55 protein-coding genes and 1 tRNA gene (2 of these 56 only partly in view) are annotated in these 57,671 nt (G+C 55.7%); 38 read left to right on the forward strand and 18 right to left on the reverse strand.

Annotated elements, in window-relative coordinates; translation table 11 throughout:
- A protein-coding gene (locus Mal52_RS03190) for a homoserine dehydrogenase (protein WP_145374289.1) crosses the window boundary here: on the reverse strand, positions 1–990 show its 5' portion. The gene continues 315 nt to the left of window position 1, outside the view; 990 of the gene's 1,305 nt are visible here — the first part of the coding sequence; its start codon is at positions 988–990; the stop codon falls past the left edge of the window.
- A gap of 184 nt (positions 991–1,174) precedes the next feature.
- Positions 1,175–1,846 (reverse strand): metal-dependent transcriptional regulator, encoded by a 672-nt coding sequence (locus Mal52_RS03195; RefSeq protein ID WP_145374290.1) that lies wholly within the window; start codon positions 1,844–1,846, stop codon positions 1,175–1,177.
- A gap of 406 nt (positions 1,847–2,252) precedes the next feature.
- On the opposite strand from Mal52_RS03195, the gene Mal52_RS03200 reads away from it, so the two are divergent.
- From Mal52_RS03200 to Mal52_RS03220, 5 genes are all read left to right on the forward strand, one after another.
- A complete protein-coding gene (locus Mal52_RS03200; RefSeq protein WP_197534632.1) occupies positions 2,253–3,176 on the forward strand; it encodes a metal ABC transporter solute-binding protein, Zn/Mn family in 924 nt (307 codons plus the stop codon).
- 89 nt (positions 3,177–3,265) lie between these two features.
- Positions 3,266–4,102 carry a metal ABC transporter ATP-binding protein gene (locus Mal52_RS03205; RefSeq protein WP_145374292.1) on the forward strand — a complete coding sequence of 279 codons (837 nt, stop codon included), beginning with the start codon at positions 3,266–3,268 and terminating at the stop codon, positions 4,100–4,102.
- Positions 4,099–5,400, forward strand: a complete 1,302-nt coding sequence (locus Mal52_RS03210) for a metal ABC transporter permease (RefSeq protein WP_145374293.1) — start codon at positions 4,099–4,101, stop codon at positions 5,398–5,400. Before Mal52_RS03205 ends, Mal52_RS03210 begins: the two co-directional genes overlap by 4 nt.
- Before the next feature lie 188 nt (positions 5,401–5,588).
- Complete coding sequence (locus Mal52_RS03215) at positions 5,589–6,566, forward strand: metal ABC transporter permease (protein WP_145374294.1); 978 nt, start codon at positions 5,589–5,591, stop codon at positions 6,564–6,566.
- 134 nt (positions 6,567–6,700) lie between these two features.
- The gene (locus Mal52_RS03220; protein ID WP_145374295.1) at positions 6,701–8,146 is read left to right on the forward strand and encodes a DUF1501 domain-containing protein; all 1,446 of its coding nucleotides are present in this window, start codon (positions 6,701–6,703) and stop codon (positions 8,144–8,146) included.
- Between the two features lie 133 nt (positions 8,147–8,279).
- On the opposite strand, the gene ftsY is transcribed toward Mal52_RS03220, so the two are convergent.
- Both ftsY and Mal52_RS03230 read right to left on the reverse strand, forming a co-directional pair.
- Positions 8,280–9,221, reverse strand: a complete 942-nt coding sequence (ftsY, locus tag Mal52_RS03225; protein ID WP_145380523.1) for a signal recognition particle-docking protein FtsY — start codon at positions 9,219–9,221, stop codon at positions 8,280–8,282.
- Positions 9,222–9,495: 274 nt separating this feature from the next.
- On the reverse strand, positions 9,496–10,545 hold the full coding sequence (locus tag Mal52_RS03230) for a DNA adenine methylase (RefSeq protein WP_145374296.1): 1,050 nt from the start codon (positions 10,543–10,545) through the stop codon (positions 9,496–9,498).
- Between the two features lie 632 nt (positions 10,546–11,177).
- Here Mal52_RS03230 and Mal52_RS03235 point away from each other — a divergent pair.
- Positions 11,178–11,429, forward strand: coding sequence for a hypothetical protein (locus Mal52_RS03235; protein ID WP_145374297.1), 252 nt, complete (start codon positions 11,178–11,180; stop codon positions 11,427–11,429).
- A 142-nt stretch (positions 11,430–11,571) separates the two neighbouring features.
- Here Mal52_RS03235 and Mal52_RS03240 read toward each other — a convergent pair whose 3' ends face one another.
- Positions 11,572–12,198, reverse strand: a complete 627-nt coding sequence (locus tag Mal52_RS03240) for a carboxymuconolactone decarboxylase family protein (RefSeq protein ID WP_145374298.1) — start codon at positions 12,196–12,198, stop codon at positions 11,572–11,574.
- A gap of 146 nt (positions 12,199–12,344) precedes the next feature.
- Positions 12,345–12,887: a peroxiredoxin gene (locus Mal52_RS03245; RefSeq protein ID WP_145374299.1), complete on the reverse strand. Its 543-nt coding sequence runs from the start codon at positions 12,885–12,887 to the stop codon at positions 12,345–12,347.
- A gap of 438 nt (positions 12,888–13,325) precedes the next feature.
- Here Mal52_RS03245 and Mal52_RS03250 point away from each other — a divergent pair, with 438 nt between their 5' ends.
- From Mal52_RS03250 to Mal52_RS03270, 5 genes are all read left to right on the forward strand, one after another.
- Entirely contained in the window at positions 13,326–14,441 is a 1,116-nt protein-coding gene (locus tag Mal52_RS03250) for a mandelate racemase/muconate lactonizing enzyme family protein (protein WP_145374300.1), read from the forward strand.
- A gap of 129 nt (positions 14,442–14,570) precedes the next feature.
- Positions 14,571–14,924: a four helix bundle protein gene (locus tag Mal52_RS03255; protein ID WP_145374301.1), complete on the forward strand. Its 354-nt coding sequence runs from the start codon at positions 14,571–14,573 to the stop codon at positions 14,922–14,924.
- 46 nt (positions 14,925–14,970) lie between these two features.
- A complete protein-coding gene (locus tag Mal52_RS03260; RefSeq protein ID WP_145374302.1) occupies positions 14,971–15,927 on the forward strand; it encodes a bifunctional riboflavin kinase/FAD synthetase in 957 nt (318 codons plus the stop codon).
- A 62-nt stretch (positions 15,928–15,989) separates the two neighbouring features.
- The gene (locus tag Mal52_RS03265; protein ID WP_145374303.1) at positions 15,990–16,994 is read left to right on the forward strand and encodes a DHH family phosphoesterase; all 1,005 of its coding nucleotides are present in this window, start codon (positions 15,990–15,992) and stop codon (positions 16,992–16,994) included.
- A 248-nt stretch (positions 16,995–17,242) separates the two neighbouring features.
- The gene (locus Mal52_RS03270) at positions 17,243–18,025 is read left to right on the forward strand and encodes a class I SAM-dependent methyltransferase (protein WP_145374304.1); all 783 of its coding nucleotides are present in this window, start codon (positions 17,243–17,245) and stop codon (positions 18,023–18,025) included.
- Positions 18,026–18,418: 393 nt separating this feature from the next.
- On the opposite strand, the gene Mal52_RS03275 is transcribed toward Mal52_RS03270, so the two are convergent.
- Positions 18,419–19,567 carry a cysteine desulfurase family protein gene (locus Mal52_RS03275; protein WP_145374305.1) on the reverse strand — a complete coding sequence of 383 codons (1,149 nt, stop codon included), beginning with the start codon at positions 19,565–19,567 and terminating at the stop codon, positions 18,419–18,421.
- Between the two features lie 151 nt (positions 19,568–19,718).
- On the opposite strand from Mal52_RS03275, the gene Mal52_RS03280 reads away from it, so the two are divergent.
- Positions 19,719–20,639: a peptidyl-alpha-hydroxyglycine alpha-amidating lyase family protein gene (locus Mal52_RS03280; RefSeq protein ID WP_197534633.1), complete on the forward strand. Its 921-nt coding sequence runs from the start codon at positions 19,719–19,721 to the stop codon at positions 20,637–20,639.
- A 360-nt stretch (positions 20,640–20,999) separates the two neighbouring features.
- The gene (locus Mal52_RS03285) at positions 21,000–21,425 is read left to right on the forward strand and encodes a hypothetical protein (protein ID WP_145374307.1); all 426 of its coding nucleotides are present in this window, start codon (positions 21,000–21,002) and stop codon (positions 21,423–21,425) included.
- Positions 21,426–21,729: 304 nt separating this feature from the next.
- On the opposite strand, the gene Mal52_RS30330 is transcribed toward Mal52_RS03285, so the two are convergent.
- Entirely contained in the window at positions 21,730–21,861 is a 132-nt protein-coding gene (locus Mal52_RS30330; RefSeq protein WP_261343606.1) for a hypothetical protein, read from the reverse strand.
- Positions 21,862–21,896: 35 nt separating this feature from the next.
- On the opposite strand from Mal52_RS30330, the gene Mal52_RS03290 reads away from it, so the two are divergent.
- The 12 genes from Mal52_RS03290 to aroB all read left to right on the forward strand — a co-directional run bounded on the left by Mal52_RS03290 (position 21,897) and on the right by aroB (position 35,231).
- Entirely contained in the window at positions 21,897–23,240 is a 1,344-nt protein-coding gene (locus Mal52_RS03290) for a Na(+)-translocating NADH-quinone reductase subunit A (RefSeq protein WP_145374308.1), read from the forward strand.
- A 3-nt stretch (positions 23,241–23,243) separates the two neighbouring features.
- Complete coding sequence (locus Mal52_RS03295) at positions 23,244–24,455, forward strand: NADH:ubiquinone reductase (Na(+)-transporting) subunit B (RefSeq protein ID WP_145374309.1); 1,212 nt, start codon at positions 23,244–23,246, stop codon at positions 24,453–24,455.
- On the forward strand, positions 24,445–25,242 hold the full coding sequence (locus Mal52_RS03300) for a Na(+)-translocating NADH-quinone reductase subunit C (RefSeq protein WP_145374310.1): 798 nt from the start codon (positions 24,445–24,447) through the stop codon (positions 25,240–25,242). Before Mal52_RS03295 ends, Mal52_RS03300 begins: the two co-directional genes overlap by 11 nt.
- The gene (locus Mal52_RS03305) at positions 25,232–25,855 is read left to right on the forward strand and encodes an NADH:ubiquinone reductase (Na(+)-transporting) subunit D (protein WP_145374311.1); all 624 of its coding nucleotides are present in this window, start codon (positions 25,232–25,234) and stop codon (positions 25,853–25,855) included. The genes Mal52_RS03300 and Mal52_RS03305 overlap by 11 nt, the downstream gene beginning before the upstream one ends.
- 7 nt (positions 25,856–25,862) lie before the next feature.
- A complete protein-coding gene (gene nqrE / locus Mal52_RS03310; RefSeq protein ID WP_145374312.1) occupies positions 25,863–26,471 on the forward strand; it encodes an NADH:ubiquinone reductase (Na(+)-transporting) subunit E in 609 nt (202 codons plus the stop codon).
- Positions 26,472–26,601: 130 nt separating this feature from the next.
- Positions 26,602–27,822, forward strand: coding sequence for an NADH:ubiquinone reductase (Na(+)-transporting) subunit F (gene nqrF / locus Mal52_RS03315; protein WP_145380524.1), 1,221 nt, complete (start codon positions 26,602–26,604; stop codon positions 27,820–27,822).
- 228 nt (positions 27,823–28,050) lie between these two features.
- Positions 28,051–29,358 carry an FAD:protein FMN transferase gene (locus tag Mal52_RS03320; protein ID WP_197534634.1) on the forward strand — a complete coding sequence of 436 codons (1,308 nt, stop codon included), beginning with the start codon at positions 28,051–28,053 and terminating at the stop codon, positions 29,356–29,358.
- Positions 29,359–29,609: 251 nt separating this feature from the next.
- The gene (gene lhgO, locus Mal52_RS03325; RefSeq protein ID WP_145374313.1) at positions 29,610–30,806 is read left to right on the forward strand and encodes an L-2-hydroxyglutarate oxidase; all 1,197 of its coding nucleotides are present in this window, start codon (positions 29,610–29,612) and stop codon (positions 30,804–30,806) included.
- A 23-nt stretch (positions 30,807–30,829) separates the two neighbouring features.
- Positions 30,830–31,936: an Ldh family oxidoreductase gene (locus Mal52_RS03330; protein WP_145374314.1), complete on the forward strand. Its 1,107-nt coding sequence runs from the start codon at positions 30,830–30,832 to the stop codon at positions 31,934–31,936.
- Between the two features lie 101 nt (positions 31,937–32,037).
- A complete protein-coding gene (locus tag Mal52_RS03335; RefSeq protein ID WP_145374315.1) occupies positions 32,038–33,138 on the forward strand; it encodes a DSD1 family PLP-dependent enzyme in 1,101 nt (366 codons plus the stop codon).
- Between the two features lie 110 nt (positions 33,139–33,248).
- Positions 33,249–34,019 carry a hypothetical protein gene (locus tag Mal52_RS03340; RefSeq protein ID WP_231962513.1) on the forward strand — a complete coding sequence of 257 codons (771 nt, stop codon included), beginning with the start codon at positions 33,249–33,251 and terminating at the stop codon, positions 34,017–34,019.
- A gap of 90 nt (positions 34,020–34,109) precedes the next feature.
- On the forward strand, positions 34,110–35,231 hold the full coding sequence (gene aroB, locus Mal52_RS03345; RefSeq protein WP_145374316.1) for a 3-dehydroquinate synthase: 1,122 nt from the start codon (positions 34,110–34,112) through the stop codon (positions 35,229–35,231).
- On the opposite strand, the gene Mal52_RS03350 is transcribed toward aroB, so the two are convergent.
- Together Mal52_RS03350 and Mal52_RS03355 are read right to left on the reverse strand one after the other, a co-directional pair.
- Positions 35,226–37,406 (reverse strand): ABC transporter permease subunit/CPBP intramembrane protease, encoded by a 2,181-nt coding sequence (locus Mal52_RS03350; RefSeq protein ID WP_145374317.1) that lies wholly within the window; start codon positions 37,404–37,406, stop codon positions 35,226–35,228. The genes aroB and Mal52_RS03350 overlap by 6 nt on opposite strands.
- A complete protein-coding gene (locus Mal52_RS03355) occupies positions 37,403–38,173 on the reverse strand; it encodes an ABC transporter ATP-binding protein (protein ID WP_145374318.1) in 771 nt (256 codons plus the stop codon). The genes Mal52_RS03350 and Mal52_RS03355 overlap by 4 nt, the downstream gene beginning before the upstream one ends.
- Positions 38,174–39,167: 994 nt before the next feature.
- On the opposite strand from Mal52_RS03355, the gene Mal52_RS03360 reads away from it, so the two are divergent.
- From Mal52_RS03360 to Mal52_RS03370, 3 genes are all read left to right on the forward strand, one after another.
- On the forward strand, positions 39,168–39,320 hold the full coding sequence (locus tag Mal52_RS03360) for a Sec-independent protein translocase subunit TatA/TatB (RefSeq protein WP_145374319.1): 153 nt from the start codon (positions 39,168–39,170) through the stop codon (positions 39,318–39,320).
- 107 nt (positions 39,321–39,427) lie between these two features.
- Positions 39,428–39,733, forward strand: a complete 306-nt coding sequence (locus Mal52_RS03365) for a Sec-independent protein translocase subunit TatA/TatB (RefSeq protein ID WP_145374320.1) — start codon at positions 39,428–39,430, stop codon at positions 39,731–39,733.
- Positions 39,734–39,872: 139 nt separating this feature from the next.
- A tRNA-Val gene (locus Mal52_RS03370) sits at positions 39,873–39,945 on the forward strand.
- Positions 39,946–40,043: 98 nt separating this feature from the next.
- On the opposite strand, the gene Mal52_RS03375 is transcribed toward Mal52_RS03370, so the two are convergent.
- Positions 40,044–41,744 carry an ArnT family glycosyltransferase gene (locus tag Mal52_RS03375; protein ID WP_145374321.1) on the reverse strand — a complete coding sequence of 567 codons (1,701 nt, stop codon included), beginning with the start codon at positions 41,742–41,744 and terminating at the stop codon, positions 40,044–40,046.
- Between the two features lie 232 nt (positions 41,745–41,976).
- Here Mal52_RS03375 and Mal52_RS03380 point away from each other — a divergent pair, with 232 nt between their 5' ends.
- Positions 41,977–42,213: a hypothetical protein gene (locus Mal52_RS03380; RefSeq protein WP_145374322.1), complete on the forward strand. Its 237-nt coding sequence runs from the start codon at positions 41,977–41,979 to the stop codon at positions 42,211–42,213.
- Positions 42,214–42,282: 69 nt separating this feature from the next.
- Complete coding sequence (locus Mal52_RS03385) at positions 42,283–43,608, forward strand: purple acid phosphatase family protein (RefSeq protein ID WP_145374323.1); 1,326 nt, start codon at positions 42,283–42,285, stop codon at positions 43,606–43,608.
- A gap of 11 nt (positions 43,609–43,619) precedes the next feature.
- Here the strand turns inward: Mal52_RS03385 and Mal52_RS03390 are convergent, their stop codons facing one another.
- A complete protein-coding gene (locus tag Mal52_RS03390; protein ID WP_145374324.1) occupies positions 43,620–44,441 on the reverse strand; it encodes a phosphoribosylformylglycinamidine synthase subunit PurQ in 822 nt (273 codons plus the stop codon).
- A gap of 595 nt (positions 44,442–45,036) precedes the next feature.
- On the opposite strand from Mal52_RS03390, the gene Mal52_RS03395 reads away from it, so the two are divergent.
- Positions 45,037–45,849, forward strand: a complete 813-nt coding sequence (locus tag Mal52_RS03395; RefSeq protein WP_231962514.1) for a HEAT repeat domain-containing protein — start codon at positions 45,037–45,039, stop codon at positions 45,847–45,849.
- A 185-nt stretch (positions 45,850–46,034) separates the two neighbouring features.
- Here the strand turns inward: Mal52_RS03395 and rpsR are convergent, their stop codons facing one another.
- On the reverse strand, positions 46,035–46,325 hold the full coding sequence (gene rpsR / locus Mal52_RS30335; RefSeq protein WP_145374325.1) for a 30S ribosomal protein S18: 291 nt from the start codon (positions 46,323–46,325) through the stop codon (positions 46,035–46,037).
- A gap of 604 nt (positions 46,326–46,929) precedes the next feature.
- Between rpsR and Mal52_RS03405 the strand changes: the two genes are divergently transcribed.
- From Mal52_RS03405 to rplU, 7 genes are all read left to right on the forward strand, one after another.
- Positions 46,930–47,280, forward strand: coding sequence for a hypothetical protein (locus Mal52_RS03405; protein WP_145374326.1), 351 nt, complete (start codon positions 46,930–46,932; stop codon positions 47,278–47,280).
- A gap of 557 nt (positions 47,281–47,837) precedes the next feature.
- Positions 47,838–48,284 (forward strand): ribosome hibernation-promoting factor, HPF/YfiA family, encoded by a 447-nt coding sequence (hpf, locus tag Mal52_RS03410; RefSeq protein WP_231962052.1) that lies wholly within the window; start codon positions 47,838–47,840, stop codon positions 48,282–48,284.
- 341 nt (positions 48,285–48,625) lie between these two features.
- Positions 48,626–49,096, forward strand: a complete 471-nt coding sequence (locus Mal52_RS03415) for a PTS sugar transporter subunit IIA (protein ID WP_145374327.1) — start codon at positions 48,626–48,628, stop codon at positions 49,094–49,096.
- A gap of 234 nt (positions 49,097–49,330) precedes the next feature.
- Positions 49,331–49,582 (forward strand): HPr family phosphocarrier protein, encoded by a 252-nt coding sequence (locus tag Mal52_RS03420; protein WP_197534635.1) that lies wholly within the window; start codon positions 49,331–49,333, stop codon positions 49,580–49,582.
- Between the two features lie 47 nt (positions 49,583–49,629).
- Positions 49,630–51,378 carry a phosphoenolpyruvate--protein phosphotransferase gene (gene ptsP / locus Mal52_RS03425; protein WP_145374328.1) on the forward strand — a complete coding sequence of 583 codons (1,749 nt, stop codon included), beginning with the start codon at positions 49,630–49,632 and terminating at the stop codon, positions 51,376–51,378.
- 859 nt (positions 51,379–52,237) lie between these two features.
- Positions 52,238–53,827: an Rne/Rng family ribonuclease gene (locus tag Mal52_RS03430; protein WP_145374329.1), complete on the forward strand. Its 1,590-nt coding sequence runs from the start codon at positions 52,238–52,240 to the stop codon at positions 53,825–53,827.
- A gap of 217 nt (positions 53,828–54,044) precedes the next feature.
- Positions 54,045–54,458, forward strand: coding sequence for a 50S ribosomal protein L21 (rplU, locus tag Mal52_RS03435; protein WP_145374330.1), 414 nt, complete (start codon positions 54,045–54,047; stop codon positions 54,456–54,458).
- A gap of 244 nt (positions 54,459–54,702) precedes the next feature.
- Here the strand turns inward: rplU and Mal52_RS03440 are convergent, their stop codons facing one another.
- From Mal52_RS03440 to Mal52_RS03460, 5 genes are all read right to left on the reverse strand, one after another.
- Positions 54,703–55,098, reverse strand: a complete 396-nt coding sequence (locus Mal52_RS03440) for a hypothetical protein (protein WP_145374331.1) — start codon at positions 55,096–55,098, stop codon at positions 54,703–54,705.
- Positions 55,099–55,160: 62 nt separating this feature from the next.
- The gene (locus Mal52_RS03445; RefSeq protein ID WP_145374332.1) at positions 55,161–55,790 is read right to left on the reverse strand and encodes a hypothetical protein; all 630 of its coding nucleotides are present in this window, start codon (positions 55,788–55,790) and stop codon (positions 55,161–55,163) included.
- 197 nt (positions 55,791–55,987) lie between these two features.
- Complete coding sequence (locus tag Mal52_RS03450) at positions 55,988–56,308, reverse strand: hypothetical protein (RefSeq protein WP_145374333.1); 321 nt, start codon at positions 56,306–56,308, stop codon at positions 55,988–55,990.
- Between the two features lie 181 nt (positions 56,309–56,489).
- A complete protein-coding gene (locus Mal52_RS03455) occupies positions 56,490–57,233 on the reverse strand; it encodes a hypothetical protein (protein WP_145374334.1) in 744 nt (247 codons plus the stop codon).
- Positions 57,234–57,312: 79 nt separating this feature from the next.
- Positions 57,313–57,671, reverse strand: the 3' portion of a protein-coding gene (locus Mal52_RS03460) for a DUF2254 domain-containing protein (RefSeq protein WP_145374335.1). The gene runs 967 nt beyond the window's last position; only the last 359 of its 1,326 coding nucleotides appear in the window; its start codon lies off the right edge, out of view — the gene reads right to left on this strand; the stop codon is at positions 57,313–57,315.

Genomic DNA, 57,671 nt, shown 5'->3' on the forward strand with positions numbered 1-57,671 from the left:
GTCCAGCGTGGGAAAAGTCAGTTGCGACCGGCCGACTGCCATGTCGACAATATCAGCCAAAACTGCGGAGGCGGTGGGAAGCTGCCCGGCGCCTTGCCCGGAGAACCACGTTTCGCCGACGACGTCGCCGGTCACTTTCACAGCGTTAAAGACGCCTTGCACATCGGCCATCGGCAAATTATTGCGGACTAACGTCGGCGAGACATGCATCTCCAGCAGGTTGTCCACCAGCCGCGCGACCGCGAGTAGTTTCACCATGTATCCAAGATCTGCGGCGCATTTCAAATCTTCCAACGTCAGCGTATCGATTCCGCTGCAAGGAAACTCAGCAACAGCGGCCCGGACACCGAAGGCCAATTGGCTCAGCAGCACGAGTTTTTGCGCGGCATCGGTCCCGTCGACATCCATCGCAGGATCTGCTTCGGCGTAGCCCAATTCCTGTGCCCGCCGTAATGCCTGTTCATAGGTCTGATTCTTATCGGCCATCTCGGTGAGGATGAAATTACTCGTCCCGTTGAGGATGCCCGAGAGCGAGGTGATTTGATTCCCCGCCAGCGCGCTGCCAAATGCGGCAATAATCGGGATACCACCAGCGACAGAGGCCTCGAAGGCGATCGACCGTCCTAATTCCCGCGCGCGGGTGAACAACTCGTCGCCATGTTCGCACAACAGCGCCTTGTTGGCGGTGACGACGTCTTTTCCTGCGGCGAGCAGCGCCAACATGATTTCCCGTGCCTGTCCGGTTCCTCCAATCAATTGCACAGCCACGTCGATTTCTGGATCGTCGATGACATCCTGCACTCGATCGGTCAAGATTTCAGCAGGCAAATCCACGTCGCGTTTTTTGGTCAGATCGCGGACCGCAACCCGCTGTAGAACGATTGGACGTTGCGCGCGGCGTTCGATGCGGTCGGGGTGTTGGGTGAGGATCTTGGCGACGCCCCCGCCCACGGTGCCCAATCCAATCATGCCAATTTTCAAAGGAGTCATGCTTTGCTTTCTGTCGATTCCGTCAGCCGCTCGATATCGATTTCGATTTTCTGTTGAGTCGTCGTGTATAAAAACTTGGTCGCATCCCGTTGACGCTGATCCGGACGTTTCTGGAACAAGCGGAAGCGGGGTTTGAACGAGTTCTAGGTGGTTGTTTGTGAACGCTTTTTCATAAGGCCCGCGATCATTCGTCGCTCACGCGTTCCACATATAACATCTCGGCGGCCGCTTGGCCCAATGTGACCAGTTTTTCCTGCATTTGCACAGCAACAATGTCACCCGCGTCGCTGTTTTCCTGCACCGTGCCAACAGCTCCCAGTGCCATTCCGTTATCGGCGAGGTACCGGAGAAACTCCGGTTGCTGGTTGCGGACGCGGATAATACGAACTGTGTCACCCATGTCGGTATCGGACAACGGCAGACCGTAGTCCTCCCCGGTCAAAGTACCATCGGCAGAGGGAATCGGATCGCCGTGCGGGTCGACCTGCGGTCTCTCCAAGTATTCGTCGATACGATCAATCAATTCGTCGCTCACGGCGTGTTCCATCCGCTCGGCTTCGTCATGGACCTGATCCCAGGTCAACTCCAGGGTGCGGACCAGAAACAGCTCGAGTAACCGATGTCGCCGCAACATCCGTACCGCCAACATCCGGCCCTGCTTGGTGAGTTTGACGCCGGAATACGGTTTATAGTTTGCCAAACTGCTGTCGGACAGTGTCTTGAGCATGCTGGTCACTGTGCCGGGCGAAACGTTTAGAGCGGTGGCGATTTGACCGGTCGACGCCCATTCTGAATCTGCCTCGATGCAGATTTGCAGGACGGTTTTGAGATAGTTTTCGACGGTCAAACTGGGCATAGGGCCGGTCCGGAATTTTGGTTAATCAAAAAATTGTTTTGAGTCGATGTTGACTTTGTTCGTGGCCGATGAGAAAATATATTGAACTGGGTGCAAATTCTCAGCGAACGCCTGAGTTTCGTTTTTCCGATTGTATGCGGAGAATCGCCCCTTTGCTATCGGCAACGGGTGGCAATTGAGAGGGACCCGGTTTTTCAGACAACGCCAAACCGCCTGTTGACCAGCTATTCTCTATGGCCGTTCAATCACGGTTGAGGCGCAATGAATATGCGATCTCCCGCATTTTCCCTGTAATGGATGGCCATGCCACCGGACTGTACCAACAATGTCTCTCCACAGTAATTCAACCAGGGCTTTGCTGAATCTGCGACGAACAAGTACCGCATCCCGCACCGCTGCCTTGTGCGTGTGGTCGCTAATTCTTCTGCTGGCCGGGGGGCTTTCGGGCTGTTCGTCCAATGCGAAAACCGAGGAAGCCGCGGGTGGGAAGTCGGCGCCGAAATACAAAATTTTGGCGACCACGCTCATGATCGCCGACGCTGCTGCGCGAATCGCCGGTGAGGACGTTCAAGTCGAATGGCTGATGGGGCCGGGGGTGGATCCGCACCTGTATCAGCCGACGGCCAAGGATCGTATCAAACTGCAATCGGCCGACGTGATCTTGTACCAGGGACTGCACCTGGAGGGGAAAATGGTCGACACGTTTGAGTCGATCGCAAAGCAAGGGCGCACGGCGGTCGCAGTTTCACGCGACATCCCTGACAGCGAATTGCTCTCCTGGGAAGGCGGCTTGCACGATCCGCATGTCTGGCATGATCCCAAATTATGGAAACAATGCGTGCAGACAATGCTCGACACGTTGATTGCTCAGGATCCCGAATCCGCATCCGCCTATCGCGAGCGAGCGGCCGCGTACCTGGCTGAGCTGGACGAGTTAGACGCGTTTTGTAAACAGCGCGTCGCAGAGATACCCCCGGAACAACGTTGGTTGATCACCAGTCACGATGCGTTTCACTACTACGGCCGCGCGTATGGTTTTCAGGTGGTGGGGATTCAAGGGATCAGCACCGAGAGCGAAGCGGGGCTCAAGGCGATCACCGACGCTGTCGATTTGATTAAAACCCACAAAATCGGGGCGATCTTCCCCGAGACCAGCGTCCCGCAGGCAGCGATCAATCGCGTGGCCCAGGACAGTGGGGCCCAATTGGGGCCGGAGTTATATTCCGATGCTTTAGGGGGTGTCGGTTCCGGTGCGGACACGTATGTCGGTATGATTCAGGCAAACACCAACAGTGTGGTCGATGGCCTGAAGACTCCTTCCGAGAAATGACTCGGGTGGGGTCATCCTCGTTACGGATCGATATTCCAAACGAAAGGCCATTGATTCCGATGTCTCCGGTCGAAAGTTTGAATCACGCGATGACACAACCCCGCGCCAATCCGCCGGTCGATTCCGACGCCCTGCGTGCGCAGCGTCAGGTGTCCGGGAATTCTCCTGAGCCGGAGGCGTCCCCGTTGCCGCTTGAGGTCCGGGACCTGACGGTCAGCTACGATCGTAAAGCGGTGTTGTGGAACGTGAATCTGGACGTGGCGGCGGGTCGGATCGTGGGAATCGTCGGTCCCAATGGCGCCGGGAAAACGACCTTGATCAAAGCGATCATGGGTTTACTACCGCGGCAAGCAGGTACGGTCCGCATCAACGGCGGTCCGCTGAAAAAACAACCGGGCGCGATCGGGTATGTTCCGCAGCGCGAAACGGTCGACTGGGATTTTCCCGTCACTGTGTACGATGTGGTGATGATGGGCACGTACGGTCGCCTGGGTTTGTTCCGGCGTCCGGGACGCAAAGAGCGCGAATTGTGCGAGCGCTGTTTACAGCAAGTGCAAATGCTGCCGTTCGCGCACCGTCAAATCGCCAACCTGTCGGGCGGACAGCAGCAACGGGTTTTTTTGGCCCGCGCTTTGGCGCAGGAAGCCATGATCTATCTCATGGACGAACCGTTTGCTGGTGTGGATGCGGTGACTGAATCAGCCATCATTGATTTACTGCGCAAGCTCCGCGACGACGGCCGCACGATTCTCGTCATTCACCATGACCTGCAAACCGCGGCGGATTATTTCGACGAGATCCTGCTGCTGAACCGTCGCGTCGTTGCCTATGGGCCGACGAAAGACGTCTTCACCACAGAAAATCTCCGCGCGACCTATGGCGGACGATTGGCCGTCATGCCCGATACCGTAGGCGGCGAGACATGAACAGCGCACTCTCCCTCGCAGCTTCGTTGGGCGGCGTGCTGGCGGCGTCCGATTTTGGTACTCAGATGCGCCGCTTTTGGTCGCTGGAAGATCCGTCGGTGCGGACGGCGATCCTGGGCACGTTGTTGTTGGGGATGACCTGCGGATTGTTGGGGAGTTTTGTAGTGTTGCGGCGGTTGTCGCTGTTGGGGGACAGCTTAGGGCATGCCGTGCTCCCGGGGATCTGCGCCGGGTTTTTGGTGACGATGACCAAAGACATCCGTTGGATTTTCGCCGGCGCCGCTCTCTCCGCCATGTTGGCCGCCGGTGTGATTGCGCTGATTCAACGGCGGACGCAACTGAAACAGGACGCCGTGATGGGGTTGGTTCTCTCGGGTTTTTATGGCTTGGGCGTGGTGATGCTCACGCGACTGCAGAACACTTCCTCGGGAAATCAAAGCGGGTTGAATCGATTTCTCTTCGGCCAAGCCAGCGCCATCTCCACGGAAGAACTGAAGATCATGGCCGTGCTCGCCGGGATCGTGCTCGTGGTTGTCTTGTTGGCCTATAAGGAATTGGCAGCCACCAGCTTCGACGAAGAGTTCGCCGCTGCCTGTGGAATTCCGGCGCGGGCGATTCACTACTTGTTAATGATGTTGGTCGCGATCGCGATTGTGATATCGATCCAAGCGGTGGGGATTGTCTTGCTGTCGGCGATGTTAATCACCCCGGCAGCGACTGCCTATTTGCTCACCGATCGTTTGAAAGTCATGATCCTGCTGTCTGTCATGTTCGGCGCGGTGGCTGGTGTGGCGGGGGCGAACATTAGTTTTTTGGAAAGTCATTTACCGACCGGTCCGTTTATCGTGGCGGTCCTGACGTTGTTTTTCGTCGCTGCATTTTTCTTCAGCCCGCAACAGGGAATGCTCACGCGCATGCATCGTCGGCACCGCCGCCAGCGACAGACATTGGCCGATCAACTCGTCCGGTGGTTGCATGCCGTTACTTCCTCGCAGACGCAAAGCATCGAACAATTGTCGCAAGAGATGCATACCTCAGACTCTCATATACGCAAGGCGGTCAATTTATTGCGCAGCGATGGGCTCGTGAAAACCGATGCAGGTGGATTGCAATTGACCACGACCGGCCGGGAATACGCCGAGATGTTGGATCGCAACGCAAAGTTATGGGAGTTGTTCCTGGCACAGGAAGGCACCATCGCTGACATACCGTTTGACCCCGATACAGACGACATCGAACAGGTGCTTGGTGTGGATTTGAAACGACAGCTGGAGGGGCAGTTGAATGGTGTGCATTAGTATGTGGGAAGAAGTGGCCGGTGGCCGGTGGCCAGAAAAAGGGGGGGGACTCAATCGGTATGTACAACCAAACGGCCAGCCGTTGCCAACCCTACAGTCTAAGGTCTACAGCCTATTGCCTATAAATACACCCCAAACCGAGATCCGGGCCGAACCTGTTTCATGGAATCGTAACTGACCACACTGCAATGAACGTTCTACAACTCCTACCACCGTTTGATTTTCACGACCACGTCGTCGGGCTGTGGGCGTCGCCTGATATTGCGGTGGGGACGGCTTGGACGATTGCGGCGGCTTGTTTGGTGGCGATTGCTTGTGGATTGTTGGGTTGTTTTTTGATCGTGCAGGGGTTGGCACTGATTGGCGATGCGATTAGCCATACCGTCCTATTGGGCATTGTGGTGGCGTTTTTGCTCACGGGGCAATTCAGCGGCCCGGCGATGTTTGTCGGTGCTGCGGTGACGGGAATTCTGACGGCTGTCTTGATCGAATTCATCCATCGGCATAGCCGCGTCAAACAGGATGCGGCAATTGGAATTGTGTTCTCATCGCTATTCGCCATCGGGGTGATTCTGCTGAGTACCATGGCCACGCATGCCCACATTGATGCCGACTGTGTGCTGTTCGGCAAGCTGGATACGATTTCGTTTGATAAAATGGCAGTGGCGGGATTCATGATTCCCGTGTCCGTCGTACAACTCTTGATCGTGACCGTGGCGGTGATGTTCATGATCGCGCTGTTTTACAAAGAACTGTTGACGGCGGCATTCGATCCGCAATTAGCCGCTGTGCTGGGGCTGCGGCCTCGCGTGGTGCAATACGGTTTGATGGGCATGCTGTCGCTGACCGTCGTCAGTTCGTTCACAGCTGTGGGAGCGATTCTGGTCGTGGCGATGATGATCGCGCCGCCGGCGACAGCTTATTTACTGACCAAACGACTGCCGGTCATGCTTCTGTTGTCTGCTCTGTTCGGCGTGATTTCAGCAGTCGTAGGAACGCATCTCGCGTTTTGGTTGGATGCCTCGACAGCGGGAGCCATGGTCTGCGTGGCTTGCGGGCTATTTACGCTGGCATTTTTATTCAGCCCCAGCCAAGGTTTGATCGCGGGGAGTTGGCGGCGCTATCAATTGAGTCAGAGCTCTGAAGAACCACAATTCGCTCCGTAGTGGAGTTTGTACGCCAACATTGTGTTTTCGCGTCCAATGCCTCTACGCAGAGGTATGAGGTTGGATTGTCACTGAGTCGTCGGTTAGAATCGCAAGTCGCATTGTTCCACACGCCTGTGACTGGAGACGCGACGATGATCACCATGCTGGGAAGCCCGCGACGTTGTTGTGATGGCCTGACCCGTCGCGAGACGCTGACCGCCGGTGCCTTGACGGCTTTGGGCGGATTCGGGCTGCCGCAAATGCTGCAGGCGACCGAAATGGGACAAGTCCGACCGGCAAAGGCCAAAAGCGTGATCTTGCTGTATCTGCTGGGCGGAGCAGCGACGCAAGATATGGTCGATCTCAAGCCGGAAGCTCCACAGGAAACTCGCGGGGAATTTCAACCGATTCCGACGAACGTGCCCGGCATCGATGTCTGCGAACATTTGCCAAAGCTGTCGCAGTGGATGCACCGGATGGCGATCATTCGGTCGGTGAATCACAAAGCAGGCTGCCACAACTGTTTGCCCAGCTATACCGGTTGGGAAGTGACGCCCAAGGACCAACACCCGTATCCGACCGATCCGCCCAGTATGGGGTCGGTCTGCGAATACCTGAAACAACAACGCGGTCCAGCGGCGCCGGGCGAATTCCCGGATTACATGTATTTACCCTGCTACCTGGGATGGGGACAGGCGTTTCGGCGGGGCGGCCCTTATGGCGGCTTTCTCGGCAAGCAATACGATGCACTAACAACCGAATGCCAACCGTTTCGTGACGAGTCGGTTCCCGCTCCGATCGCCGGTAAGCCGCAAACCGTGCTCGGCAAACCAGAGCTACCAAACAGCGTGCTCCAAAGCGACATCACCATCGACCGGCTCAGTGCACGGCGGGGGCTGCTTCAGCAAATCGACGCACAATTGCGGCGGCTGGATTCGCGGGACAATTCGGGCCAATTCGGTAAACATCAACTACGGGCGTTCGACATTTTGACATCGTCACGACTCAAAGAGGCCTTTGACGTGACGACCGAAGACCCTCGCACATTAGATCGTTATGGCCGGACGTTATTCGGACAGAGCACACTAATCGGTCGCCGTCTGGTGGAAGAAGGGGTGCGCTTCGTCAATGTGACGTGGGACCTGTTCTGGGACCGGATTAAAATCGACTACGATGCCTGGGATACGCATACCAACAATTTCGCGATCCTCAAGGAAAACAAACTCCCCACGTTTGATCAGACCTATTCGGCGCTGATGGAAGACTTAGAAGCGCGGGGTTTATTGGATGAAACGCTGGTGGTCGTGATGAGCGAAATGGGACGCACCCCGAAAATCAACGGACGTGCCGGCCGTGACCATTGGACGTATTGCTATTCTGTGATGCTGGCTGGTGCCGGCATTCGGGGCGGCACGGTGCACGGGGCCTCCGACGCGCAGGCGGCCTACGTTAAGGATGCGCCGGTCAGCACTTCGGACATCTGCGCCACGATTTATGAATGCTTGGGGATCGACCCGGAAATGCGGGTCAACGATCGCGGCGGCCGACCGGTGGAAATTGCCCACGGCGGGCGGGCGGTGCGAGAAGTTCTGGCGTGACTTTTACCTGTCGTTTCAAACCCCGCTGACGCGTCCTACTGAACTGATCTGCACGTTTCGAGAGCAAGCGCAACCGGGTCTTGAAACTGGTTCAAAGACGCGTTGTTGCTATGCGTCAATCAGCGCATCGACGCTATGCGTCAATCAATGCATCGACGAATGCATCGGGGGCGAAGAGTTGCAGGTCGTCGATTTGTTCGCCGACGCCGATGTACTTGACCGGCAGGCCCATTTCGCGGCGGATGGCGACGACGACGCCGCCTTTGGCGGTCCCGTCCAACTTGGCCAACACGATCCCCGTGCACTTGACCGCTTCGGAGAAATTCTTGGCTTGGCTGATGCCGTTTTGGCCGGTCGTTGCATCCAGGACCAACAATACTTCGTGCGGGCCTTCGGGGATGACTTTTTGAATTACCCGCTCGACTTTGGACAGCTCGTTCATCAAGTTTTTCTGCGTCTGCAAGCGGCCGGCGGTGTCGATGATCACGACATCGATCCCCTTTTCCACCGCAGCGGAGCAACCGGCGTGGGCCACGGCAGCCGGGTCGGTGCCGTCCGGTTTGGTGACAATCTCGCAGTTCAGTCGCTCGCTCCACATCGTCAATTGTTCGACGGCAGCGGCGCGAAACGTGTCCCCGGCGGCCAGCAGGACGGTCTTACCTTGTTTTTGTAGAAAATTGGCCAGTTTAGCAATCGAGGTCGTTTTCCCCACGCCGTTGACGCCGGCGACGAGTATCACCGTTGTCCCTTCGGCAGTCAAATTGAGCGGCGAGAGGGGATCTTCGGGATCCCACACAACATCGTCTTCGCCAGTCAGCAGGCCTTTGAGCGTGTCTTTGACCGTCAACCAGAGGGCATCGACATCGACGGTGCGGCCCAGGTGTTGTTTCCGCAATTCGTCGGTGATTGCCTGTGCAGCGACGACACCCATGTCGGTGGAAATCAGACGGGCATGAAACTGTTCGAGCTGCTCCTCGCCCAAAATCTCGCCCGCTTTGAACAAGTCGCGGACGTCGGTCGTCAGCAGGGCCTTGGTTTTGGCCAACCCTTGTTTGAATTTGTCAAAAAATCCCATCGATTCCCTCGTCCTCGTTTCCGCATTGTCTGCACGGCGAAAATCATAGGTGTTCCGGCGATGCGCTACAAGCGACGTCGATTTGGGGGAAAAGAGTGGCCGGTGGCCGGTGGCCAGTGGCCAGTGGCCAGTAGGCAGTAGGCAGTAGGCAGTAGGCAGTAGGCAGTGGGCAGTAGGCAGTGGGCAGTAGGCGGTGGGCAGGAAAAATTGTGGGGGGGGGAGACCTGCTTCCAAACCGACGGCTTTGCCGTCGCTATCGGCGCGATCGACCGGGTCAGCGTCCGATTAGTAATACTTCTTGCGAGCGGTTGTTCTTTGAGAGTGCGTATTGGTAGCGCCCTAACGGGATCTGTTCGACGCGCGATTTGTGACGCTGCAGCAGTGTAGTGAGTTCGTCGATACTGGGGATTCCGTCGCTACGGTAGGAGACGACTAGAATCGAATCAGCGAAACGGGCGAAGAGGTTGTCGAAGGCGGTTTGGATTTGGCGGGGATCAGTCCACGGTGAGCGGGCGCGGGTCAGTGGACGGTGTTTCCGCGTGTGGTCGATTTGCGGTCCCCAATTCTTGTAGTCCACCAAGCCTTCTAAAAAGTGATAGAAGTCACGGTAATCGACGCCGGTCCCGCGGCCGTTGATGTAGGGAGAGTCGATGTAGACCAGCTCGAATTGACTGTTCACATCCAAGACATCCTCGCACGTTGCACGGCATGCAACACCGCTGTCGAAGATCGTGGCATTGGCGGCAGCGGCGTGGCGGCGGAAATGGTCCTCGAACGGCGTGTCCCAGGTGGCCTTGTTCCCAAAACTCCGCTGCACCTGTGCGGTGCGCATATAAAGGTTTCGGCGATGAAAGAGGTTATACGGCCGCTTGGCAATCGCCGCCTGAAATAAAGCGTAATACGCCAGCGCCCGTTCGTTACCTTCGGCGATGCACGGAAGATTCTGGGCGACTGTGTCCAGCCAACGGTTTTCCTCGTCGGTGAAATAGATCCCCGCGAACGTCCGTTGAATCAGATCGTCATAGTCACGCCCCGGCTGGGGTTTCAAGATCGCGTCGATCGTGTTGTCGGTGAGAACGGTTTCCTGGTTTTCAATCAATGCTCGCAATGACAGTTGATTGGAATACAGGTAATCGTTGGCGGTGACCTGTTTGCCCAGGCTCTTGAGCAGATAGGCGACCGAACCGGTTCCCGCAAAGGCGTCGAGAGCGGTCGTGAATTCCAAATTTTCGAACTGGCAACTCAGTTCCGGGAGCAGTTTGAATTTGCTTCCTTGATAGCGCGTGGCCGGCGGGCGGCGGAGTGGGGTTTGTGTGGAATCCATTCGTGCCGCCGAAATCGATGGGTCTTACTCGGAGTCATGGAACGACAGGCAGTATCCCTTCGTGGGGACTGTTTTGAGATTGTCGTTGAGTTCTGGATTGTTGCAAGGGTAACGCGATTGCGCCGGTGGCAATTGGGGATTTCAGTGTGGTTGTGCGGTTTTGTTTTTGAGAAGGAGGAGAACCACGAAAGTCACGAAATCCACGAAAAGGCGTTCTGATATCTTTGGTATCTCAATGCATGGGAGGATGCAATCGGATCGTTTTTGGCCCGGTACGGAACGCACAATGCGACGGCAAGCCGTCGGTTGGGGATGATAGAGAGTCACGCTCGGAAACGCTCGGAAATCTGTGTTTCATCCGTGTTCAATCTGTGGCTATGAAAATAGCGGCCCTGTTGCGCTAGGTTTTTCGTGGTTGAACATCTATGAAATAGAGTCGGCATCCCACGTGATGCGTCGGCGGTCGGCGAATGGAATGGATTTCGCCAGTAAATCTGCGGAGGGCGGCAGAATTTCTGCGGACTGCGGTTGGTTTGTACCGATAAGGTAATCCACGGGCTGAGAAAACCGCCCACGAAACACTCGACGGTCATCGCTCCACCCACACTCGCTGAAAGTATCAGGACATCGGCATGAACGAATCAACGCAGCCTTTGGTCTCGCCCCATTTCGCACTTGGCGATACGCCTCAGCCGCCGCAAGTCGACGCGCAGCCCACACAGGCAGAGGATGCGGAGATGCTGCGGCGGATCCAAGCTTGCGTCGATGCCTGTGAAGGGATCTCCACCCAAGAATTGGAAGAGGGCGTCGTGCAAGACATGCAACGCGTGCTCCGCGAAGTCGCTCCAATCATCGCCGAGTGGAGCCGCGAACAACAGAGCTAACCATTTACATCTACCAATGAGTGCCGAAACTTCGTGTGCCACTGCTGGCTTGTCCAGCAGTGCAAATAACCCGAATAGTAAAACACTACTGGGCAAGCCAGCAGTGGGACACTGTGGTATCTTATTTTTCTTAATGCGCAGTTTATAGGGCAGTGGAATTCAAAAAGTCTGCGCCGGCGGCCATCGTGGCGGCGCATTGCACGGCTTCTAAAATCTGCTCGTCATTGAGCCCCAGTTGACGGGCTTTCTCGACGTGGCCGGACGTGCACGGCTTGCAGCCGTTCATGTCGCTGATGGCGATGTTGATCAATTCCACCGTCGAGTCATCCAGCGTCGTATTGGCGAACGTGTGCGCACGCAGCCCGACTGACATGCCGTTGAAGATATCGCTGCCGGCAATGTCGCGGAATTTGAAGAAGATGTTGTACATCCCGCAGGTGGCAGCTACGGCGAGAACGTCAGCCACTTCCTGCTCGGTTCCGCCCAGCGACAAAAGCCGCTCTTGCATGCGCGTGGTCCAGAGTTGGTTTCCCTTGGTCACGCTGACGGCCAAGCCGATGACGGCCTTGGTTTTTTCGTCGAGCTTTCCAGCGGTCCACACGAACTTTTTGAAGTTCATGTAGAAGTCTTGCAAGAACGCCGGCACGCCTCCGTAGATCAAAAACGGTTCGGGGACCGTATCGCTGCCGAACATTTCCTTGATCCGGCCGTAGGTCTGCGCTGTCTTATCAACGGCGTCCGCTTCGGGTAACGGTTGGACAAGTGACATGAATTCAAGTCTCCCCAAGTCGTGGCCAAGCTACGAAAAACCGGCGGCCCGGTCATCTCCGCGCCGCCGGTTTTCTTATTTATCCGTACAACTTCATCCGTGCAACTAAAACGTGATCAGCAAGCCGATGCCTGCCGACTGTTGGATTAGTTCAACGTTTTTTCGCCCTTGCTCCAGTTGCAGGGGCAAAGCTTATCGGTCTGGAGAGCGTCCAAAACACGCAGCACTTCGGCGACGTTCCGGCCAACGCCCAGATCGTGAATGGCCAACCACCGCACGATGCCGTTGGGATCGATCAAAAACACGCCGCGGTAGGCGATCCCTTGATCGGCTTTCAGCACACCGTAGTCTTCCGACATTTGATGCGTGGTATCAGCCAACATCAAGTAATTCAGTTTGGCCAAATCTTCGTGGCTGTCGCACCAACCTTTGTGCGAAAAGGCGCTGTCTGTGCTGGCGGTCAAGACTTCGCAGTCGCGGTCCTGGAATTCGCCCAATTCGTTATTGAAGGCGACGATTTCGGTCGGGCAGACGAAGGTGAAGTCCAGGGGATAGAAAAACAAGCAGACCCACTTGCCTTTGTAATCCGACAGTTTGATGTCCTGGAATTGGTCGTCCGTGCCATCTTTGGTGCGGTCGTAGGCTTGGACGGAAAACTCGGGTGCGGGTTGGCCGACTTGAACGGTCATCGTAACGTACTCTCCTGAAGGTTAAATTGATGTCTATTGTTTCTCAAACACGACCGGCGCGGCCGCGTGTCCCGCCTGCACCTGCAGACCGGGATGGGGACGTTTTTCACAATCACGGGCAGCCGCCCGCGAATACTTAGCGTTCACCGCCCGTCTTGAGCGATTGAGGCAGCGGTGGCAGGGTCGCTGGAATGCATCACAGCACCCCAAACGACCTGCAGGCAAGTATAGCCACCACGGTCGGGCTTTCAAGCGGTCAACCATATCGCTCACCGCAACGGTCCATTATCCTGGTTCCCGTAAGTCGGGCTGTGCATGATGGAGCTGGAATCGGGCAGAATCACTTTCGATTCGTCATGCACGGCATGACCTGCAGCTGAGTCTGAAATATTGTTGTTCGACAGTTGAAAAACGCCTTATTTAGGAATCCTTAACCCAATGAAAATTGTCAAAGTCGAAGTCATTCCGCTGATTGGTGGAACTGTGGATGGGGGTTGGCCGCAGGGGCATGAGCCGGAAGAGGACCTCAATACGCTGATCGAGGTGCAGACCGACGAGGGGATCACGGGCGTCGGAAGTTGTTTCACCTCCGGAAGTTTGGTTCAGGGGGCGATGAAACTACTCTGGCCGTTGCTCGACGGGGAGTCGGCCGTGGAGCCGGAACGGGTGACCGAGACCTTGCGGGAAGCGACATTTTGGCAAGGACGGGGCGGGGCGGTCGAGCACACGATTTCGGGACTGGACATCGCCCTGTGGGACATCATGGGCAAAGCCTGCGGGCAACCGGTCTCGCGGCTGTTAGGCGGCAACTACCGCACGCGGATCAAGCCATACGGTTCGATGCTATTTGACGAGCCGGATGTGCTCCGCGACCAATTGGAGTCGACCGTGGCACGCGGATTCCAGGCCATCAAACTCGGCTGGCGACCGTTCGGGCGTCGCAATCGTAAATTTGACGAATTGCTGATCCGTACCGCCCGTGAGACTGTCGGCGAAAAAGTGGAGCTCATGGTCGATGCGGGGGGGAGCGAGCAATTTTGGCCGCACGGTCTGAACTGGGCCCGCGAAACGGCCAAGATGTTGGCCGACTATGACATCGTCTGGTTCGAGGAACCGTTGCCGCCGGACGATCTGGAAGGGCACATCGAACTAACGCGAACCTCCCCCGTGCCGATTGCCGGCGGCGAGGTCTTAACGCGCCGGCAATCCTTCATGCCGTGGCTCGAGCGGCGAGCGGTCGACATTATTCAACCCGATTCGACCAAAAACGGCGGATTGAGCGAAACCCGCCGAATCGCCTGGTGCGCCTACGATCACAACATCCAGGTCGTCACGCACGGCTGGAACACCGCCATCGGCTTGGCAGCAGACCTACAAATGGCCGCCGCCCTGCCCGTCGCCCGCTACGTCGAATACCTCACACCGTGCGCCTACCTCGAAGAACTGACCGTCGAGCCCTTCACGCTCGATGAGGAAGGCTACCTGGAGATCCCGCAAGGACCGGGTCTGGGAGTGGAGTTGGACCACGAGCGTTTGGCGCGATTTCGCTCGTAAGGCGTGAGGCTTGAGGGGACAGGCTTGAGGAGAGTTGTTGAGGCTAGTCGATACTGTCGGTGGCGGGTTACTGCATGTAAGATGTGGGATTGAGGTTTTCGAGATTCCCGATTGTAAGAGAGTCACATCATGCGCGACCATCGAAAACTAAGGGCCTTTGAATTGGCTGATGCATTGGCGATACTGGTGTATCGAGTGACGGTCAATTTCCCCAGCAACGAGCAGTTTGGGTTGACCAGCCAGATTCGCCGCGCGGCGGTTTCAGTCGCATCGAATATTGTGGAAGGCTCTGCTCGCAATTCCCAAGCAGACTATGTGAGATTCCTTGACATGTCATTTGCCTCGGCGCGCGAGCTTCAGTATCAACTCTCTTTAGCCTATCGTCTTGATTATCTATCGCACGCCAACTACGAATCAGTCGAAAAGTCCACCGAAGAGACACTCAAAGTCCTAGCAGGTCTCCTCCGATCATTGCGCAAATAACAAAACCCTCAAGCCTGTCTCCTCAAGCCTCAAGCCCCCTGCAGCCATGCAACTCCAACACGGTTTCCAAAATCCCGATAGCTACCGCCATGGATTTGTTTCCATTGGCAACTTTGATGGTGTGCATTGTGGGCATCGGGGGATGATTTCGGCTTTGGTGGAGAAGGCGCGGGGTGGGGGGGTGCCTTCGGTTGTGTTTACGTTTGATCCGCATCCAATCACGTTGTTGAGGCCTGGGTCGACGCCGCCGCCGCTCAGTACTGTGCAGCGTAAGGCGCAGTTGATTGAAGAGTTGGGGGTCGATTGCATGATCGTTTACCCCACGGATCAGGAATTGTTGGATCTCACGCCGCGGGAGTTCTTTGAGCGAATCATTCTCCAGGAGATCGCCGCTAGTGGAATGGTGGAGGGGCCGAACTTTTTTTTCGGACGGGACCGTGCGGGGGATATTCACAAGTTACACGAGTTCTGCGACGAAGCGGGACTCGATCTGAAAATTGTGCAGCCGGTCGGGCTGGGCGGTCGTATGGTCTCTTCCACAGCGATTCGCGGCTTGATCGCTACGGGACATGTCTCTAAAGCGGCGGAATTATTGGGGCATCGGTATCGCATTCAAGGGACGGTTTCTCGGGGGGCGATGCGCGGCGCGCAACTTGGTTTTCCGACCGCGAATTTGGAAGCGATTCCCACGGTCATCCCCTGTGATGGGGTTTATGCGGCGATCGGCATCTTGGGAGATCAACGCTTGCCGGCGGCGGTCAATGTCGGGCCGAACCCCACATTCGGCGAAATGCAACGCAAGTTAGAGGTGCACTTGATCGACTTTTCCGGCGACTTGTATGGACAATCGTTGGGGGTGGAATTTGTGGAACGGTTGCGGGCCACGACTTCCTTTGCAGGCATCGATCCACTAAAAGAGCAATTGGCGCTCGATATCGCACAGGCCCGTACATTGGCCACGGCAGCGATACAGGAATCGGCGCGCCCCTCCGGCGAAGTCTAATGGTCGAGGGTGCGACGCCATCTGCAAATTTTGTTCACCGGCAATACCAATTGGAAAAGCGAATGACGATCGACTGGGAGCCGCTGGGCAAGATTATTAACGACCATCAGCGATTTGTGCTGACCAGCCACGTGCGCCCCGATGCCGATGCACTCGGCTCGGAAATCGGCATGGCCCGCATTCTGGTCGCGTTGGGCAAGCAGGTGAAGATCGTCAATCAATCACCCACGCCACCGCGATTGGGGTTTATTGATACCGAAGGTTGGATTTGCCAACTCGGTAAGCAGGCGACGGCCGAAGAAGCCCTTGATACCGATGTGCACATCATTCTCGATACCAGCGCCTGGGGCCAGTTGCAGGATATGGGCAAAATCCTGGGCAAGACTGATGCCGTGAAGGTCGTCATCGATCACCATGTGAGTAGCGATGACCTGGGCGCGATCGTGTTCAAAAACACCGCTGCCGCCGCGACCGGTGAGATGGTTTACGAATTAGCGGTCGCTTTGGGATACACAGTCGATGCGATTGCAGCGACAGCCTTATATTGCGCGATAGTGACCGATACGGGGTGGTTTCGTTTTCCCTCGTCGACGGTGAACACCATGCGCGTCGGTGCCGCACTTATGGAATTGGGAGCAAACCCGGCAGCGCTGTATGAACAACTTTATGAACAGTATTCCCTGGCTCGTATGCGCTTGGCGGGGCGGTCGCTGCAACGGATCACGCCGGAATTCGACGGGCTCCTGACGCATACCTACATCCGCTGGGACGACTATGCGGAGACCGGCGCCGTTCCCCCCGATACCGAAGATCTGGTCAATGAGTGCATGCGAATTGCCGGGGCGCAGGCGGCGTTTATTTTGATTGAACAAAGTAACCGGCAGGTGAAATGCAGTTTTCGTAGCCGCGTCGGAATCAACGTGGCAGCCGTGGCGGAACAATTTGGAGGTGGGGGGCACCAACAAGCGGCCGGCACGATATTGCCGGGGCCGATCAGCGACGCGCGGCAGAAGGTGCTAGCTGCGCTGCGACCGGTAATGGAACAAGTGAAGAAGGCCGGGGGTTAGCACGGTTGGGCAGCGTCCATAGGGTGGCCGCGATTGCCAACGGCAATCGGGGCGGGCGAAGCCCGCAAGAAGCAGCAAATCACGGACTCCTTGATTGATGAAGCTGCATTGGTTGAGGCAGCTGAAAATGCTGCTTCTTGTGCCTTCGGCACACGGATTGCCAATGGCAATCGGTGCCACCCGTTTTGCAACCCTCTCCCAGAGGGAGAGGGAGTCGAAAATTCAGGGATGTACGAGGTTAGGTGAATATGGCGGAAGTTATTCATGGGAAGGTCTACGACTATCCCACCTATTACGACATCATTTTCGCAGCCGATTGGCGGAAGGAAATCGCCTTTCTTGAGGCTTGTTTCGACAAGTATGCCGGCGGCACGGTGCAGCGTGTGTTTGAACCGGCGTGCGGCACCGGGCGGTTGTTGATCAAACTAGCCCAGGCGGGTTACGACGTTTCCGGCAACGACCTGAATCCCAAAGCGGTCGAGTTTTGTAATCGGCGACTGGGACGAAGGGGTTTTGAACCGACCGCCGTTGTGGGGGACATGGCCGATTTTCGCTTGCCCCGCAAAGCGGATGCCGCCTTCAATCTGATCAACAGTTTCCGGCATTTACCGGACGAAGATGCAGCCACGGCGCATATGCAATGCATCGCCCGCGCCTTGCGCAAGGGGGGCATTTATCTGTTAGGGCTACACCTGACGCCCACGAATCATCGCATCTGCGACGACGAATGCTATGCCGCCCGGCGAGGAAATGTCGGCGTGGAATCGCGGTTGTGGACCATGTCGGTCGACAGCAAAGCACGCGTCGAAATGGTCGGCATGACGCTTGACGTCACAACTCCCAAACGGAAGTTGCGACTCGTCGACGAGATGCCGTTCCGGATGTACACCGCCCGCCAATTCCGCCAACTCTTGGCCCGCGTGCCGGAGCTGGAGTTGTTGGAAACATTCGATTTCGACCTCGACATCAACGCGCCCATCAAGGTCAAAGGCCACAGCGAGGATGTCATCTTCGTGCTGCGAAAAGTATAACGTCCCTGTTATTTGTACGCGGCTACCCAGCAATTTATTTGATGACGAAAACGCCGTCAGTAGCACCCATTCTAGGCGGACAGCAAATCAATCACCGCAAAATAGTGGCAACCGAGAACCAAGTCACTTCTTTCATCTAAGGGGGGTGAATTCACCATGCGCGACAATGGTTTGTTATGGTCGATATTTTCACTTTTCGTGTATTTCGCTTCTTTCGTGGTTCTTTAATTTATTCCGCGAAAGTGAAATTTGCGATTAAGAAAACAAACCACGAAAGAAGCAAAATACACGAAAAGGAATGGTGCGATTCTTAGGGTTCTTAATCGCATTGGCTGCGTGCAAAGAATTTTAGACTCACAGATTGCGTTGTTCGTGGGTTCTTCCGCCGGGGGATTATTCTCGCAAGCGACCGACTGCGTCGGCAACAACCTCAACGGCGCGGTCGATTTCTTCGGTCGTATTGAATCGTCCCAAACCAAATCGCAAACTGGCGCGCGTGAGTGCGTCGCTGACTCCCATCGCCCGCAGGACGTGGCTCGGTTGCGGATCGGCGGACGTGCAGGCCGATCCGGAACTGACGGCAATCTCCCGCATGCTATTCATCAGCGCATCGCCTTCGACGCCGTCAAAGCTCACATTCAGGTTTCCCGGCAAGCGTTGTTCCGGATGGCCGTTTAAGGTGAGCCCGTCGAGCCGGTCTTGCAATCCTGTCCACAATCGCTCGCGCAATTCCAACAGCCGCGCCGCTTCGTCGACCATCGTTTCACCACACAGTTCACACGCTCTGCCAAGTCCCACGATCAACGGCACCGGCAACGTGCCGCTGCGCAAATGCCGCTCATGGCCGCCGCCATCGAGCTGCGGTTCCAGCTTGATCCGCGGAGAACCGTGCCGCACAAATAACACGCCGATGCCCTTGGGCCCGTAGATTTTGTGTCCGGACAGGCTTAGCAAATCGATCGGTGTCGTCGATAGGTCAAGCGGCAACTTGCCCGCGCTCTGCGCCGCATCGGTGTGGAAGTGAACCCCACGTTCACGGCACAACGCGGCGATTTCAGCGATGTCGTTGAGCGTCCCCACTTCGTTATTGGCCGACATGATCGAAACAAGCACCGTGTTGGGCCGCAGCGACTCGGCGATTTGTTGCGGATCGACCATACCATATTGATCGACCGGAAGCACCGTCACTTCGTAGTCGCTGCGGGAGAGACGTTTGGCCGGATCGAGCACCGCTTTGTGTTCGGCGGCGGCGGTGATCAAATGACTCCCCGGCGGTGCGGCGTGCAAGACGCCCTTTAAGGCGAGGTTGTTCGCTTCGGTGGCGCCGCTGGTGAAAATCACGTTCCGCGCGTCAGTGTTGAACAGCTCAGCGATCTTACCCCGCGCCGCCTCAACAGCGTCCCCGGCATCCCAGCCAAAACGATGGCTGATGCTGGCAGCGTTTCCGTAAATCTCGGAAAAATACGGCAACATCGCATCCAACACGCGGGGGTCGACGCGCGTGGTGGCATGGTTGTCCAGATAAATCGGAGTGGCAGTCATGTGAGGTCTTGTTCAGCATGGCAACGGATCAAGAATCTATTGTCCTGCGCCGCGCTACGGGAATCAATGCGGCTGGTTGTCGGATTCTTGTCGTTCGTGGTAGGCTGACAACAGATTGACCTCTCTCATTCCGCTTAGGAGCATGGCTGTCGTGAGTCTCTACCGATCAACCATTAAAGCCGTCATGGCATTTGCCGTTTTGGCCTGCATCTCCACGCTGGCTGCTGCTGACGAACCGCGAATTGATTTTACCGCCGTGTTGGATGCGATTGAGGTTCCCGACGATATCGAACTGGGGAAATGCTCCGGCGTCGGTGTCGACAAGCAAGGTCGTATTTTTCTACTACATCGCGGCAAGCGGCCGGTTTTGAGCTTCGATAAAACGGGCAAGTTCCTGCGTGCGTTTGGTGACGATTACGTGGCCACCGGGCATGGGTTGAAAGTCGATCAACAAGGGCATGTGTGGGTGACCTGCACCGAGCAGCATATGGTTTACAAATTCAATGGCGACGGCAAATTGCTGTTAGCCCTGGGGCAAATCGACAAACCGGGCACGGGCAGCGATCCGCCGCAATTCGATCAACCGACCGACGTCGCTATCGGCCCCCAGGGCGAGATCTACGTCGCCGATGGTTACGGGAACAGCCGGATGGTCAAGTTTTCCCCTGAGGGAAAATTTCTGGCAACGTGGGGACAAGCGGGCGAACAACCGGGGCAGTTTCATGCTCCGCACCAAGTGGTCGTCGATTCCGACGGTCAGGTGATCGTCGCTGATCGTGACAACAATCGCCTGCAGGTTTTTGACGGAAACGGAAAATTCCTCAAAGCCTATCCCGTGAAGACGGCCTTCGGCGTGGCGCTGGATCGCGACGGCGTGCTGTTTGCCTGTAGCGGGGACAAGATTCACCAACTCAACAAATCGGGCAGCGTGGTTAAGTCGTGGGGCGAAGAAGGTAGCGGCCCGCTGGAGTTCGGCATCGGCCATCAAATCGCCATCGACCGCGCGGGGAATCTTTATGTCGCCGAAGTAGGTAGCAAACGTCTACAGAAACTAAGGCGGCACAGCCGCTAGGTGCGAGCTTCCGCTCGGAGTTGAATAGGCCGCTCCCGTTGGTCGCTGCGCCTTTTTAAACCGGTCTCCGGGAGGGCAAGGCCGAGCCACGCACTATCAAGTGGCGATGCGTGGTCTAGCATGACACCGTCTAGTCAATGGGGATTAGAATGAGGCAACAACGGTAACTAGGCGATCACGACTGTTACAGACCGAGATAGCACCCAGTAGTGATCGATCCGAGTTTTCAGGATTTTCCCTTGCCTTCCAGTAGATAGAGACAGAGGATGACGACAGTGTACTGTGACGAATAGGGTCAGCGTTTCTTTCTTCGGCACAACTTGTCATTCAGCTCCCATTCTACGGACACAATCGTTCGCAATGAAAACCACTCCAACACTCAGCATGCTGATATTCGTTGGCTTGCTGGTGATAGCCGCGTTTTATGTGTTTCAATTTCGCAATACTTCGCACCTGCCAAGCATTGTCAATCAGCCAAGTCCAGATGAGCCATTTGTGTGGCCTGCCAATACCACACTTGAAGCGACCGAAGAGATTATCGTTATCCTTCCCGGTGACATTGTTGCAGACAACGAGACCATCGGTTCGGTAATACAGACATCAAGTCCAGACACGCGAATTGCCTTTGATCCGCCCGATGGTTCTCCAGCATTCCGATCAATTTCGCTGTGGCTGATGCCTGGGGTACGGCTAAAACTTACCAAAACGGCTAACGTCCGATTTCAAACGCCAGACGGTCAATCTGGAACAGGCGAGTCCTACATGAAAGTTGTAAGAGACCCGTAATCGCTGTCTTTTTCTAATGGTCTCTCCTGAGGCCCATTTATAACTCGCCACCTGCACCTTGCCTCGCCTCTAGTAGGAAAACGAAATTCCGCATTTTTTGCCCGCAGGCCCTCCCAGTCTTGGCGGTAACTTCCAACATGCTCCTTTTAGCGGCTTGTTATTTCTCAATTCTGGGAAAGGCTCGTATTCCCTTTCAGGGCTGCTGGAAAACAGCATTGGGGGAGGGCTAGAATGCATCGCGGGTCGGTAACTTGGCTGTGACGATTGACGGCTGGCATGCATGCGTTAAAAATAGCCCGGCAGGCTATGTTTCGCGGCGGCAATCGTCCAGGTTCCGCAACGGCCCGCTCCGGTCGCCGATAACTGCGGACGTCCGCGTCCACAGCGTTGCTTGAACGGTTGCCGGGCATTCAATGCGTTTTTTGTATTTACTCACGCTCCTTACTCTCCATATAGAAATGCTCGGTTGAGATGATCAGAATTAAGAAGGGCCTGAACCTTCCGATTTCCGGTGATCCCGTGCAGGAAGTGCAATCCGGTCCGGTGGTGCGATCTGTGGCACTGGTCGGCGATGACTACGTTGGCATGAAACCAACGATGCACGTTGAAGAAGGCGACTCGGTGAAGGTCGGGCAGGTCCTGTTCACCGATAAGAAAACCAAAGGTGTGCAATACACATCTCCAGGTTGCGGAAAAGTCGTCGCTCTCAATCGGGGTGAAAAACGGGTCTTTCAATCGCTGGTGATCGAACTCTCCGGCGACGACCAGGTGGAATTCGCCTCCTACAGCGATGGTGATATCGCTGGGCTGAGCTGCGAGCAGGTGGTCGAAAACCTAGTCGCCTCAGGGCTGTGGACGGCATTGCGGACGCGGCCGTACAGCAAAGTCCCGTCGCCCGAATCCGTTCCGCACGCGATTTTCGTCAACGCCATGGATACGAATCCGCTGGCGGCAGATCCCGTGGTCGTCCTACAAGGTCAAGAAGGGGATTTTCGTCACGGTCTGGCGATTGTGGAGAAACTGACCGATGGCAAGGTCTTTTTGAGTAAGTCCCCTGGATCAGCGATTCCGACCGATGGCGTGAGCGGCATCGAAGTGACGGAATTCCGCGGGCCGCATCCGGCTGGTCTCGTCGGCACGCACATTCACATGCTCGATCCAGTCAACCCGCAGAAAACGGTGTGGCATCTGGGCTATCAAGACGTGGCAGCCATCGGGAAATTGTTTGTGACCGGTCGATTGCCGCTGGAGCGAGTGATTTCACTGGCCGGTCCGGCGGTCAAGCAACCGCGGTTGCTGCGAACGCGATTGGGCGCCAATCTTGCGGATTTGACAGCGGGCGAGTTGGTCGACGGTGACAATCGTGTGATTTCCGGTTCGGTGCTCAATGGTCGTGCGGCGCAAGAGCCGTTTGACTATTTGGGGCGATTTCACCTGCAAGTCTCGGCGCTGCCGGAAGGCAACCAGCGTGAGTTTCTGGGCTGGCAAAAACCGGGGTTTGACAAATTCAGTATTAAGAATGTGTTCGCTTCAGCCATGGACCGGTCGAAGAAGTTCGCATTTAGCACATCCACCGAAGGCAGCAAACGGGCTATGATCCCGATCGGCATGTATGAGGAAGTGTTGCCGCTCGATACCGAGCCGACCTTTTTGCTACGGGCCTTAATCGTGGGTGATACCGATCAGGCGCAAGCTCTGGGTTGTTTGGAGTTGGATGAAGAAGACGTCGCCTTGTGCACGTTTGTCTGTCCTGGCAAATATGACTATGGGCCGATCCTGCGCGAAAACCTGACACAGATCGAGAAATTCGGATAACAGATGAAGCCCTTGCGACGTTTTCTAGATCGTTTGCATCCCCTGTTCGACAAAGGGGGCAAATTTGAAAAATGGTTTCCGCTCTATGAAGCAGCGGACACGTTTTTGTATACGCCGGGCGAAGTCACGCACGGACGGACGCACGTTCGTGACGGCATGGACCTAAAGCGCATGCTCGGCACGGTCGCATTTGCGTTGGTGCCCTGCATGCTGATGGCCATGTACAACACTGGCTATCAAGCCAATGCCTACATGATGCAACAAGGCATCGAATCCACGGCGGGTTGGCGGGGCAGCGTGATCGACGCCTTGGGCGTGGGTTATCACCCAGACAATATCATCGCCGACTTTGTGCATGGCGCACTCTATTTCCTTCCCGTGCTGATCGTCTGTTTCGCGGTGGGCGGGTTTTGGGAAATGCTGTTCGCCACGGTGCGGAAGCATGAAATCAACGAAGGCTTTCTGGTCACCGGCATCTTGTTTCCGTTGACATTGCCTCCCACGATTCCGCTCTGGCAAGTCGCGGTGGGGATTACCTTTGCTGTGATATTTGCCAAAGAGGTTTTTGGCGGCACGGGCAAGAACTTTCTGAATCCCGCCTTGGCGGCTCGGGCATTTTTGTACTTCGCCTATGCCACCGACATGACGGGTAGTACGATTTGGACGGCGGTCGATGGTTTCAGTGGGGCGACCCCGTTGGGGCTGGTGCAGACCGACGGCATGCAAGCTTTGAATGTTTCCTGGTCCTCCGCATTTTTGGGGACGATGCAAGGCTCGATGGGTGAAACCTCGGTGTTGTGTTGCCTGGTCGGAGCGGCGATTTTGGTTGCCACCGGTGTCGGTTCCTGGCGAATCATGCTCAGCGTGCTGGTCAGTTCGCTGGTGTTTTCGACGTTGCTTTGGGCGTTCGCCGGGGAGGACCCCGCTAACAAAATGCTCACCATGCCGCCGCATTGGCATCTGGTTGTCGGTGGGTTGGCATTTGGCCTGGTCTTTATGGCGACCGATCCGGTTTCGGCATCCATGACCGAAACGGGCAAATACATCTACGGCGCATTGATTGGATTTATGACCATCTTGATTCGCGTGCTCAATCCCGCCTTTCCCGAGGGTATCATGCTGGCAATTTTGTTCGGCAACGTGTTCGCACCGTTGATCGACTTTTGCGTCGTTCAGCTGACGATCAAAAGGAGGGCTCTCCGCCATGCAGCGTAACTCATTCGTGTTTACGTTTTTAGTTGCTACGGTGTTGTGCGTCGTCTGTTCGGCGATCGTCTCCACGGCTGCGGTGATTTTGCAGCCGCGACAAGAGCGCAATAAAGAATTGGACCGCAAATCCAACATTCTCCGCGTTGCCGGATTGCTGGGTGCTGACGAGGCCGGCGATGGCGCGAAAATCGACGAGCTTTTCAAGCAAATCGAAACCAAAATTGTGAACCTCGAAACCGGGGAATATGTCACTGATGTAGACGTCGATTCATTCGACCAACGCGCCGCCGCGGATGACCCTGAGCAGAGTGTTACCATTCCTCCTGAAGAAGATGTCGCCAGCCTGAAACGACGAGAAAAGCTATCTGCCGTCTATTTGTTGAATGAAGATGGCAAACTGAAAACACTCATTTTGCCGGTCTACACCAAGGGGTTGTGGTCGACAATGTACGGGTTTTTGGCCTTCGAAGGTGATTTGCGAACCATCAAAGGACTTGGGTTTTATCAACATGGTGAGACCCCGGGACTGGGTGGCGAAGTCGACAATCCCAAATGGAAAGAACAGTGGGAAGGCAAATTGGCCTACGACGATGATGGCGAGATCGCGCTGCACTTGATCAAGGGGACCGTTGATCCGAGTAGTCCCGATGCTGCCTACGAAATCGACGGACTGTCGGGGGCGACAATCACCTCGCGGGGTGTGACGAATCTGGTAGACTACTGGCTGGGGCCCGATGGATTTGGGCCCTACCTCGAAAAAATGAAGTCGGGCGGAGGAAACGATGGCAAGTAAAACCAAAGACATCCTGTTCGATCCGCTGTTTAAGAAAAACCCGATCGGCAAATTGGTGCTGGGGATTTGTTCGGCACTAGCGGTCACGACGAATCTCAAAACTACGGTCACGATGTGCTTGGCAGTGATTTTCGTCACCGCCTGCTCCAACACCGCCGTGAGCATGATCCGCAACTACATCCCGTCAGCCATCCGCATCATCGTGCAGATGACGATCATTGCCTCGTTGGTGATCGTCGTGGATCAGTTTTTGCAGGCTTATGCGTATGGCACCAGCAAAGCCCTATCGGTGTTCGTGGGGCTGATCATTACCAACTGCATTGTGATGGGCCGTGCGGAAGGTTTTGCCATGAGTCATACGCCGTGGACCAGTTTTCTGGACGGGGTCGGGAATGGTCTTGGGTACAGCGTGATCCTCCTATTCGTCGGCGCGTTTCGCGAGTTGTTTGGCTCCGGCTCGTTGTTCGGGTATACGATTTTGGCGAAGACGACCGACGGGGGTTGGTATCCAACCAATGGCTTGATGCTGTTGTCCCCCAGCGCGTTCTTTTTAATCGGGTTATTTATTTGGGCGGTCCGGACTTGGGATCCCAGCCAGAACGAGGAGGCGTAGATCCGCGATGGACTATATTAGCCTTTTACTGAGGTCGGCATTTACCGAAAACTTGGCACTCTCCTTTTTCCTGGGAATGTGCACGTTTCTTGCTGTTTCGAAAGATGTCAAAACCGCTTGGGGACTGAGCATGGCGGTCGTCGCCATCCAGACCATTACCGTCCCGGCCAACAATTTGATCCTCACCTATCTACTCAAACCGGGTGCCCTCTCCTGGACGGGAATCTCCGGTTTGGAAAATGTCGACCTGACGTTTTTAGGTTTGATTAGTTATATCGGCGTCATTGCTGCCATGGTGCAGATCCTGGAAATGCTCCTCGATCGCTTTATGCCTGCGCTCTATAATGCCTTGGGAATTTTTCTTCCGCTGATTACCGTGAACTGTGCCATTTTGGGCGGCTCGTTGTTTATGGTCGAACGGGACTATAATTTCCCCCAAAGCGTGGTGTTCGGCTTCGGTTCCGGAACAGGCTGGGCAATCGCGATTTTGGCTTTGGCCGGCATTCGCGAAAAACTCAAGTACAGCGATATCCCGCACGGACTGCGCGGTCTGGGAATCACCTTCATTACCGCTGGGCTGATGGCAATGGCATTTATGGCGTTTTCAGGAATTTAAAATTTAACGGCAAGCGGCGAACTCAGGCCGCCGATTTCGCAAGGTGGGAAGAAACGGCTTAGGGTTGTTTGCATAAAGCATCTGCACTTCCCGCTCGCCACAGCGATAAAAACGGACCGAACTCATGGATATGACAATTCTCTACGGCGTCGGCATGTTCACCGCCATTGTATTAGCGCTGGTCCTGATTATTCTCATTGCCCGCAAAGGCTTGGTGGCCAGCGGCAATGTTGACATTGTCGTCAACAACGAACGCACCTTGTCGGTTCCCGCCGGCGGAAAACTGCTCAACGTTCTGGCTGACAGCAAGATTTTTGTGTCTTCGGCCTGCGGCGGCGGCGGTACGTGCGCGCAGTGCAAAGTGCTGATCGAATCGGGTGGCGGCGATATTCTCAAAACCGAAGAAGCGCACATCACCAAGCGCGAAGCGGCCGAAGGTTGCCGGTTGAGTTGTCAGGTTGCCGTCAAACGGGACATGAAAATTGAAGTCCCCCCCGAAGTCTTCGGCGTGAAACAATGGCGGTGCAAGGTCCGCAGCAACGAAAACGTGGCCACCTTTATTAAGGAATTGGTCCTGGAACTCCCCGAAGGCGAGGATGTCGGTTTTCGCGCCGGGGGTTATATTCAAATCGAATGCCCGCCGCACCATCTGAAATACAGCGAATTTGACGTCGAAGAGGAATATCGTCCCGATTGGGACAAATTCAACCTGTGGCGGTTTGAGTCGTCGGTCGACGAAACCGTCACACGGGCCTACTCCATGGCCAACTATCCCGAAGAAAAAGGGATCATCATGCTCAACGTGCGGGTCGCCAGCCCGCCGCCCCGCGCTCCGGAAGGGACGCCGCCGGGGAAAATGTCCTCCTACATCTTCAACCTGAAACCGGGTGATGAAGTCACCATCTCAGGTCCCTTCGGCGAGTTTTTTGCCAAGGAGACCGACGCCGAAATGGTCTTCATTGGTGGGGGAGCCGGTATGGCTCCCATGCGGTCGCATCTGTTTGACCTGTTCAAACGTGTGCATACCAAACGCAAAGTCAGCTTCTGGTATGGTGCCCGCAGTTTGCGGGAAATGTTCTACGTCGAAGATTTCGACATGCTGGCGCGCGAGAACGACAACTTCGAGTGGCACGCTGCCCTGTCTGAGCCGTTGCCCGAAGACAATTGGACCGGCTACACCGGCTTCATTCATCAAGTGCTCTACGAGAACTACCTCAAAGATCATCCCGCCCCGGAAGATTGCGAATACTACATCTGCGGCCCCCCCATGATGAACGCAGCCATCTTTAAGTTGTTGGACGATCTGGGCGTCGAAAAAGAAAACATCCTGTACGACGACTTCGGGGGTTGAGGTTTTTAGCGCCAAGCCCCAAACCCACGTGGCACCTGGTTCCCAAACTCCGTTTGGGAACCTATTTGACCGAAGCTCTGCTTCGGTGCGGCACGCGAATCGTCGATAGCTCTGGGGGCGAGCGAAGCGGAGCTTCGCCAAAGTGCGTTCCCAAATGGAATTTGGGAACGAGTGAAGAACCAATAGGAGTGGTGACACTACTCAATATCAACCCGTTCGTGTGCATCCGTGGCTAACCAACATTTCCCCAAGCAGTGTCTTGTCAGCTGGTTATTCAGTTGGGCGGCGATATTTGCAATCGGGGGATGCGGGGCACCGGCCGTCGAGTCGCTCTCGCTGACCGGTGAGACGATGGGGACGACGTACTCGATCACCATTGCCGACCCGCCACCAGAATTAGACGCTGCCGCTCTGCAGACCTCCGTCGATGCCGCGTTGGAGACCGTGAACAATCAAATGTCGACTTGGCGGCCCGACTCGGAATTGTCTCGATTCAACGCCGCTCAGACGACCGAGTGGGTTCCGGTATCCCCGGAATTGGCCAAAGTTGTCGCCGCAGCGCAGCAGATCAGCGAACAGACCGACGGTGCGTTTGATGTAACCGTCGGGCCGCTGGTGCAATTGTGGGGCTTTGACAGCAACGGTCGGCCGGACAAGGTTCCCACGCAGGAACAAATCGACGCTGCCCGTGTTCGTTGCGGTTATACCCAATTAGAAGTCCGCAGCAGTCCGCCGGCTTTGCGGAAAACACGAGCCGACGTTTCGGTGAACCTCTCCGCCATCGCCAAGGGATACGGCGTGGACTGTATGGCTCAGTTGTTGCGTGACGCGGGAGTCGCGCGGTTTCTCGTCGAAATTGGCGGGGAAGTTCGCACGCGCGGGAAAAACGCAAGCGGCCGCGATTGGAACATTGCCATCGAAGCCCCGCAAGCGGGACTGTTACACGAAGTCTATCGCGTGGTCGCCCCGGGCGAGCGCGGAATGGCGACATCGGGGGACTATCGCAATTTCTACGAGCAAGACGGCAAGGTCTATTCACACACAATCAACCCCCAAACCGGTCGGCCGATTGAATCGAAACTGGCTTCGGCCACGGTCTTGGCCGACGACTGTATGACGGCCGATGCCTGGGCGACTGCTGTAATGGTTTTAGGACCTGAGCGGGGCATGGAATTGGCAGGCCAACACAATTTGCCGGCAATGCTGATCGTCCGCGCCGAGAACGATCAATTCCGTCAGGTCGCAAACGCAAAGATCGAGGCTTTGTTTCGCGACCCCGCGGCGGCTCCGGCGGGAACATCACGGATGACCTTGTTTTTGGTTGCGCTGACCGCTTTCGGTTTGGCACTGATCGGCATGTCGATTGGCGTGATGATTAGCGGTCGCCGAATCAAAGGTTCCTGCGGTGGCCTGAACAACGCAATGGACGAAGGGGGCCGTTCGATTTGTGACGTCTGTACCACGCCGCCGGAGGAATGCGACCGCGTTCGTGCTGCCGTGGCGGAAGGGGCAGATCAACACGGAGGCACGGAGTGAGAAGGCTGTAGGCTTTAGACTGTAGGCCTTAGTGTCAAGCTTACTTGTTCCCAATCTCTGTTTGGGAACCCTCAATCCCGAAGCTTCGCTTCGGTCCGCGCCCGGTAGACAGCCGATGGAACCTTGGAAAGGAAAGCGAAGCGGAGCTTCGCTACAATGCGTTCCCAAACAGAGTTTGGGAACGAGTGACAGTTTACTCGCGGCACGTGCGGTAATTTGACGCGAACATCACTTGGATAGACCAACTGCAGATGCAACAAACCGACGTCGCAATCATCGGAGGGGGGATCGTCGGGTTGGCGACCGCTTATCGTTTGGGTGAACAATTCCCCGATCTGAAGATCACGGTGCTCGAAAAAGAACCCGCTGTCGCCGAACATCAGACGGGGCACAACTCCGGGGTGCTGCATACCGGCATCTACTACAAACCGGGCTCACTCAAAGCGACCAACTGCCGCGCCGGAAAATTGGCGATGCAGTCGTTTTGTGAGACTCAGGGAATCGATTACGACATCTGTGGCAAGGTAATCGTAGCGCTCGACGAGTCCGAATTGCCGGCGCTGCAGCGGATTTACGAACGAGGCCAAGCCAACGGCGTCAATTGCGAAATCATCGGCCGCGAACGCTTGCATGAACTCGAGCCACACGCCGCCGGCATCCAAGCGATTCATGTTCCCGAAGCGGGAATTGTCAATTATCGCCAAGTTTGCCGACGATTGGCAGAGATCATTGTCGAGCGGGGCGGATGCGTGCAGACCGATGCGCGGGTCACGGCGATCACACCGGGCGATCAGCGGGTCGTTGTCGCCAGCACGGCTGGCGAATGGGAGACGCAGTATCTCGTCAATTGTGCAGGACTGCAGTGCGATCGTGTTGCTAAATTGGGAGGCCAAAAACCTTCGGCACAAATTGTGCCGTTTCGCGGCGAGTATTATGAACTCAAGCCCGAAGCGCATCACTTGTGCAAGACGTTGATCTACCCGGTCCCCGACCCCAGCTTTCCATTTTTGGGAGTGCATTTTACGCGGATGATCGAAGGGGGCGTCGAGTGCGGCCCCAACGCCGTGTTGGCCTTTGCCCGTGAGGGGTATCGTAAAACGAACGTCAATCCGTATGATCTGCTGGAGTCGTTGACGTATCCGGGTTTCGTGAAATTGGCGCTGAAATATTGGCGGGTCGGTGCGGGAGAAATGTGGCGGTCCTGCAGTAAAGCTGCATTCGTCAAAGCGCTGCAGCGGCTCGTTCCGGACATTTGCAGCGAGCATCTGGTAACCGCCCCCGCCGGCGTCCGCGCGCAAGCCGTGTCCCGCGACGGCAGTATGGTGGATGATTTTTTGATCGACGAAACCGAGCGAATAATCAACATCGGCAACGCCCCCTCGCCGGCGGCAACGGCGTCGCTGAATATTGGAGCAATGATTACTGAGAAACTGGCAGCGCGGTTTTGAATCGAATCCAGAAGATGGATGGCATGGCAGAAAAACCTCAAACGTGCACATTTTCGCACGAGTACCTCGAAGACTTTACCGCGAACGTCTTCGTGCATTTCGGTATCCCACAGGCCGATGCGCGGCAGGCGGCGCTGGTGCTGTCGGCGAGTGATTTGCGGGGGATTGAGTCGCATGGGGTGGCGCGGCTGTTGGCCTATGTCGAACTGCTCAAGGAGGGCTTAATCAATCCGCGGCCGAATTTGAAAATCCTCCGCGAGACCCCCAGTACCGCTGCCATTGATGCCGACAACGGTTTGGGACTGGTGATTGGGCCGCGTGCGAATGAGATTGCCATGGAAAAAGCCGAGGCGGTTGGCAGCGGCTGGGTGACGGTCAACCACACCAATCATTTCGGCATCGCCGGTTATTATCCGCTGCAGGCGCTCGAGCGGGATTTGATCGGCTGGGCGATGACCAATAGCTCGCGGATGGTCGCCCCGCTGTGGGGAGCGGAGCGGATGTTGGGGACCAACCCAATCGCGATTGCGTTTCCTGGTGACGAGGAACCCCCCATTGTCATTGATCTGGCCACCAGTGCCGTCGCCTTCGGCAAGATCGAAATGGCTGACCGCAAGCAACAGGAGTTGCCGCTCGGTTGGGCGATCGACAAAACAGGAGTGGAGACCAGCTCCCCAGCGGCAATGATGGAGGGCGGGGCGTTGCTGCCGGTGGGTTCGAACCGAGATCGGGGCGGACACAAGGGGTATTGCCTGTCGGCGATGGTCGACATTCTGACCGGCGTGTTGGGAGGCGCGAATTGGGGGCCGTTTGCGCCGCAATTTGTGATGCGGCACCGTGTCGCTGAGCGGGATCGGACCGTCGGCAAGGGACTGGGGCATTTCTTTGGGGCGATGCAGATTGCCGGTTTCATGGATCCGGCCGAGTTCAAAACGCGGGTGGACGATTGGATTCGCACCTTTCGAGCGACCAAACCGGCGCCCGGCAGCGACGGCGTGTTGATACCCGGCGACCCGGAGCGCGCATCAGAGGCGGAACGGAGGGAACATGGCATCCCGTTGGTGATGCCCGTGGTCGAGGACTTGCGCCAAGTCGCGCGGATTTCCGGCGTCCCGTTTGAAGCCGAGTGACTTGTGACATCGCAGGGGGCGTCGCTACGATCGAGGCAACTGACACCCACGGCCCACCCCGAAATTGTGCCTACCCCGATATCCAACCTGAGGAAACAGACGTGTCCCAACATATTTTCGGTGCTGACAAATTCTCTCTCGATACTCCCATTCTCTGCATCGATTTGGACGTCATGGAGTCCAACATCGAGAAGATGGCCCGCTATTGCCGCGAGCATGGCGTGGACTGGCGACCGCATTCGAAATGCCATAAAACGCCGGCGATTGCCATGCGGCAAATCGAAGCAGGCGCGATCGGCACGACTTGCCCGAAAACGTCCGAAGCTGAGGTCATGGCCCAGGGGGGCGTGCGGGATATTTTGATTGCCAATATGGTGGTCGGCGAACGCAAACTCGAACGGATCGCCGCCATGCGGCGCTGGGCCGATCCGATTGTGGCTTGCGATCATTATGCGCAAGTCGAGCCGTTGGCCGCGGTCTGTCGGCGGCGAGGAGTCACGGTCCGCGTGCTGATTGAAGTCAATATCGGTCTGGATCGCGTCGGGATTCGCCCCGGTAGCGACACGCTGGCACTAGCCCAGGCGATCGATAAGCTCGAAGGAGTCGAATTGGCCGGAATCATGGGCTACGAAGGGCACCTACTCACGATTTCGGACTTGTCTGAGAAGGAAGAAAAAATCCGCACGGCGATGAAGGTACTGGTCGGTTGTGCCGAATCGATTCGCGCCGGCGGGATCGCTTGTGACATCGTCAGCGCAGGCGGGACCGGATCGTTTCACATCACCGCGCAGTGCCCGGGCATTACGGAGCTGCAAGCGGGCGGCGGAATTTTCATGGATCCGTTTTACCGCAATACCTGCCAAGTGAAGGACCTGGAGTATGCGTTGACGGTGTTGGCCACGGTAGTCAGCCGTCCGCAATTGGATCGCGCGGTCTTGGACTGTGGACGCAAGACGATGAACCCCGACATCCATATGCCGGTGCTCGCCGGCGATCATGATGCGGAGGTTGTGCGGCTCAGTGCCGAGCATTGTGAACTGAAACTCGGTGACAAATCACGGGGGCTACAAATTGGCGACAAGGTGGAACTGGTCGTGGGTTACGGCGATTTTACGACCGTCCTGCACGATGAGTTCTTCGGGTTCCGCAAGAATCAACTGGAAACCGTTTGGCCGATTTTGGGGCGTGGCAAACTGCAATAAGGTTGCCGGTTATTTTGTCAGGGGCCGATGGCATTGTTATACTCAGGGTAGCCACAAAGCACGCGTGGCTTGTACACATAACGCGTCTGTTTGCGGGAGGAACGTTTGCGATGAGTCGATACACACTGGCGGGAATGCTGTTGATTGGTTTTTTGGGCGGACAGGTCGCCACGGCGGAGGAGGATCCTCAAGCGGCGGAAAAATCGAAACAGGCGGTCGCTGAGATTAAAAAAATGGGCGGCCACGTGATGGAACTGGCCCAGGACGATGATCGGTTGGAAATCGCCTATCACTTGATCGGTGAAAAAGCGACCGATGAGTCGTTGGCGCCGCTGCCGAACGTGCAAAAGCTGGTGCACTTGAACCTGCGGGGCACAAAAATCACCGACGCTGGATTGGCACAGCTCTCCAAGCTGACCGGACTGACACGGCTGCATTTGGAAAGAACAGCGATCACCGATGCCGGTCTGCCGCACATCAAAGGGCTGGCGAATCTGGAATACCTGAATCTCTACGGCACCGGTGTCACCGATGTGGGTCTGGAACAGCTCAAGGAGATGAAGAAGCTCAAAAAGTTGTACCTGTGGGAAACCAAAGTCACCGACGCCGGAGCCGCCTCGCTGCAAGCCGCGCTGCCGGAATTGAAAATCAACCGCGGTGTCGAGTTGGTGGTCAAAGTCGAAGAGAAAAAGGAAGAACCCAAAGAGGGCGAAGCCAAACCGAAAGAGAAAAAAGACAAGAAGGACAAAGACAAGAAGCCCGAAGAGAAAAAAGAAGCTGAGAAAAAAGAGCCAGAGAAGAAACCCGAAGAGAAGAAACCAGAAGAGAAAAAGCCTGAGGAAAAGAAACCGGACGACAAAAAACCGGAAGAGAAAAAGTAAAGCAATTACCAACCTACAAGTCCCGTTCACGGGACTTTCCCCGCCGCAGGCGGGTATTAGCCCCGCCGTTTACGGCGGGGGAGAGACGCAGTGAACCCCAAGACCGACTCACAGACCGTCCGCGTTAAACTCGGGCCGCGCAGTTACGATATCGACATCGCCAGCGATCAGTTGGCAGCCTGCGCGCGCTCCGTGGAGCGCTGGGCGCAGGACCGCGAAGTTTCTGCCCGGCAGGCGTTCATTGTCACCGATGCCAACGTCCACAAACCGCACGCCGCCGCTGTGATGCAGAGTCTGCAGGATGCCAATTGGGAAACGCACCTCGCCAAGGTACCGGCAGGAGAAACATCGAAGTCGTTGACCGTGGTTGCGGGGTTATACGATCAACTTGTCGACATCCAAGCCGGGCGGCAGACGTTGGTGATTGCCGTGGGCGGCGGAGTCGTCGGTGACTTGGCCGGGTTCGTCGCTGCCACCTATACCCGCGGCGTGCCGTTTGTGCAGGTTCCGACCACACTGTTGGCGCAGGTCGATAGTTCCGTGGGCGGCAAGGTCGGTATCAATCATGCACAGGGCAAAAACCTGATTGGCGCCTTTCATCAACCGCTGGGTGTATTCATCGATACGTCACTGCTCGATACGCTGCCCGAACGGGATTATCGCAGCGGATTGGCGGAGGTCATTAAGTACGGCGTAATTCTCGACGAGGAGTTTTTCGCCTATTTGGAGCAAAACGTTGAGGGGCTGAATCAGCGGGCGCCCGAGGTCTTGCGGCACGTGATTGCCCGCAGCTGTGAACTCAAAGCCCAGGTGGTCGCCGCCGATGAATACGAGCGGACCGGTCTCCGCGCGGTGCTCAACTACGGACATACGTTCGCGCATGCCTACGAGGCGTTGTGCGGGTATGGGGAATTGACTCACGGCGAAGCGGTGGCGATCGGCATGGTCGATGCCGCCCAATTGGCCGAATGGCGCGGTCAAGTCGACGGATCGTTGGCCCAACGTCAGATCGCGCTCACCGAAGCGGTCGGGCTGCCGACGCGGCTTCCCGAAGGCTGTGAGCTGAAACAGGATGACGTGATCGCGCGGATGAAACTCGATAAAAAAACTGTCGCCGGACAATTGCGGTTTGTGCTGCCCACGCGATTGGGGCATGTCGAGGTCTTCACCGATGTCGACGAAGCAGACGTGCGCCGCGTGTTGTCCTCATGACGTTTCGAGGGCAACCGTCTCAGATTCGCGCGGAGGGGGTGAGGCAAACAACTGCACGAGTGCGAATCCGATAATCGCCACAGCACCCGCACCAATCAACCACGAGGCGGGCAGGTGTTGCCGGTCCTGGAATTGCGGAAAACGAGCCTCCAGCTGGCGGGCATAGTGCGCCATGATCAACAGAAAACCGTTGTGACAGGTGTGCATCACAATGCCGGGCCAGATGCTATCGGTTTTGTATCGCATCCAACCCAGGATGATCCCCAGTATCGTGCTATTCGCCAGTCGCTCCATCGATAGCGCGCCTTGCGTTACAAAATGAAACAGTCCGAAGATAATCGCCGTCGCCAAGATCGTCTGTACCGCCGTCGTGCGCGGGCGGATGGCGTTATACAAGTAGCCGCGAAAACAGAATTCCTCGAACGTCGCCGGAATCACGGCATAGGCTAGGACCAACAGTACCGGGGGAATCGCCTGCACCTGCTCGATGATCCGCTTTGCCGTTTCCTGAAATCGATCATCCAGTTGAAACGTGTTGGTCATCAATGTGAATTCATGCGCGAACGGCCACAGCGAAAGCCCAAGCAACATGCCACCCACAATGGTGACCAGTTGGGGACGCCACAGAGAAAACCCAGCAATCAACCGCACCCGCCCCAAATAAGCCGCCGCCAGTGGAAACAGACCGAACAAAAATCCAGTCGCTCCGGCTGACAATAAGACACGAGTCGCCACTGGTAATTCCTCAGCCCGAGCAGTCAGACTGCTGATGATGAAGTAGGCCGGAAACAGGCACGCCAGACAAAACATGGCGTTGGTGAGCGTCGGTGCGCCGGTCGGTTCGTCGGGACGCCTGAGGAAATCAGACCAACTCCCTTGCGTGCTGTAGAGCACACCCTCGGCACCGAAAATTTTTCCGGCAATCGCAATGGCCACCAGCGAATAGATACTGGTCGAGACCACGACCGCCACCAAACTAGTCAGCTCCACATTGGATTGCATCAAGTCGCGGCCCAACAAAACGATGTTGATCAACGGCAATACGGCCAAGGTGCCGGTCAGTTCCAACCCAGGCATGAGGCTCATCACGCCCGGTGCCAGGGATAACAGCATCAGCGGAATCAAATAGGCCTGCGCCTCCTTAAAGCTGCGGGCAAAGCTGGTCAGCGCCAACAGCACCGCTGAAAAGAACATGGCGAACAGCACCAACAGGCAAAACACCTGAATCATCATTTGCGGCGTCAATCCGTTGCCACCTAATAATTTCTCTCCCAGTCCGCTCACACTGATCGTAACGGCCATCATCGCCAAATTGACCGAGGCGGTTAGCATAGCGACCGTCATCACTGCGATGTACTTGGCGATCAGTAGACCCATTCGCGGAATCGGTGCCGCGATCAAAATCTCTAAAGTTCCTCGTTCGCGTTCGCCAGCGGTCAGGTCGATGGCCGGATAGACGGCGCCGGTGATTGTCATCAGAATCAAAATCAACGGAATCACGCTGGTCAAGGAGACAGCGGCTACATCGGCGTCGGTATCCAATTCCTCGATTTGCGTTTGGACAGGCACTGCGCGTTGGTCGACGCCCAACTGTTCCAATCGTTGCTGGAGAAACTCTTTGTTTGCGATGTCGACCGCCTTACGAATGATCTGCGCTGCCTCGTAACCGTTGGCCGAAGTGCTGTCGTAGATCAACTCACAACGCGCGGCGAGGGCATGTTCGGGACCGATGCCGCCGGGGGATTCGATCTCGAAATCTAGACCGAGATCAACTTGCCCATTTTGGATAGCCGCGCGCAAATCGGGCGCCTGGAAGTATTTGAATTTGGGTTTGTCGGGTTGCGGGGCCGTCGAATCGTCAGCCTTTAAATCCTGCGACGGCGCATACCGCGCGAAGAAATTCGTCATCTCAGCGTATTGCTGGTCACCTTTTATTCCGATGGTGTAGACGGGCTGTTGGAAATCACCGGCGCGGGACAAAAAGAATTGCTGAAACGCGATGCTCAGTAGCGGATAGACCAGGACCGGCATCAGTACCAGCGTGATGATTGTACGCCGGTCGCGGAGGATTTCCCGCAGTTCCTTGGCTGCCAAACGTCCCAAGCGTCGCCAACGATTGAGCACGCCGGTCGACGCTGAGTATAAGGGTTGTTCGTGGTCCGGTGTCGGGGTCATGCGGGGGCTTCTCCGAACGAGGCTGCCAGTGCGGGGCCGCTGCCCGACAATTTGAGAAACATATCGACCAACGATTCGCAGCCAGTTCGTTCCCGCAATTCCTGCAGGGTTCCTTCGCTCACAATATTGCCGTGATGCATCAACCCAAAGCGGTCGCAGACCCGTTCGGCTTCGTGCAACCGGTGCGTGCAAAGAATCACCGCTTTGCCTTCGTCGCGGAGATGTTCAATAAACTCGACGACGACCTGGCTGCCGAAGACGTCCAGTCCCAACGTCGGTTCATCCAACAACAAAACCGGCGGACGATGGATCAACGCCCGCGCCAGATTCACACGTTGCTTTTGCCCGGTGCTCAAGGTAGAGCAACGTTGGTCGAGGAATCCTTGGAACCCGAGTAGCTCACTGAGCCGGACCAGTTCCTGCTTTGCTTCGGGAACGGGGACGCCATAAACGTCGGCGAAAAATAGCAGCATTTCCCGGACGGTCAACCACTGATAGACCCCCGCATTGGCTGCCACCAAACCGACGCGGCGCTTCACTTCGTCGGGAGCGTCGCGGGAACGATATCCGCCAATCGCCGCCCAGCCGGAGGTCGATTGCAATAACCCCAGCAGCATGCGGATGGTCGTGGTTTTGCCCGCCCCATTCGGCCCCAGCAGGCCATACACTTCTCCAGCCGCCACGGAAAAAGAAATCCCGTTGACCGCCGTGAGAGGCTCTCCGCCGGGGAGTGAAAACTCTTTAAACAATCTGTGGACTTCAATCATGGTCCGCCCGATTTGGAAGTGTCCGATAAATGCCGCTGCCCATGACTACAAATTCCTCAATCATGCCGTGAATTCTCGTTCGGCGGACGAGCGGTGTACGCCGGTTGAGAGCCGCCCCAACACAATGGCTGCGACGGCAGATCTCTGAGATCGCCACAATCAAAAACCAACACCCACGGCACAGCCTTCGGCCGCAACCACAGAATCTTAACCACGAAAAAGACGAAACACACGAAAAAGGAGCTAAGTTTTTCCATCCAAATTTTTGATTTGAGTTCTACTTCAGCGCCGCAAGTCTTTGTTGTTTTCTCAGCATTTATTTGGTGTTCTTCGCTGCTTTCGTGGTTTATCCGTTTCGGGCAAACCGAAAATTTGCGAGTGGCGCAAAGATGTTAGACGTTATTGGGATAGTAGTAGTACGGTACGGCGACAATACCGGTGCGGCAAGTCTGAATCCAGGTTACGGCTGTTGACCGGTGGCACAGGGTGGGCCAATTGTTGACATCGGTCGCGACCCGGGTACAATAACTGTTGATATTCCTCTCCGCTCCTCCTACCTGCTTCCACAAGGCGGGCAAACCGAGTGGACATCCCACAGTACCGTACCATTGTGTTTTCGGTGGTCGGGGTGTTCGCTGCCGTTTTTGTCGAATCTCTCCCCCCACTTGCAGAGCACACTTTCACTGGCACTGAGTCCGTGTGATTGTGCGTAATCTGCCGGTATTAACCTCTGGGCTTGGAATAACCGGTCTCGATTGTTGCCGTGGAGTGACCTCGGCGACGCGTTAGTTGGAATAATCAACGCGCCATATGGCGGTTTGTTGTCCTAGACGCGAATCGGGATTGGAATCGTCATTAGTACTCGCCATAATGGAAGGCGAGGTGGTTCAGCCGGGTATTGTGTCAGCCCAAGGACGTGCTGTCGACTTGGTGACCTTTGCCAGCGGATGCCGATGCGAATCGGTCAATCCCCCAATTGAGAAGGACTACCGATATGTCGTTTGGCCCTTACGAAATGATCATTATCGCTGTCGTGGCCCTGTTGTTATTTGGCAAACGGCTACCGACAGCAATGCGATCCGTGGGTGAGAGTATTTCAGAGTTCAAAAAGGGAATCAGCACAGCTACGGACGATGCGACGAAGTGAGTGAGTTGGCGGTTTCCACAACAGTAAAACATTCGGTGTGGCGTAGGCGGTGTGAAGCATGCCCCCGCCCCCATACGGCCACAACAATACATTTGGGAGAAGATTTCATGCACACTCCAATTTTGGCCTTTTTTTCGCCTGGCCCAACGGAAATGATTATTATCGGCGGAATCGCCTTGTTGCTGTTCGGCAAGCGGTTGCCCGAAGTGGCCCGCAGTATGGGCAAGGGGATTGTCGAATTCAAAAAAGGTGTCAGCGGGATCGAAGACGAAGTCGATAAGGCGACGTACTCCACGTCCACCCCGAGTTCGTCCCCGCGTCCTATCGCCAATGATGAGGCGGAGCCGGTGACCTCACCCAAATTCGAGCCGCCCGTCGCCGAACCGACCGACGTCAATTCCGAATCGGTTTGAAATCTCTCGGTGGACAACGGTCTGCGTTGGGTGAGCGCGGAGCGAGCGGCGCTGCTTTTTGATAGGGCGCCGCGTCGCATTCGTTCGCAGGGGGCTGCTTGAACTTCCCGCTGCCAGCCGATAAGATCGTGAGCTTCCCGGGCGGCTAACTCAGTGGTTAGAGTGCTATCTTCACACGGTAGAAGTCACTGGTTCGAATCCAGTGCCGCCCACTTGGCCGACAGTGCGCCCCGTCGCACACGGCCGCTTGCCCCTGCCATCGCGGGGGTTTTTTCATGCGCGGTTCGATTGCCTGACAGCGGTGCTGTCTTCAATGCACGCCGGGCGCATCGAAGGCGGTGCGGATTTTTCGCCCCTGGGCGGCTTGGGGTTTGGGAACGAATTCGTACAGGTCGACGTAACAATTGTGCTTGAATTCTTTGTCCTTGTGCAGCACTTGAAACGGATACTGTTCGTGGGCCAACAGCTCGTACGACTCTTGCATTTTCGCCAACCAAGCGTCGAAACCCTCCTGGTCGAAGTGCCAACGGGCGTCGCGGAACATGGCGCAGCGGAGCGGGTGGTCGGCTGAAACCCGGGTGAGATCGGGAGGCTGGCCCGCCTTGTGTCGCTGGGAATAAATTTTTTGATTGCACAAGTACAACGACGACACACTCCCCTCGAAGGTGGAGGGTGAAAAATCCAAATTCAAATCGGTCTTCAGGCAGACCAATTCCGCATCATAGGCCTTGTTGAACCAAAACCATTGTGCGAAACCGCGGGTTCGCAAGATGTCGCGCGTTTTGTACGGTCGGAAAAAATCACGCATCATCGACCCGCCGCCGATTAACGTCAGCCCGACCAGCACCGTCAGTACGACCTTACGGCTGGGGAACCGTTTGGTGAACCATGCCGCAATACATGCCGCACCCAGGCCGGTCAAAAAGCAGAAGGCTGTTCCGGAGTAGAGGGTGAACCGCACGCCGCCGCCAAAGGGATACCGCTGCATGCCGGCTGCAACCAGATTCAATCCCAGCGGGGCAAGAAACAAGATCGCCAAATCCACGCGGCGATTGCTCCACAGGCAGACGACCGCGATCAGGCAGCACAAAACCGTGCCGGAACTTCCGCCGCGCATGCTGCCGACAGGAAATGGCGCAACCTCGCCCGTGAGCATGTAGACAAACCAATGCAGCGTATGCAGCGGATTATCTAAAGGCGGAAAGGCCCGCTCCCAGCATTCGCGCATGCCTTGCAAGTCCGCCGTCGCCATCTGCCGCAGAGCGATTTGTAGCCCCACAAAACTGCCCAACAACAGCACGTTCCACACCAGATAAGCAGGAACCTGTTTCCACTCGCGGTGATGATACAACGACCAACCCACCGCTAAGCTGAGTCCGCCGGAAACAAAAACGGAGGGCAGCGAGAACCACAGCAGCGAGCAGGAAGCAGCGGCCAGAATGCCCAACCACTTCAGGCTTCGTCCTCGTTGGTACCATTCCACATACAATGCCGCCAGCACCATACCTACGAATAAGTCGCAACCATACGGTTTGGCCTCAGCCGAATAACGCACTGCTGGATAGGCGACCGCATACATGGCCACGCAAAACAGATAGGCGATGCCGCTGGTCAGTCGGGATGCCAAATGCCGGAAGACAAACAGGCCGGCAATTCCCGTGATGAGCGAAAAGAGCCGCAACGAGTATTCGTTGAAGCCGAGCAATTTGACGATCGTTAGTTGAATCCACAGATATCCAGGCGGCGCGACCTGATGAAAGGCGAGCGGTTTGGTCAGCATCTCAAGGTAGCCGTGGTCCAGATAACTGGCGGCAAGATAGGCCTCATCGGGCCACAAGGGAACGCAGAGCAGAAACCGCAAACTGCGGGCCGCGATGCCGAGGAAGATAAATCCCCAAACCCAACGTTCGAGATGGGCAAGCGGTTGCAGGTTGAACCGTTGGTATTCCAAGTAGGGCAGAGGCGAAGCCACGCTGGCAGACGGCGTCTGTGTGGGGATCGATGTCGGCATCCTGCCTCCTTAGGTCAAATCCTTTTGAGCGGTGCAGAGGTCTCCGTCCGCTAGGACGCGGGAGTTTAGTGAATTTCGGCCAAGCGTTACAAGATGGAAATCATGCTGCGAATGAGGCGGATGGAATGGGTGTCTGGGGCCGATTCCTCGAATCTTCACAATTCGGCAGGCTGATTTTCCTTGGGGGAAATTCCTGTTTCTTGATATAGCAATTTGTACTATTTTCCCGCACATGAAACATTGGAAACGATACCTGGGCATCTTTTTGGTCGTCTATGTCTTGAGCATCGGGCCGGTTTACGGCTTGGCTCTTCGACAGGAAGCCTATCCGGCTGCGCTCGATGAACCGACAGGCAAGGCGCTGACGATCTGTTATTTCCCCGTCGACACGGTCGCCGATGCAGTGCCGTTGGTTGGTATCTCGTTGCGGCGGTATCAGATGCTGTGGTTTCGCATCTTCTCCCGCTAGGACGATTTGCGCACGTGCTGATTTTAATGTCCGGCCGATCGCACGCCGGCGGATAGGAAAATAGGAACGATGAGCGAGAGACGGCGCCAGATTGTCATCACTGTCATCACCGGAACCTGTCTGGCGATTGCGGTCTATGCCACGCAGCCGAAACCATCGGATGCCGTGCATCGCGCCACCGTTCTCCCCGATAGAATTATTCTTTCCTGGACGCAGGACCCGGCAACCACTCAGGCGGTAACGTGGCGGACCAACACATCGGTCCGTCAATCGTTTGCACAGATCGCTGTTGCCGAGGATGGGCCGGAATTCGAGCAGCATGCAACGCAAGTCTCGGCGACCGTTGTCCCGATTGTCAGCGACTTGGGAAAATATCATTACCACTCCGCCGAATTCACCGGTCTGACTCCCAAGACCACGTACGCTTATCGCTTGGGGGATGGCGAGAACTGGAGCGCTTGGAATAATTTTCGAACCGCTTCAACGAAGGCTGAACCGTTTAGCTTTGTTTATTTCGGCGATGCGCAAAAACAAATTCGTTCGCATTGGTCCCGGTTGTTGAGGACCGCCTATTCGTCCGCTCCGCACGCACGGTTTTTTATGCACGGGGGCGACTTGATCGATCGGCAGGGACGCGACTCAAATTGGGGCGAATGGCACGAGGCGGCCGGCTGGGTGAATGCCGTGATTCCCTCCTTGGCCGTGCCGGGAAACCATGAATATGAGCATGGAGTGGGCCGCACAATTAAGCAACTCTCCGCGTTTTGGCAGCCGCAATTTCAGTTCCCCCAAAACGGACCACCTGGACTGGAAGACACGACCTATTGGCTGGACTACCAAGGCGTCAGATTCATTGCCCTGAACAGCAACGAGCGGATCGAAGAGCAGACGGTCTGGTTGGAAAAAGTCCTCGAGGACAATCCGCATCAATGGACGATTGTCATGCACCATCATCCGTTGTACTCGGTCTCGGTCAATTCCGATAACAACGCGCACCTGCGAAAAGCTTGGCAGCCGCTGTATGACAAGTACGGCGTCGATCTAGTGCTCCAAGGGCACGACCATTGTTACGGCCGTACGAATCTCCGAGGCTACCAAGACAAATCGAGCGGTGGCGGGACCGTGGTTTCCGCTGGAACTGTGTACGTCGTTTCAGTCAGTGGGCCGAAAATGCGACGCTTAGGTCAGGATGGCTTTGCATCGAGCGCCGAAGGCATCCAGCTGTTTCAATTGATTACGATTGACCACGATTATCTCAAATACGAATCGCGCACCGCTGTGGGACGACTCCACGACGCCTTCACGCTTCGCAAACGGGAGGGGCAGACGAACGAATTGATCGAAAGCTTCGCTCCCGGAGAACGGACCGCCGCGGAACCGGCCAACTTCGATTAGCCGTCAAACCGCTAGTCGAAGTAGGCGATCGCATTGCGAAACAATTGAATACCGTCGCCGTCATCCACTTGCGGGCGACGTGTCCATTGTGGGTGTTGCGTGCCGTGAATGAACCGTTCAGGATGCGGCATCAACCCTAACACGCGGCCGGTTGGATCGCTCAGCCCGGCAATGTTGCCGCCCGAACCGTTGGGATTGGCGGGGAAGGAGACGGCGGTCGAGGTCAATTCGCCGACCGCGGTGGTGGCCATCGCCGGCTCGCGATAACAAAGTGCCACTTGGCCGCGCTCTAACCATTGCTCCATCGTCGCTGGGTCGCGGACGACGATGCGTCCTTCGGCGTGGGCAATCGGCAGGTCGATTTCGTCGATGCCCTGCAAGAAGACGCTGTTGCTGCCTTGGCAACCCAACGTCACCCAGCGGGCGGTGTATTTTCCGTTGTCGTTCCAAGTCAGCGTCGCCGTCGGCACGCGCTCCGCACCGGGCTGCCATGTCTCACTGCCGCCGGGCAGAATACCCGCTTTGAGCAAGACCTGAAATCCGTTGCAGATGCCGAGCACCAGTTTGTCGGCCGCTAGAAACTCGCCCAGGATCTCGCCCAATTTCACCCGCAATTGCCCGGCGAAAATCACACCGGCTCCCACATCGTCGCCGTAGCTAAAGCCGCCGGGGATGCAGAGCACCTGATAGTCGTTGAGTAACGACGGTGACTGTAGCAACTGAAACAGGTGCACCCGCTGTGCGTCACCGCCGGCGGAGGCAAAGGCAAATGCCGTTTCGACGTCGCAATTCGTTCCCGGTGCGCGGAGGACACAGACTTTCGGTTGGGCCATCGTATTTCAGTTCGTATGCAGGAAAGACAATCAGACGGGTGGAGTCATCGAGAGCAATAATAGGGTCGCGGATATCGGTTTGCAAGACGTTGATTGATGCGTGCCGGAGCCCTGGGGAATGGTGAGTTTGGCGTGCGGTTGGTTTTTTGAGAGAAATTTTCGCTCCCCGTTCCAGTTCCGGTCGCGCAAACTGCGGGGAGGCGGCGAAGCTTGCGGGGGGATGTGCTGGCTGCCGGCACTGCCATCTCGGTCGTGAATCCCGCAGCCCGCTCAACCCGGAAAAAATCGCGCGGGAGGCCTCGATTTGACAATCTCAAAATGCGCATTTCATCTTAAAGCGTCCAAAATTCCACGTCGATAAATGAGATAGGAGTCACGCGTTTGGTTCCAAGATAGACCCTTGGCAACCACGTCGCCCTCTGTTGGTGTCATTGGGCAGCTTTCCCAACGGCAGCATCCAACGAGCCGCAGCGACAACGTGACGCTCTCACTCGACGCCGAAAATCCTCTGCGCTAGCCGCAGCGTTGGGCGTCACAACTTGGGGTCTGACCACGGACCTCAAACTACTTTGAAAAATGAAGGATCGGAAATCTCATGAAATGGTTCACACTCTGTGGAGCGATTGGCATCGTCCTGTTTTCAAGCAGCACCACAAACGCCGGATGGTTCTCTAATCATGGAGACGCGAAAAGCTGTGATTGCACGATGACCTGCCAACCGGAATGTTGTCAGCCGGTCGTTTATCGCCCGGCCTGTCCCACAAAATTCAATTATCAGCGCTCGTGTTGCAAACCGGTCTGCTGCACGCAGACTGCTCCCCTTTGCTGCGCTCCGCAATCTTGTTGCGCACCGCAAATGGGCTGTGGCAATGCGACGTGCTGCGACGATAACGTGCACCTGATCGCCCATTACATTCAGAAATCGCAAACGGCCTGTTACGCACGGCAGCGTCGGCGGGCGATTGACAAGTTGGGCGACAAGTTCAGCTGCGCGTGCAATCCGGAAATCATGTGCGCCTTGACCTATGCCTTAAACGACAGCGATCACCGAGTGCGGGGTGAGGCGGCTGACGAAATTGGCGATCAACTTCGCAAGAATCCTTGCTGCTGCAACCAACAGGTTATCTGTGCGTTGACGCAAGCTTTGGGGGACTGCAATCGCCGCGTACGCCGCGAAGCGGAAGAAGCTTTGCGTGTCGCGGGATACAAGGTCGAGGACTGCTGTGCCGATACTTGCTGCACAGCCTGTGCACCGGCCTGTGGAACGAACTACGGACCGGCTTATAGCCCGGAAATGGCACCGGCTCCGGCGGATGACGGCACCCCGCCGCCAGCTCCCCCGGCTGACGATACGGTCAGCAGCAAAGTACGGACCAGCTTCGTACGTTTGGCCAGTCTGTTTCGCTAGACCAGTTGGTTTAGCCAGGACGGACAAGGGGCGGTAAGCCACCGCCTTTGAGAAAACGAAAAGACGCGTCGGTCGAGAGTGACCGGCGCGTCTTTTTTCGATTCGTAGCTTCGTATTGTACAACGCGAGTTGTACCAGGAATGCTTATTGGCGGGTGAACCGCCGTTGCATCCCCATCGTGCTGCTTACGGGTGCTCGCGATTGACGAAGGGGAGCAGTCCGATAAAGCGGGCGCGATGCACGGCACGACGCACAGCGTGCTGATATTTGGCACAGGTACCGGAACGTTTGCGGCCCAAGATGTGCCCGTCGCGGCTGAGCATCATCTTCAGTGTGCGCAGGTCCTTGTAGTCGACGTACACCGGTCGGGGTGAGCGATCACAACCGTCGGGACAAAAACGGCATTTCAGCTTTCTCTTGAGCCGTGCCTTTCTGCGCCGTTTTCTGGGGGGGCCGCCCCTTCCATTAGAAATCATACTGTGCTGTGTACCTTGAAAATAGAAAAATTGTGTTTTTCAGTGTGGGGTGCGCCGCCCTGCGCTCCCTGGAAAACCCTGCAATTCATCCCAATTTTGCTCGGCGTGGCCGGCTCATTCAGGATGGTCTAATTGGCTGGCATTCAGGCGTAGGACGACTCCTTTGTCATCCTTTGCACGGCCATCTCGGAATTCATGGCTGATTCTGCGGCTTTCGCCCGGATCACTCGGCCAGCGAAATTCGCATTTTTCGCGCGCCGCAAGCCTGATTCGAGTCGCAGATTCTACACAATGCCCGCCCCGTTTCGCAACGGACTGGGCATAGCGAATGAAAACTTAATCTATCAATTCAGTTGCGTCAATCATGCTGGCGGTACAATTCAGGGGTGGTTTGTCGATTTGCGTTGACCAGGGGGCATATCCGGGCTCTTTTCGCCACTTTTGTGGCGGAGAGTGGCCGGATCGGGCTTTTCGCACCTGAGGGTTCTTGTTATTAAGCCCGCCTCACTCCCCGGCGGCTAAGTCGTTATTTGTGTCACACGCATCTTAAAAATTTGACGTGCGAAAGGATTCGCGCGTTGCTCAATTCTTCAAGGATGATGATATGGGGTCAAACCGAGTCTGTTTGGCGGCAGCGATGTGGATAGGTTGTTTCTTGCTTGCCGGATGCCAGGTCTTCTCCGGCGGTTCGCCTGCGACTTTGGGACGATTGTCCCCCTTCAATCGTCTGCCTTCGCAGTCGGAACCGGAATTCCGGGATATGGACGCGCTCGAACCCTCGATTGGTAGCGATGATGAGGATTCCATGGATGTTTCCGCGATTCCGTCGCAGGAGACGGATGATGATCGCGGCAAATTGCAACAACCAGGCCACCGTGCCTTGCCTGTGACGGAATCTCGTCCGGCCATCACCGAAGATCAAGCGGCCGTTCCCCAAGCGATGCCCGCTGGGTGAGGCGACCGGGATCTCAGGGATTTGACCTCCCAATCCGAACGTTTGCTTGTTGCACATCGCACGGCGTTTGGTCGCGGCGATGTCGCAACACCTCTGCTTTTGGGGTCTTGCGGCGACTCTTATGAGCGAAATGCTCCAGACACGCTGCAGTGAGTGCACGAAATTTCCTGCTCCACATTGCTTCTGAGGTGGTGTCTGCCACTGGCAATTGTCGTGGCGCAAGGCTACACTCGGCGGATACGTCCTTGTTGTCCGGCGACGGAATGCAGTTCCGTACATCGTTGCGAAAGTCGTTACGGACACGGCATGTGTTCGTCGCCACGTCGATTCGCCGCTGTTGATTGCGCATTTTCGATTGAATTGACGATGCGAATGCGCCCACTACAATGCTGGGGATGTCAGGGGACTCTCCCTACGGTCGTTCAGATGCCGTAAGGTGATCGCTGCCCGTATGCCTTGTTACGCGGTTGCGTCTCAGGACGTAATATTTTGAAGTTACGCAGTATTCGACGTATTATTAATAAGCGCAAGGTTGAGTTTGTCGCGTAGGTGGGGGCATGGTTTGTGACCGGCATCCCACGGGGTCGAATGACCATTCGACAGTCAATTGGCAAGACGCTGAGATTGAGGAGTATTGTTCGGTGCAAGTTGCGATCACGAGTCGCCACGGTGAATTACATCAAGACGACCATGAATACATTGCTCAAAAATCCGAGAAGTTATTGACCTTTTTTGAGCGGGTCACGGCGATTGGTGTGACCGTCGATTTTGAAAGCAAGGATCGCGTGAAGGTTGAGATCCTTGTTGATGCTGAACATAAGCATAATTTCGTCGCCAGCGACGCAGGCGCGTCCGCGCGAGCGACGTTTGACGTGACCTTGCACAAGATGGAACAGCAAGTCAGGAAATACAAAGAAAAACTTCAGGATCATCGCCGCACACCCCCGATGAATGAGGTCGTGCAGTCTGAAGAGCCGGATGTTGATGAAGAATCGGCGGATTGATTCTGCCGGGAAATGTGAAAGCTGCCGGGAGAAACGGTGTGCGGAGCAGTCGTTCAGTGTGGTGCAAATGCCCACAGAACGCATGCAACTGTGTTTTTATAGGCTCGCACGATGTGGTTTCAGAGAGTGGCGAAGAGATTAGTGTTGGGCTGATTTGTGTTTCGAGTAGTCATGCACGGCAAGAGGCGGTTTTTTCGGGCCGCCGCCAAAGGCGTGGGTAGGGACTTCGGAAACATTGATTCAGCATGTCTATGTCAGCAGTCAAATTTTCCCATTCTAAAATGGGTGACAGGGATTTCCGAGTCCTGGCAACTCGGAGATCGTTTGGTAAGGAGTCATACATGAAGTTGTCGGACTTCGTGGTTTCAGAGGCGATTCTACCGGATATGCAATCGACGTCCAAAGAAGACGCGATTCGCACGATGGTCGGCAGCCTGGGAACGACGGGCGCTATTCAGGCGGAAGACCAAGAGAGTATTGTTGCGGCCATATTGAAACGCGAGGAATTGGGCTCCACCGGGATTGGTAATGGAGTCGCTGTTCCCCACACAAAACACCCGTCTGTCGATCGGCTTGTGGCGACAATCGCCATCGCTCGGGATGGTGTGGACTTTGCGAGTCTGGACGGTGAATCCGTCTTTATTCTGTTCTTGCTGGTTTCACCGCCCGACCGTCCTGGTGATCACTTGCGAGCATTGGAAAGCATTTCCCGGCATTTGCGCAATCAAAACTTCTGTAGTTTTCTACGGCAGTCCAAAACGGGTGAAGCAATCGTGGAATTGTTGGACGAAGCGGATAACGACCAACTCTAGGTTGCCGCCTCAATAGGTTTTCGGTGGCGGGAAGCCTCGATTGATTCTCTCGTTTCCGTGTTGATTGATCGCAATGAGTTTTCAAATAGCTTTGTGAGTTTCGGTGTTGCCGAGTTTTATTGACTCATATTCGCTGCGTTTTTTTGAAACGGCCTTGTTGTCAATCGATTGTTGTCTCGTCTCAAACATTCCGTGTCTTTTCGTATGAGTACACCATCTGCTTGCACTCGTGAAGTGACCGTTAACCTGGAAAACGGGTTGCATATGAGTCCCTCGGCTCAACTTGTGCAAACCGCCCAGGCCTTTGGTTGCGATATTACGATCCGCAAGGGAGACAGAACGGTGGACAGCAAGAGCATGTTGGATGTGTTGACCTTGGCTGCGGAAAAAGGCACGACGTTAGTGCTCGAGGCAAATGGCGACGGCGCGCAGGAAGCAATTGACGCGTTAGATCAATTGTTCAGGACAAATTTTGCCGCAAGTTGAACGCACGGCATTCAATAGGGGCGTTTAAGCTCTCAGTGGATTCGGGTATGGAAATAAAGCGCGGAATCGCCGTATCTCCTGGAGTTGTTCCAGGACCGGCCTTGGTATTAGGAACGGAAGATTTCCGGATACCGCGGCGATTCGTCAGCGTGAATGTGGTCGATATCGAGGTAGCCCGCTTTCGGTCGGCGATCGATGCCGTCTGCACCGAGATTTCCGAAAACGAGCGTTTGGCCTCTGAGCGTCTCGGCGCCCAATACGGCGCGATTTTTACGGCACACTTGAATCTGGCTCGTGACCCCAAGCTCCGCGAGGAAATCGAGGAGTTGATCCGCGAACGGACCTATGCCCCGGAATTCGCCTCGAGTCGCGTTCTGCGGCGCTACGCCAAGCTGTTCCAGAATCTCGGCAACCAATACATGGCCGAGCGGGCGGTCGATATTTTCGACCTGGAAAAACGGCTGTTGCGGCATCTGTTGGGGACCGAACGGGAAGAGTTGGCGCACATTACCGAGCCGGTGATTGTCCTGGCGACCAATTTGACGCCCAGCGAGACAGCCAGTCTGAACCCCGAATTCGTGTTGGGTTTCGCCACAGAAGTCGGCGGCCACACGAGTCACACGGCGATTCTGGCCGGGGCTTTAGAAATCCCCGCTGTCGTGGGAGTCGGCCCATTTTTGAGCGATGTCTCCGGGGGAGACACGATCATCATCGATGGGAATCATGGCGAAGTGATCGTCGATCCGGATGAGCCAACCCTCAAACGATATCGGGTGACGCGGGATCGCATCAAAACGGCCAATCAAAAATTAGAACTATTGGGGCAGCTGGAATCAAAGACGGCCGACGGCGTCCCGATCAAGTTGTATGGCAATATCGAATTCCCCGAAGAGGTCGACCACTGCATTAAGCGGGGGGCCGAAGGTGTCGGGCTGTATCGCACGGAATTTTTGTATTTAAAGGATGACCGGGAACCAAGCGAAGAGGATCACTACAACGCATATCGGCGTGTGGTCGATCCGATTCCGACATTGCCGGTTGTGATCCGCACCTTGGATCTGGGGGCCGAGAAGTTCCCGCACTCACTGGAGGATTTGGCGGAAGTCAGTCCCAATCCAGTACTTGGGTTGCGGAGCGTGAGGTTCACTTTGCGGAATTTGGGATTGTTCAAAACCCAACTGCGCGCTATCTTGCGAGCCGCCGTCCATGGCGATATCCGGATCATGTTTCCCTTGGTCACTTCGGTGTTGGAGTTGCGGCAAGCGAAGATGATCCTCGGGGATGTGATGGAGGATCTCGAGGAGGAAGGAATCCCATTCTGTCGCGATATTCAAGTCGGCATGATGGTCGAAGTCCCGTCAGCCGCTTTGTTGGCTGACCGGTTCGCCGAGGAAGTCGACTTCTTTTCGATCGGCACCAACGATTTAATTCAATACACATTGGCGGTGGATCGGGCCAATCCGACCGTCGCAGATCTTTATAGTGCGGCAGATCCTTCCATCCTGCGGCTGATTCGCATGGTGGTCGCAGCTGCTGCAAAGAAGGATACTCCTGTTGTTGTATGCGGGCAAATGAGCGGCGACCCATTGTATACAGCTGTGTTGATCGGCATGGGGATCCGCGAGATGAGTGCGACACCATTTTCACTTCCAATTATTAAGCAGGTCATCCGCAGCATTACGATTCCACAGGCCGAGGAAATAGCCGCTCATGCGGATACCTTGGATGTGGCCCGTGATGTGGAAAACTATTTACGAGGTGAGTTGAAGAAAATATCGCCGGACGAATTTTCCTGAATCATCATTCGGGGGAACGTTTGGCAATCCGCCGCCGGTGCTGAATTCAGCGGATGGCGACGGGCTGGCGATCGATTCCCACCCCTGTGGGACATCGAGATTCAGTCGTTCTGAATCACGTCGGCAAAACCCAACGGAGACAATTTACAATTGTACAACGGACATAGGGAACTTTTTCGAGTCGAATCGCGACTCGTCAAACCTTCCCGCGTCACCCGGCCATGTTACGGCAGCATTGCCCGGGACGGATTGATTCAGGTTTGAATCATAGTGCGAATTCCTATTCAACAATCAGCTAAGCCAAGTGAACGCGGCTGTCTGCTCGATGACGGCGCCGTCGGCAATTGCGCCACGGCCTGCGAGCAGAGAGTCCGATCGAACGGCTCTTGGCAAGTCCCTGCCTGTCGGCAGGCTCAATTCGGATCCACGAGTGGTAACGCCGTCGAACGACAGTTGAGTTCGACATCCACGGCAAACTCACCACTCGTTGTGATCTGTCCCGTTCGGCACAAATTGTCGGCGGGACGAGACCGCGAATTGACATCGGCCAGGCTTGGTCGCTTGTTCATCTCGCCGCCGCCGGCATGCGATTTCGCCTGTCGTTCGCGTCGCGCGAGCAAGCCGCTGAAAACATTGAATAGGAAACGCTTCGATCAGGATCGCAGCTCGCCGAGACCCGTGAGCCAACCCGCGCTATCATCGACAACGCTCTTCGCTCGCGAAGTGCGTTTCGGCAATAGCGATAACGGTTGGTCGGTCCTCGGAGGGAAACGTTTCCATACCGCAACGACGTGCCACGCCGTTGCGGCTCAGACATCGAAGCCCCGCGCTTTTCGTCAATGCCGACGAAGGGTACTCCATGAAGAAGGAAATGCTGGTCAATGTTCTCCAGCCGGAAGAAAGCCGGATCGCTGTCGTCGAAGACAGCGTCTTGGAGGAATTGTATGTTGAGCGCAGTAGCCTAGAGAGCTACGTCGGAAACATCTATAAGGGCAAAATCGTCAACATCGAGCCGAGTATTCAAGCGGCTTTTGTTGATTTCGGCGTGGGCCGCAACGGCTTTTTACACGTCAGTGACGTCGAATACCAATATTACAAACACCTCCCGCAATCCGGCGGCAACGGTCGCGGTTCGGGCCGCTCGACCAAGGGCCGCCGCCGTCCCAGCGAACGCAATGAGCGCAGCAAGCCTCCGATTCAGGAGATCTTCCGCCGCGGTAGCGAAGTGCTGGTGCAGGTCATCAAAGAGGCCGTCGGCACCAAAGGCCCGACGTTGTCCACCTACATCAGCATTCCCGGCCGGTACTTGGTACTCATGCCCGGCCTGCAACGCGTTGGCGTGAGTCGAAAGATTGCCGACGACGACCTGCGGAAAAAACTGCGGACGATCCTCGAAGAACTCGATCCGCCCGAGGGCTTGGGCTTCATCATTCGCACCGCGGGTATCGACCGGACCAAAAAAGACCTGCAGCGGGACCTCAGCTATCTGCTGCGATTGTGGCGAACGATTGTGCGCCGGTTGAAAAAGACCGTCGCGCCGGTGGATATCTATCAGGAAAACGACCTGATCATTCGTACGATTCGCGATATCTACAACAACGAAATCGATGCGGTCTGGATCGACGAAGAAGGCGCCTATCAACGGGCACGCGAATTCGTCAAAGCCGTGCTGCCCCGGCACGTGAATCGCATTAAGTACTTCGAGGGGAAGGAACCGATCTTCCACAAGTACAACATCGAAGAAGAAATTGCCCGCATCCAGCAACGGCAGGTACCGTTGGAGGGAGGCGGCTCGATCGTCATCGACCAGACCGAAGCGTTGGTGGCCATCGATGTGAATAGCGGCAATTTCCGTGCGGACAACAATGCAGAGGAAACCGCCTATCAGGTGAATCTGCGGGCTGCGACCGAAATCTGCCGGCAATTACGTCTCCGCGATTTGGGGGGCGTGGTGGTCAACGACTTTATCGACATGCGTGACGAACGGCATCGCCGGTCGGTGGAACGCACCCTCCGCGAGGCAATTCGCCGTGACCGAGCCCGGATCAAGGTGCTCCGAATCAGCCCGTTTGGTTTGATCGAAATGACGCGGCAACGTATTCGCCCGTCGCTGAAACGGAGCGTGTTCGAGGATTGTCCCTGTTGTAAGGGAGCCGGATTGGTCAAAACCGCCGAAAGCATGGCGATTGAAGTGATCCGCGTGTTGCTCAACACCATCAGCCGCGATGATGTGTCGGGGATTTCCGTGGAAATTCACGAACAGGTGGCTGATTACCTGAACAACAAAAAACGCCGCGATATTGCCTCATTCGAGGAGCAGGGCAGCGTGGATATCAATCTTGTTTCGCGGACCGACGTTGGTCCCGAGCATCTGATCATGCGGTGCACCGACGCGACCGGAAATGAAGTCAAAATAATGGCCGAGAATGGGTCGAAATCTCGGAAATGACCCGCTACAATAGTGCGTCCTATCCTTTCGGCGCTACCGGTCTGCGGAAGCAGTGCGTAAGGAATCATGGTATCTAGCCGGTGGCGGACATGCCCTCAGATGTCAGCTTCGCTGATCTCCAAAGCAGGGAGAGAGGCAGTTGACATGGACGGAGACGAGTCGGGCTCGCCCCAACAGGCTTTTTCGAAAAAGTTTAGAGCGAAATAAGGTTTTGGCGATGTTTGCAATTTTTGAAGATGGCAGCCACCAACATCAGGTGCAGGTCGGTGACCGATTGACTGTCGACTATCGGGAAGCTGCGGCCGAAGGGGACAGCCTCACGTTTGATCGCGTCCTGTTGGCCAACGATGGCGAATCCAGCTCCATCGGAAAACCGATGATCGAGGGTGCGGCTGTCGAAACCGAAGTGCTCGAGCAGACCAAGGGCAAAAAGCTCGAAATCGTGAAGTTTCGCCGCCGCAAAAACTCACGAACCCACACCGGACACCGTCAAAAGTACACCTCCGTCCGCGTGACAGGAATCACGGTACCCGGCATGGTCTTCACCGCACCGCCGGCCGACGAACCCGTCGCCGCCGCTGCCGAACCGGAAGCTGCCGCCGCTGATACGGAAGCCGCCGCCGAAGAATAGTCGCGGCTTCGAAGTGGCAAGCAACCAGCCTTCACCCGGCGTGCCGGTCGCCGCTGCGCGAAGCGCGCTTGCCCAAGGTCGAATCTTTCTAGGCCGACAAAGCCGGTGGGCGGACTAGCCGCAAAATTGCTGGCGATTTGCAAACCACTCTCGCGGCTGCGCCGCCCCGCGAGCAGTATCTTTCGGGGTCACCCTAGCGTGCCCGCGGTCAGTACCGCCGCAGCCTACGGGCCATGGGCGTCGACTACATTGCAATCATATATCTAAACCGGACATCCGCATTCGCTGCCGATTTCAACACGGTGCGAAACGACTCAAGTTCCGCTTCCAATTCCTTGTTTGCGCCAACCGTTTCTTCATCGACGATTGCTTCAAGCAAAGCCTCAACCGTCACTAATCCCTGGTTGGCATCAAACCATTCCACCGATGGGATCTCATCCAGTCCCTCGATGTCGTCGCCTAGAAAATCGGCACAGTCGACATCGCTCATGGATGTGAAATCAGACAATGGCCGAACTCCAGATTTTTCGGCCAGATTGTCGAGCAATTTCTGTTCAGCAAATATTTGTCTCCCCTCCAAATCGTCCGGAGAGATGCCCGGCAGGCTGCGGTCGAGCAACAACATTACTGCGATATCCATGACTTACCTCGTGAGCACACAAATCGAGTAGGCTTTGTCGGTCAGGCCGCCGACTGACATTTTCACGGGACTGTTGAGTCGCCTGAATCGCCAATTACCCAGCGTAAGGTGAATTCTCCGGACTTTTGTAAATGCGTTTCCAGCATAGAGGCGAGCTGATGGTCGGCCCCCTTATGCGCTAGGTATTCAATGTTTTCCGGCATCGCGAAAAAGAAATCATTCCCTTTGTATGGCTTTCCAACTTCCAAATCAATGAGGACTTGCAGTTGCTCGCGCGTGAGCGTGCCAATAAAGGTTCCATTGGTAATGTCATAAGCATCAAACACGCTACTCGACGTCGCAGTGGGTGGGATTATAGAAAGTGGGGGCTGTAACAATACCCAAGAGTTGTCGCCGAGTTCTTCAATTGTAGCCTCCCATCTTGCATGTTCGCCGGCAGTCACATCGCGCTTGACTAAGATAGACGTTACGATGCCGCATACAATTGCAAGTGGAGCCCAATACACGTGTTGTGTAATCGCGAGTAATCCCGCGCTGGCTACGGTACAGAGGAGTACCAATTGCGTTGGAATCGATGTTGGCAGTCCCTCGAACAGTCTTACCGGAATGTTCCTTAACCGATAACTGACGAAAATCATTCCCGCCAATAATGAATACAGCAGAAGAAATATTCCAAGCAGATATAAAGACATTATGCTACTTGTTGGACAGGGCCAGGTTTTAACCTGAAATGCAATATATCACGCGTCAAATTAAATCGCGTCAGGCGGGAGCCTGACCTGCGGGACATCCTTTGCAGGAGGCACCATTAAGTTAAGTTCGTCATTATTTTTGAACCACGCGGCTGAATATTTATGACCTTACGACTAACGATGCAATTTGAAGTTAGCTACTCTTCATCAGCTAATCCAGCACAAGCCCCGTTCATAATCTGGAACGGTGTAGTCGATGTGTAGTGAATTGGTCCATATGTGTCAGACCAATCATACTCCCACACTTCGCCACGGTGATTCTTCTTGATTCTGTCCGGCTTGCCCAACACGTGCCTAATTTCAGTATTCTCTACGTATCGCTCTTTTGCAGCAATCAATAGTGACTGGATTGCATCTCCAAAAACGTCATGGTTTCCCCGGTCACTCCCCAATTGTTCTATCTTTTGGCTTGCAGATTCGAGATCGAATGAACGGTAGTAGTCCATATCTTTAATCATCGTATTCGAATCCTCATTGTAATGACCCGGATAGATCGACAGCTTTTCTATCAAATTTCTGCAGGTCAGGCCGCCGCCTGACGTTTCATGAGCGTCAACCGTTCATCGCGTCAGGCGGGAGCCTGACCTACGGGACTTGCGTTCATTGTTGTTATGTGGACCGCGCACATGGAATTCCGTATTAAAAATGGCGGGCAATTATCCGTATGTTTAAAACTCCATGCTGCTGTAGGGACCGGGAGCTTTTTGGGTCGATGTCTATGGTGTTACCAGTCAGGAATGAGCATTCTGTGAGTGCAACTCGCTCCAGGTTGGCTATCAAGTCGTCGAATTCAACGGCATCACCAAAGCATATGTCAGCTTCTTTTTCCGAGAGCATTCCAGACTTTATTTCCTGTTGAATCGACTCAGGAAGCTGCGGGTTGACCCACTGTGCAGTCAGTTTTGGCTCAGGGATATAGCTGCCGCCTAATGATTTAGCCAACTCAGAAAACAACTCGGATGCCAGCGCGTTTGCTGGACCAAGCTTGTTATCAAAATGTGCCCATGCATGAATGCGGGACACTTTGCTGTACCTGTTGTTTTCCATCCCGGAGAAATCCGACTCTGCCTCACTCATGAGTTTGTTAAACTCATCGTGTGTTATCGTAGATAGCGCAGTTGCCTCCACGTAACCGCTAACCGCTATCGCGTCCGAACTCCAGAATCGTGCGTTTGCATCACGTCCTTGTCTATCCGGGTCTGATTTGTCAAAGAACATTAACTGGCATCTTGTGTTGTGGTTTGCCAGTAATGTTCCATTGAATGCATTGATTTGCTGCCATTCCACCCAAAAGTCAAATGAATCGCGTATGTATGACTTCATTCTGGAAATAACGAAATCACTTAAAACCAAGTTGCGTCTAGTGTATGCATTATCAGACATGCTCCCGTTTTACCTTTCCATGAAGGTTAATCATGCAGCGCGTCAGGCGGGAGCCTGACCTACTTAAGACTTTCATCCGTCACGAGGTTTTAGGCAGCGCGGGCCAGGGGAGTTGTGTGAGGCGCGCGTAGTGCTCGGCGACTCGTTTGCGGTCGGCTTCTGCTGGTAATCCGGTTCGTGAGCCGAGGTCGATTTGCAGGGCTTGGCGGAAGAGGGCGCGGTGGAAAGCGGGGTCGGTTGTGCGGCGTGAGACTTGTTCGATCATATTCAGCAGCGAAAGCGTGACCTCTAAGTTGCTGCTGCCATATTGTCGCAACAGACTAAAGGCTGCGTCGGTGATGTGTTCGGGCGTTTGTTTCGTCACCAGCAAGCGCGCGACACCTTGACTGTCAGTCAGCACGGGTGATTTCATGGAATGATCGGCAATGCGGCACAATC

It is taken from the genome of Symmachiella dynata (assembly GCF_007747995.1).
Taxonomy (GTDB): domain Bacteria; phylum Planctomycetota; class Planctomycetia; order Planctomycetales; family Planctomycetaceae; genus Symmachiella; species Symmachiella dynata.

Coding starts and splice junctions, on each gene's coding strand:
- Mal52_RS03245 (WP_145374299.1), bottom strand. CDS start 12,887: ATGACCGTTCAAGTCGGCCAACCCGCACCCGAGTTTTCCGTCCAAGCC.
- hpf (WP_231962052.1), top strand. CDS start 47,838: ATGGTTTGTGACCGGCATCCCACGGGGTCGAATGACCATTCGACAGTC.
- Mal52_RS03390 (WP_145374324.1), bottom strand. CDS start 44,441: ATGGCCCAACCGAAAGTCTGTGTCCTCCGCGCACCGGGAACGAATTGC.
- Mal52_RS03450 (WP_145374333.1), bottom strand. CDS start 56,308: ATGATTAAAGATATGGACTACTACCGTTCATTCGATCTCGAATCTGCA.
- Mal52_RS03290 (WP_145374308.1), top strand. CDS start 21,897: ATGATCAGAATTAAGAAGGGCCTGAACCTTCCGATTTCCGGTGATCCC.
- Mal52_RS03340 (WP_231962513.1), top strand. CDS start 33,249: ATGAGTCGATACACACTGGCGGGAATGCTGTTGATTGGTTTTTTGGGC.
- ftsY (WP_145380523.1), bottom strand. CDS start 9,221: ATGGGATTTTTTGACAAATTCAAACAAGGGTTGGCCAAAACCAAGGCC.
- Mal52_RS03270 (WP_145374304.1), top strand. CDS start 17,243: ATGGCGGAAGTTATTCATGGGAAGGTCTACGACTATCCCACCTATTAC.
- Mal52_RS03195 (WP_145374290.1), bottom strand. CDS start 1,846: ATGCCCAGTTTGACCGTCGAAAACTATCTCAAAACCGTCCTGCAAATC.
- Mal52_RS03255 (WP_145374301.1), top strand. CDS start 14,571: ATGCGCGACCATCGAAAACTAAGGGCCTTTGAATTGGCTGATGCATTG.
- rpsR (WP_145374325.1), bottom strand. CDS start 46,325: ATGATTTCTAATGGAAGGGGCGGCCCCCCCAGAAAACGGCGCAGAAAG.
- Mal52_RS03220 (WP_145374295.1), top strand. CDS start 6,701: ATGATCACCATGCTGGGAAGCCCGCGACGTTGTTGTGATGGCCTGACC.
- Mal52_RS03275 (WP_145374305.1), bottom strand. CDS start 19,567: ATGACTGCCACTCCGATTTATCTGGACAACCATGCCACCACGCGCGTC.
- Mal52_RS03365 (WP_145374320.1), top strand. CDS start 39,428: ATGCACACTCCAATTTTGGCCTTTTTTTCGCCTGGCCCAACGGAAATG.
- Mal52_RS03260 (WP_145374302.1), top strand. CDS start 14,971: ATGCAACTCCAACACGGTTTCCAAAATCCCGATAGCTACCGCCATGGA.
- Mal52_RS03440 (WP_145374331.1), bottom strand. CDS start 55,098: ATGGATATCGCAGTAATGTTGTTGCTCGACCGCAGCCTGCCGGGCATC.
- Mal52_RS03250 (WP_145374300.1), top strand. CDS start 13,326: ATGAAAATTGTCAAAGTCGAAGTCATTCCGCTGATTGGTGGAACTGTG.
- Mal52_RS03430 (WP_145374329.1), top strand. CDS start 52,238: ATGAAGAAGGAAATGCTGGTCAATGTTCTCCAGCCGGAAGAAAGCCGG.
- Mal52_RS03405 (WP_145374326.1), top strand. CDS start 46,930: ATGGGGTCAAACCGAGTCTGTTTGGCGGCAGCGATGTGGATAGGTTGT.
- Mal52_RS03445 (WP_145374332.1), bottom strand. CDS start 55,790: ATGTCTTTATATCTGCTTGGAATATTTCTTCTGCTGTATTCATTATTG.
- nqrE (WP_145374312.1), top strand. CDS start 25,863: ATGGACTATATTAGCCTTTTACTGAGGTCGGCATTTACCGAAAACTTG.
- Mal52_RS03240 (WP_145374298.1), bottom strand. CDS start 12,198: ATGTCACTTGTCCAACCGTTACCCGAAGCGGACGCCGTTGATAAGACA.
- Mal52_RS03285 (WP_145374307.1), top strand. CDS start 21,000: ATGAAAACCACTCCAACACTCAGCATGCTGATATTCGTTGGCTTGCTG.
- Mal52_RS03300 (WP_145374310.1), top strand. CDS start 24,445: ATGCAGCGTAACTCATTCGTGTTTACGTTTTTAGTTGCTACGGTGTTG.
- Mal52_RS03230 (WP_145374296.1), bottom strand. CDS start 10,545: ATGGATTCCACACAAACCCCACTCCGCCGCCCGCCGGCCACGCGCTAT.
- Mal52_RS03355 (WP_145374318.1), bottom strand. CDS start 38,173: ATGATTGAAGTCCACAGATTGTTTAAAGAGTTTTCACTCCCCGGCGGA.
- rplU (WP_145374330.1), top strand. CDS start 54,045: ATGTTTGCAATTTTTGAAGATGGCAGCCACCAACATCAGGTGCAGGTC.
- Mal52_RS03395 (WP_231962514.1), top strand. CDS start 45,037: ATGAAATGGTTCACACTCTGTGGAGCGATTGGCATCGTCCTGTTTTCA.
- Mal52_RS03455 (WP_145374334.1), bottom strand. CDS start 57,233: ATGTCTGATAATGCATACACTAGACGCAACTTGGTTTTAAGTGATTTC.
- Mal52_RS03415 (WP_145374327.1), top strand. CDS start 48,626: ATGAAGTTGTCGGACTTCGTGGTTTCAGAGGCGATTCTACCGGATATG.
- nqrF (WP_145380524.1), top strand. CDS start 26,602: ATGACAATTCTCTACGGCGTCGGCATGTTCACCGCCATTGTATTAGCG.
- Mal52_RS03350 (WP_145374317.1), bottom strand. CDS start 37,406: ATGACCCCGACACCGGACCACGAACAACCCTTATACTCAGCGTCGACC.
- Mal52_RS03295 (WP_145374309.1), top strand. CDS start 23,244: ATGAAGCCCTTGCGACGTTTTCTAGATCGTTTGCATCCCCTGTTCGAC.
- Mal52_RS03380 (WP_145374322.1), top strand. CDS start 41,977: ATGAAACATTGGAAACGATACCTGGGCATCTTTTTGGTCGTCTATGTC.
- Mal52_RS03215 (WP_145374294.1), top strand. CDS start 5,589: ATGAACGTTCTACAACTCCTACCACCGTTTGATTTTCACGACCACGTC.
- lhgO (WP_145374313.1), top strand. CDS start 29,610: ATGCAACAAACCGACGTCGCAATCATCGGAGGGGGGATCGTCGGGTTG.
- Mal52_RS03205 (WP_145374292.1), top strand. CDS start 3,266: ATGACACAACCCCGCGCCAATCCGCCGGTCGATTCCGACGCCCTGCGT.
- Mal52_RS03305 (WP_145374311.1), top strand. CDS start 25,232: ATGGCAAGTAAAACCAAAGACATCCTGTTCGATCCGCTGTTTAAGAAA.
- Mal52_RS03330 (WP_145374314.1), top strand. CDS start 30,830: ATGGCAGAAAAACCTCAAACGTGCACATTTTCGCACGAGTACCTCGAA.
- Mal52_RS03265 (WP_145374303.1), top strand. CDS start 15,990: ATGACGATCGACTGGGAGCCGCTGGGCAAGATTATTAACGACCATCAG.
- Mal52_RS03375 (WP_145374321.1), bottom strand. CDS start 41,744: ATGCCGACATCGATCCCCACACAGACGCCGTCTGCCAGCGTGGCTTCG.
- Mal52_RS03210 (WP_145374293.1), top strand. CDS start 4,099: ATGAACAGCGCACTCTCCCTCGCAGCTTCGTTGGGCGGCGTGCTGGCG.
- Mal52_RS03235 (WP_145374297.1), top strand. CDS start 11,178: ATGAACGAATCAACGCAGCCTTTGGTCTCGCCCCATTTCGCACTTGGC.
- Mal52_RS03360 (WP_145374319.1), top strand. CDS start 39,168: ATGTCGTTTGGCCCTTACGAAATGATCATTATCGCTGTCGTGGCCCTG.
- Mal52_RS03385 (WP_145374323.1), top strand. CDS start 42,283: ATGAGCGAGAGACGGCGCCAGATTGTCATCACTGTCATCACCGGAACC.
- ptsP (WP_145374328.1), top strand. CDS start 49,630: ATGGAAATAAAGCGCGGAATCGCCGTATCTCCTGGAGTTGTTCCAGGA.